General features: G+C 64.6%; 51 protein-coding genes (2 of these 51 running past the window's edge). 21 read left to right on the plus strand and 30 right to left on the minus strand.

Annotated elements, in window-relative coordinates; all coding sequences use genetic code 11:
• The 4 genes from VGR99_RS04240 to VGR99_RS04255 form a co-directional block, all read right to left on the minus strand.
• Positions 1–371, minus strand: partial view of a TRAP transporter large permease gene (locus VGR99_RS04240; protein ID WP_326897048.1) — the beginning only. The gene continues 970 nt to the left of window position 1, outside the view; the window shows 371 of its 1,341 coding nt (coding positions 1–371); it begins with the start codon at positions 369–371; its stop codon lies off the left edge, out of view.
• A complete protein-coding gene (locus tag VGR99_RS04245) occupies positions 368–946 on the minus strand; it encodes a TRAP transporter small permease (protein WP_326897049.1) in 579 nt (192 codons plus the stop codon). The genes VGR99_RS04240 and VGR99_RS04245 overlap by 4 nt, the downstream gene beginning before the upstream one ends.
• Positions 947–1,137: 191 nt before the next feature.
• Positions 1,138–2,133 (minus strand): TRAP transporter substrate-binding protein, encoded by a 996-nt coding sequence (locus VGR99_RS04250; protein WP_326897050.1) that lies wholly within the window; start codon positions 2,131–2,133, stop codon positions 1,138–1,140.
• A 60-nt stretch (positions 2,134–2,193) separates the two neighbouring features.
• Positions 2,194–3,909 carry an IlvD/Edd family dehydratase gene (locus tag VGR99_RS04255; RefSeq protein WP_326897214.1) on the minus strand — a complete coding sequence of 572 codons (1,716 nt, stop codon included), beginning with the start codon at positions 3,907–3,909 and terminating at the stop codon, positions 2,194–2,196.
• A 175-nt stretch (positions 3,910–4,084) separates the two neighbouring features.
• Here VGR99_RS04255 and VGR99_RS04260 point away from each other — a divergent pair, with 175 nt between their 5' ends.
• The gene (locus VGR99_RS04260; RefSeq protein WP_326897051.1) at positions 4,085–4,765 is read left to right on the plus strand and encodes a GntR family transcriptional regulator; all 681 of its coding nucleotides are present in this window, start codon (positions 4,085–4,087) and stop codon (positions 4,763–4,765) included.
• 178 nt (positions 4,766–4,943) lie between these two features.
• Positions 4,944–6,227: a serine hydrolase domain-containing protein gene (locus VGR99_RS04265; protein WP_326897052.1), complete on the plus strand. Its 1,284-nt coding sequence runs from the start codon at positions 4,944–4,946 to the stop codon at positions 6,225–6,227.
• Between the two features lie 103 nt (positions 6,228–6,330).
• Here VGR99_RS04265 and VGR99_RS04270 read toward each other — a convergent pair whose 3' ends face one another.
• Both VGR99_RS04270 and VGR99_RS04275 read right to left on the minus strand, forming a co-directional pair.
• Positions 6,331–6,759 (minus strand): hypothetical protein, encoded by a 429-nt coding sequence (locus tag VGR99_RS04270; RefSeq protein ID WP_326897053.1) that lies wholly within the window; start codon positions 6,757–6,759, stop codon positions 6,331–6,333.
• Positions 6,760–6,768: 9 nt separating this feature from the next.
• The gene (locus VGR99_RS04275) at positions 6,769–7,026 is read right to left on the minus strand and encodes a GlsB/YeaQ/YmgE family stress response membrane protein (RefSeq protein WP_326897054.1); all 258 of its coding nucleotides are present in this window, start codon (positions 7,024–7,026) and stop codon (positions 6,769–6,771) included.
• Positions 7,027–7,219: 193 nt separating this feature from the next.
• Here VGR99_RS04275 and VGR99_RS04280 point away from each other — a divergent pair, with 193 nt between their 5' ends.
• Positions 7,220–8,125, plus strand: a complete 906-nt coding sequence (locus VGR99_RS04280) for a transglutaminase family protein (protein WP_326897055.1) — start codon at positions 7,220–7,222, stop codon at positions 8,123–8,125.
• A gap of 13 nt (positions 8,126–8,138) precedes the next feature.
• Positions 8,139–8,969, plus strand: coding sequence for an ion transporter (locus tag VGR99_RS04285; RefSeq protein WP_326897056.1), 831 nt, complete (start codon positions 8,139–8,141; stop codon positions 8,967–8,969).
• A gap of 72 nt (positions 8,970–9,041) precedes the next feature.
• On the opposite strand, the gene VGR99_RS04290 is transcribed toward VGR99_RS04285, so the two are convergent.
• On the minus strand, positions 9,042–9,866 hold the full coding sequence (locus VGR99_RS04290; RefSeq protein ID WP_326897057.1) for an NAD(P)-dependent oxidoreductase: 825 nt from the start codon (positions 9,864–9,866) through the stop codon (positions 9,042–9,044).
• A gap of 90 nt (positions 9,867–9,956) precedes the next feature.
• Between VGR99_RS04290 and VGR99_RS04295 the strand changes: the two genes are divergently transcribed.
• On the plus strand, positions 9,957–10,934 hold the full coding sequence (locus VGR99_RS04295) for an SMP-30/gluconolactonase/LRE family protein (protein ID WP_326897058.1): 978 nt from the start codon (positions 9,957–9,959) through the stop codon (positions 10,932–10,934).
• A 194-nt stretch (positions 10,935–11,128) separates the two neighbouring features.
• On the opposite strand, the gene VGR99_RS04300 is transcribed toward VGR99_RS04295, so the two are convergent.
• Entirely contained in the window at positions 11,129–12,559 is a 1,431-nt protein-coding gene (locus tag VGR99_RS04300; RefSeq protein ID WP_326897059.1) for an aldehyde dehydrogenase family protein, read from the minus strand.
• A 212-nt stretch (positions 12,560–12,771) separates the two neighbouring features.
• Positions 12,772–15,135 (minus strand): transketolase, encoded by a 2,364-nt coding sequence (locus tag VGR99_RS04305; protein ID WP_326897060.1) that lies wholly within the window; start codon positions 15,133–15,135, stop codon positions 12,772–12,774.
• A 135-nt stretch (positions 15,136–15,270) separates the two neighbouring features.
• Here VGR99_RS04305 and VGR99_RS04310 point away from each other — a divergent pair, with 135 nt between their 5' ends.
• Positions 15,271–15,732 carry an Lrp/AsnC family transcriptional regulator gene (locus tag VGR99_RS04310; protein WP_326897061.1) on the plus strand — a complete coding sequence of 154 codons (462 nt, stop codon included), beginning with the start codon at positions 15,271–15,273 and terminating at the stop codon, positions 15,730–15,732.
• Positions 15,733–15,811: 79 nt separating this feature from the next.
• A complete protein-coding gene (gene ppk2 / locus VGR99_RS04315; protein ID WP_326897062.1) occupies positions 15,812–16,732 on the plus strand; it encodes a polyphosphate kinase 2 in 921 nt (306 codons plus the stop codon).
• A gap of 240 nt (positions 16,733–16,972) precedes the next feature.
• Here ppk2 and VGR99_RS04320 read toward each other — a convergent pair whose 3' ends face one another.
• From VGR99_RS04320 to VGR99_RS04370, 11 genes are all read right to left on the minus strand, one after another.
• Positions 16,973–18,052: a zinc-binding dehydrogenase gene (locus VGR99_RS04320; protein WP_326897063.1), complete on the minus strand. Its 1,080-nt coding sequence runs from the start codon at positions 18,050–18,052 to the stop codon at positions 16,973–16,975.
• Between the two features lie 61 nt (positions 18,053–18,113).
• Positions 18,114–19,058, minus strand: a complete 945-nt coding sequence (locus VGR99_RS04325; RefSeq protein WP_326897215.1) for a DMT family transporter — start codon at positions 19,056–19,058, stop codon at positions 18,114–18,116.
• 200 nt (positions 19,059–19,258) lie between these two features.
• Positions 19,259–20,098 carry an aldo/keto reductase gene (locus VGR99_RS04330; RefSeq protein WP_326897064.1) on the minus strand — a complete coding sequence of 280 codons (840 nt, stop codon included), beginning with the start codon at positions 20,096–20,098 and terminating at the stop codon, positions 19,259–19,261.
• Between the two features lie 45 nt (positions 20,099–20,143).
• Positions 20,144–21,046, minus strand: a complete 903-nt coding sequence (locus tag VGR99_RS04335) for an SMP-30/gluconolactonase/LRE family protein (RefSeq protein WP_326897216.1) — start codon at positions 21,044–21,046, stop codon at positions 20,144–20,146.
• 308 nt (positions 21,047–21,354) lie between these two features.
• Positions 21,355–24,060 (minus strand): molybdopterin-dependent oxidoreductase, encoded by a 2,706-nt coding sequence (locus tag VGR99_RS04340; protein ID WP_326897065.1) that lies wholly within the window; start codon positions 24,058–24,060, stop codon positions 21,355–21,357.
• Between the two features lies 1 nt (position 24,061).
• A complete protein-coding gene (locus VGR99_RS04345) occupies positions 24,062–25,279 on the minus strand; it encodes an NAD(P)/FAD-dependent oxidoreductase (protein ID WP_326897066.1) in 1,218 nt (405 codons plus the stop codon).
• A 10-nt stretch (positions 25,280–25,289) separates the two neighbouring features.
• Positions 25,290–25,718: a globin family protein gene (locus tag VGR99_RS04350; RefSeq protein WP_326897067.1), complete on the minus strand. Its 429-nt coding sequence runs from the start codon at positions 25,716–25,718 to the stop codon at positions 25,290–25,292.
• Positions 25,719–25,840: 122 nt separating this feature from the next.
• A complete protein-coding gene (locus tag VGR99_RS04355; protein ID WP_326897068.1) occupies positions 25,841–27,220 on the minus strand; it encodes an MFS transporter in 1,380 nt (459 codons plus the stop codon).
• Positions 27,221–27,558: 338 nt separating this feature from the next.
• Complete coding sequence (locus VGR99_RS04360; protein ID WP_326897069.1) at positions 27,559–28,353, minus strand: ABC transporter ATP-binding protein; 795 nt, start codon at positions 28,351–28,353, stop codon at positions 27,559–27,561.
• Between the two features lie 14 nt (positions 28,354–28,367).
• Positions 28,368–29,264: a nitrate ABC transporter permease gene (gene ntrB, locus VGR99_RS04365; protein WP_326897070.1), complete on the minus strand. Its 897-nt coding sequence runs from the start codon at positions 29,262–29,264 to the stop codon at positions 28,368–28,370.
• 63 nt (positions 29,265–29,327) lie between these two features.
• Entirely contained in the window at positions 29,328–30,641 is a 1,314-nt protein-coding gene (locus VGR99_RS04370) for a CmpA/NrtA family ABC transporter substrate-binding protein (protein ID WP_326897071.1), read from the minus strand.
• 687 nt (positions 30,642–31,328) lie between these two features.
• On the opposite strand from VGR99_RS04370, the gene VGR99_RS04375 reads away from it, so the two are divergent.
• A complete protein-coding gene (locus tag VGR99_RS04375; protein ID WP_326897072.1) occupies positions 31,329–32,168 on the plus strand; it encodes a formate/nitrite transporter family protein in 840 nt (279 codons plus the stop codon).
• Positions 32,169–32,236: 68 nt separating this feature from the next.
• The gene (locus tag VGR99_RS04380; RefSeq protein WP_326897073.1) at positions 32,237–33,967 is read left to right on the plus strand and encodes a bifunctional protein-serine/threonine kinase/phosphatase; all 1,731 of its coding nucleotides are present in this window, start codon (positions 32,237–32,239) and stop codon (positions 33,965–33,967) included.
• Between the two features lie 16 nt (positions 33,968–33,983).
• Here VGR99_RS04380 and VGR99_RS04385 read toward each other — a convergent pair whose 3' ends face one another.
• The gene (locus VGR99_RS04385) at positions 33,984–34,901 is read right to left on the minus strand and encodes an intradiol ring-cleavage dioxygenase (RefSeq protein WP_326897074.1); all 918 of its coding nucleotides are present in this window, start codon (positions 34,899–34,901) and stop codon (positions 33,984–33,986) included.
• Positions 34,902–35,083: 182 nt separating this feature from the next.
• On the opposite strand from VGR99_RS04385, the gene VGR99_RS04390 reads away from it, so the two are divergent.
• The 6 genes from VGR99_RS04390 to VGR99_RS04415 all read left to right on the plus strand — a co-directional run bounded on the left by VGR99_RS04390 (position 35,084) and on the right by VGR99_RS04415 (position 43,066).
• Positions 35,084–36,358 carry a serine hydrolase domain-containing protein gene (locus VGR99_RS04390; protein WP_326897075.1) on the plus strand — a complete coding sequence of 425 codons (1,275 nt, stop codon included), beginning with the start codon at positions 35,084–35,086 and terminating at the stop codon, positions 36,356–36,358.
• A 137-nt stretch (positions 36,359–36,495) separates the two neighbouring features.
• Positions 36,496–38,004 (plus strand): sensor histidine kinase, encoded by a 1,509-nt coding sequence (locus tag VGR99_RS04395; protein WP_326897076.1) that lies wholly within the window; start codon positions 36,496–36,498, stop codon positions 38,002–38,004.
• 15 nt (positions 38,005–38,019) lie between these two features.
• The gene (locus tag VGR99_RS04400; protein WP_326897077.1) at positions 38,020–39,153 is read left to right on the plus strand and encodes a mandelate racemase/muconate lactonizing enzyme family protein; all 1,134 of its coding nucleotides are present in this window, start codon (positions 38,020–38,022) and stop codon (positions 39,151–39,153) included.
• Between the two features lie 220 nt (positions 39,154–39,373).
• Positions 39,374–40,333 (plus strand): AraC family transcriptional regulator, encoded by a 960-nt coding sequence (locus tag VGR99_RS04405; protein ID WP_326897078.1) that lies wholly within the window; start codon positions 39,374–39,376, stop codon positions 40,331–40,333.
• 516 nt (positions 40,334–40,849) lie between these two features.
• A complete protein-coding gene (locus tag VGR99_RS04410) occupies positions 40,850–42,055 on the plus strand; it encodes an NAD(P)/FAD-dependent oxidoreductase (RefSeq protein ID WP_326897079.1) in 1,206 nt (401 codons plus the stop codon).
• Between the two features lie 75 nt (positions 42,056–42,130).
• Positions 42,131–43,066 carry an MBL fold metallo-hydrolase gene (locus VGR99_RS04415; RefSeq protein ID WP_326897080.1) on the plus strand — a complete coding sequence of 312 codons (936 nt, stop codon included), beginning with the start codon at positions 42,131–42,133 and terminating at the stop codon, positions 43,064–43,066.
• Positions 43,067–43,168: 102 nt separating this feature from the next.
• Here VGR99_RS04415 and VGR99_RS04420 read toward each other — a convergent pair whose 3' ends face one another.
• Genes VGR99_RS04420 through VGR99_RS04430 form a run of 3 tightly spaced genes read right to left on the minus strand, consistent with a single transcriptional unit; the run spans position 43,169 to position 46,054 of the window.
• Positions 43,169–43,633, minus strand: a complete 465-nt coding sequence (locus VGR99_RS04420) for a DoxX family protein (RefSeq protein WP_326897081.1) — start codon at positions 43,631–43,633, stop codon at positions 43,169–43,171.
• Positions 43,634–43,659: 26 nt separating this feature from the next.
• On the minus strand, positions 43,660–45,018 hold the full coding sequence (locus VGR99_RS04425; RefSeq protein WP_326897082.1) for an MFS transporter: 1,359 nt from the start codon (positions 45,016–45,018) through the stop codon (positions 43,660–43,662).
• Positions 44,987–46,054 (minus strand): amidohydrolase family protein, encoded by a 1,068-nt coding sequence (locus VGR99_RS04430; protein WP_326897083.1) that lies wholly within the window; start codon positions 46,052–46,054, stop codon positions 44,987–44,989. The genes VGR99_RS04425 and VGR99_RS04430 overlap by 32 nt, the downstream gene beginning before the upstream one ends.
• Before the next feature lie 177 nt (positions 46,055–46,231).
• Here VGR99_RS04430 and VGR99_RS04435 point away from each other — a divergent pair, with 177 nt between their 5' ends.
• Positions 46,232–46,786, plus strand: a complete 555-nt coding sequence (locus VGR99_RS04435; protein WP_326897084.1) for a MarR family winged helix-turn-helix transcriptional regulator — start codon at positions 46,232–46,234, stop codon at positions 46,784–46,786.
• A 21-nt stretch (positions 46,787–46,807) separates the two neighbouring features.
• Positions 46,808–48,019: a 3-hydroxybenzoate 6-monooxygenase gene (locus VGR99_RS04440; RefSeq protein WP_326897085.1), complete on the plus strand. Its 1,212-nt coding sequence runs from the start codon at positions 46,808–46,810 to the stop codon at positions 48,017–48,019.
• 29 nt (positions 48,020–48,048) lie between these two features.
• Here the strand turns inward: VGR99_RS04440 and VGR99_RS04445 are convergent, their stop codons facing one another.
• Both VGR99_RS04445 and VGR99_RS04450 read right to left on the minus strand, forming a co-directional pair.
• Complete coding sequence (locus VGR99_RS04445; RefSeq protein ID WP_326897086.1) at positions 48,049–48,780, minus strand: cytochrome c biogenesis CcdA family protein; 732 nt, start codon at positions 48,778–48,780, stop codon at positions 48,049–48,051.
• Between the two features lie 202 nt (positions 48,781–48,982).
• The gene (locus VGR99_RS04450; protein ID WP_326897087.1) at positions 48,983–49,249 is read right to left on the minus strand and encodes a hypothetical protein; all 267 of its coding nucleotides are present in this window, start codon (positions 49,247–49,249) and stop codon (positions 48,983–48,985) included.
• A gap of 492 nt (positions 49,250–49,741) precedes the next feature.
• On the opposite strand from VGR99_RS04450, the gene VGR99_RS04455 reads away from it, so the two are divergent.
• From VGR99_RS04455 to VGR99_RS04470, 4 genes are all read left to right on the plus strand, one after another.
• Positions 49,742–50,791, plus strand: a complete 1,050-nt coding sequence (locus VGR99_RS04455) for a LysR family transcriptional regulator (protein ID WP_326897088.1) — start codon at positions 49,742–49,744, stop codon at positions 50,789–50,791.
• 29 nt (positions 50,792–50,820) lie between these two features.
• Positions 50,821–51,192, plus strand: a complete 372-nt coding sequence (locus VGR99_RS04460; RefSeq protein ID WP_027558475.1) for a helix-turn-helix domain-containing protein — start codon at positions 50,821–50,823, stop codon at positions 51,190–51,192.
• Positions 51,193–51,574: 382 nt separating this feature from the next.
• On the plus strand, positions 51,575–52,921 hold the full coding sequence (locus tag VGR99_RS04465) for a L,D-transpeptidase family protein (protein ID WP_326897089.1): 1,347 nt from the start codon (positions 51,575–51,577) through the stop codon (positions 52,919–52,921).
• A 112-nt stretch (positions 52,922–53,033) separates the two neighbouring features.
• The gene (locus tag VGR99_RS04470) at positions 53,034–53,855 is read left to right on the plus strand and encodes an enoyl-CoA hydratase (RefSeq protein ID WP_326897090.1); all 822 of its coding nucleotides are present in this window, start codon (positions 53,034–53,036) and stop codon (positions 53,853–53,855) included.
• A gap of 251 nt (positions 53,856–54,106) precedes the next feature.
• Here the strand turns inward: VGR99_RS04470 and VGR99_RS04475 are convergent, their stop codons facing one another.
• The 4 genes from VGR99_RS04475 to VGR99_RS04490 all read right to left on the minus strand — a co-directional run.
• On the minus strand, positions 54,107–54,523 hold the full coding sequence (locus tag VGR99_RS04475) for an ASCH domain-containing protein (RefSeq protein WP_326897091.1): 417 nt from the start codon (positions 54,521–54,523) through the stop codon (positions 54,107–54,109).
• Between the two features lie 38 nt (positions 54,524–54,561).
• A complete protein-coding gene (locus VGR99_RS04480) occupies positions 54,562–55,641 on the minus strand; it encodes an isocitrate/isopropylmalate dehydrogenase family protein (RefSeq protein WP_326897092.1) in 1,080 nt (359 codons plus the stop codon).
• Between the two features lie 137 nt (positions 55,642–55,778).
• The gene (locus VGR99_RS04485) at positions 55,779–56,846 is read right to left on the minus strand and encodes an alcohol dehydrogenase (RefSeq protein ID WP_326897093.1); all 1,068 of its coding nucleotides are present in this window, start codon (positions 56,844–56,846) and stop codon (positions 55,779–55,781) included.
• A gap of 80 nt (positions 56,847–56,926) precedes the next feature.
• Positions 56,927–57,671: the 3' portion of an oligopeptide/dipeptide ABC transporter ATP-binding protein gene (locus VGR99_RS04490; protein WP_326897094.1), read on the minus strand. It continues 227 nt past the right edge of the window; the window shows 745 of its 972 coding nt (coding positions 228–972); the start codon falls outside the window, past its right edge; the stop codon is at positions 56,927–56,929.

Genomic DNA, 57,671 nt, shown 5'->3' on the forward strand with positions numbered 1-57,671 from the left:
GCGCGGCTCATCACCGCGACGTCCGCCGTGGTCGAGCCGGACATCTCCGAGAAGAACATGCTGAAGACGACCACGACCTGCGACAGCCCGCCCCTGATATGCCCGACCAGCGACACCGAGAGATTGGCTATTCGCACCACCACATTGGCCGAGCTCATGAGCTCGCCGACCAGCAGGAAGAACGGGATCGCCAGCAGCGCCTCGGAATCGACCCCATCGAATATCTTCTGGATGATCGCGGCGAGCGAGACGTCGGACAGGATCGCACCGATGAACACGCCGGCCATCAGCGAGAACGGCACGGGCACGCCGAGATAGCCGAACGACAGAAAGCAGATCGACATCAATGCCAGGACAATTGGTGCGCTCACGGCTGCGCCCTCACCTGAGCTTCGGTGACGACGGGTGCTGCGTCCTCCTCCGGCGGCTCCGGATGGTCGAAGCCGTTGCGCACGCCGTTGACGAGCTGCTCGATGGTGAACAGGCCGATCAGCACGCCCGACAGCGGGATGATCGCGTAGAGCGAGGCGATCGGCGTGCCCGACGGCAGCCGAAAGCTGCCGAAGCCGCGCAGATAGTTCTGGTAGCCGTACCAGATCAGGCAGAAGGCGACGCCGAGCACGACCAGGCGAATGATCACCTCGACGATCAGCCGAGACGTGCCGTGCATCGCCTCGGAGATCGCGGTGAGATAGAGGTGGTCGTTGCGCCGGGTCGCCGCCGCCGTCCCGATGAAGATCGCGTAAATGAACAGCGTCGACGTCACCTCCTGCAGCCACAGCCAGGGATGGCCGATGGTGCGGGTGATGATGTCGGCGGTCACCGACAGCGAGAAGCCGAAGCAGAGCACCCCGCAGAGGATCATCAGCGCAAGCTCGAGCCAGTCGAGCCCGCGCCATTTCAGGTGGCGTTGCCGTTGCACCAGAAGTTTGTCGGCGATGGCCATGTAGTCCCCCGTCATCCCAAACCTGTCGGATACGGCAGCTGGGAAGCTGCCGATCGTGCTCGGCCTGCATGGTTCGAGACGCCCGCTGGCGCGGGCTCCTCACCATGAGGGTCTAAAATCTCGCTGCGAAACGAGACCTCATCCTGAGGGCCCGCCGGAGGCGGGCGTCTCGAAGGATGGCCACAAGCGCCCTAGTTGATCGACCGGATCAAATTCTTGATCTTCTCGGCATGCGGGCCGAGATCCTTGGCGAGCTTGTCGAGATAGGGATCGGCGACCGCGGTGAAGGTCTTCTTGTCGACGTTGTCGACGATCTTCACGCCCATCTTCTTCAGCTTCTCGGCCGCGCTGCGCTCGAGCTCGAAGGCCTTGGCCGGCTCCTTCGAGCTGATCTCGTTGGCCGCGGTCTGCACCCAGCCCTTCTGTTCGGCCGACAGGCTCTGCCAGAGCTTGTCGGAGATGAACACCAGCGCGTTGTTGGCCTCGTGCTCGGTGATGTTCAGCACGGGGGCGACCTCGTAATGCTTGTTGACGAGGTAGACGTTGATGCTGTTCTCGGCGACGTCGACGACGCCGGTCTGCAAGCTGGTGTAGACGCTACCGAACGGCATGTGCACGGTCTGGGCGCCATAGGCCGGGAACATGGTGTCCTCGGTCGCGGTCGCCTGCACGCGGACCTTCAGGCCCTTGATGTCGCCGACATTATGGATTTCGCGCTTCGAGTACATGTGGCGCACGCCTTGCGAGCCGGTCGCGATGACGTGCAGGCCCTGCGTGGTCTCGTCGATCATGGCTTTCAGCGCCTCGAAGACGCGAGGATCGGCGAGGCCCTTGACCACGTGGTTCTCGTCGCGGAACAGGAAATGCAGCGACATCACGCCCGCTTGCGGCGAGATCGTCGCGGTGTTGGCCGAGGAGATGATGGCGAATTCGACGTCGCCGGCCTTCACGAGCTGGAGCACCTGCGGCTCCTGCCCGAGCTGCGCGCCGGGGTACTGGTCGATGATCATGGTGCCCTTGCTCAATTCCTTGAGCTTTTCGGCAAAGAGGTCGCCCGCGATGGAATAGCCGGTGTTGCGTGGCTGGTCGTAGGCGAAGCGATAATGCTTCACCTCCTGTGCCCCGGCCCCGGTGACGAAAAGCATGGCGGCCGCGGCCACCAACCCACGCATGGATCGTGCAATCATCGTTTCCCCCTGTTTTATCGCCCGCCGCTTGTGCGGTCTGAGCGTTCTTTCGCGTGTCGATCAACCTGTCTCGGTCTTCCCAGTCCTCTGCATGAAATCAAAATCGCAGCCCTCGTCGGCCTGCATGATGGTCTCGTTGAACAGCCAGGCGTAGCCGCGGCGTGTTTCCTCACGCGGCGCGGCCGGCTTCAATGCGCCGCGGCGGCGCTCCAGCTCGGCGGCATCGACCAGCAGCTCGATGCTGCGCTTGGCCACATCCAGGCTGATCATGTCACCGTTCTTCACCAGCGCCAGCGGCCCGCCGACGGCGGATTCCGGGGTGATGTGCAGCACGATGGTGCCGAACGCGGTCCCGCTCATGCGCGCATCGGAAATGCGCACCATGTCCTTGGTGCCGCCGCGCGCGAGCTTCTTGGGGATCGGCAGATAGCCGGCCTCCGGCATGCCCGGGGCGCCCTTCGGGCCGGCATTGCGCAGCACCAGCACGTCGTCGGCGGTGACGTCGAGCTCGGGATCGTCGACCCGCAAGGTCATGTCCTCGACGGATTCGAACACCACCGCGCGCCCGGTGTGCTTCAGCAGTTTCGGGCTCGCCGCCGATTGCTTGATGACGGCGCCGCGCGGCGCGAGATTGCCGTGCAGGACGGCAAGGCCGCCCTCCTTCTTGATCGGATTGTCGCGCGAACGGATCGCGTCCTGGCCCGGGACGTCCTCGGCATTTGCGACGACGTCGCGCAGGGTCTGGCCCGAAATCGTCTTCGCATCGAGATCGACGAGATCACCGAGCTGCGCCAGCAGCTTCGGCACGCCGCCGGCGTGATGGAAGTGCTCCATATAATGTTCGCCCGACGGCTTGAGATCGACCAGCACCGGCACCTCGCGGCCGATCTGGTCGAACACGTTGAGATCGAGCCGGTGCGGCGAGCGATGCGCCATCGCGGTCAGGTGGATCAGGCCGTTGGTCGAGCCGCCGATCGCCTGCAGCACGACCTGCGCGTTCTTGAAGGATGCCGGCGTCAGGAACTCGCTCGGCTTCGGGCCCTTGGTCTTGGCCATCTCGGCGGCAACCCGGCCGCTGGCCTCAGCGAGACGGAAACGCTCGGCATGTGGCGCCGGGATCGTCGCGCTCATCGGCAGCGACAGGCCCATGGCTTCGATCATGCAGGCCATGGTCGAGGCGGTGCCCATCACCATGCAGGTGCCGACCGACGGCGCGAGACGGCCGTTCACCGCTTCGATCTCGGCGTCGTCCATCTCGCCAGCGCGATACTTGCCCCAGAGGCGGCGGCAGTCGGTGCAGGCGCCCAGCACCTCGCCCTTGTGATGGCCGACCACCATGGGACCAACGGGAATGACCACGGTCGGCAAATCGGCGCTGATCGCGGCCATCACCTGCGCCGGCAGTGTCTTGTCGCAGCCGCCGATCACGATCACCGAATCCATCGGCTGGGCCCGGATCATCTCCTCGGTGTCCATCGCCATCAGATTGCGCAGATACATCGAGGTCGGATGCGCAAAGCTCTCGGCGATCGAGATGGTCGGGAATACGAACGGCATCGCGCCCGACAGCATCACGCCGCGCTTGGCAGCCTCGATGATCTGCGGGACGTTGCCGTGGCAAGGATTGTAATCGCTATAGGTGTTGGTGATGCCAACGATCGGGCGTTCCAGCGCGTCGTCGGAATAGCCCATGGCCTTGATGAACGCCTTGCGCAGGAACAGCGAGAAGCCGGCATCGCCATAGCTCGTCAGACCCTTGCGCAAACCACTCGTCATCATACCGCTCCTTCTCGCTTGCCATTGTGCTACAGCCTGCCCCCTGATTGTCAATAAGATTGGGCCAGATCGCCGCGCTTTCTGGGTTCAGGCACCGTCGTAGACACAAATTATTGACAATCCGGGCTCTCCCTGCTCCACAAGGCGGACCGGCACGAGCCGGAGGGCTGAGGGCATGTCCGACATCCGCACCGCAGACGCCATGGCTATCAGGCGCGACGATCCTGATGACGTCGTCGCGCGGCTGGAGGAGGACATCATCTTCGGCCGCCTCGCGCCGGGCGCGCGCCTGACCGAGGACGCGCTGATGTCGCGCTACGGCACCTCGCGCCATTTCGTGCGCCAGGCGCTGGTGGATGCCGAGCGTCGCGGCATCGTCCGCCGCGAGAAGAACATCGGCGCCACCGTGCGATTCTATTCGGCCGAGGAGGTCCGGCAGATCTACGAGGTCAGGGAGATGCTGACGCGTCAGGCCGCGCTGATGATCCCCCTGCCCGCACCGCAAGGCCTGATCGACGAACTCACCGCCCTGCAGCGCGACTACTGCGCAAAGGCCGACATCCGCGATTTGCGCGGCATCCATGAGGCCAACGACGCCTTCCACGTCGCGCTGTTCGCGGCCTGCGGCAATCCCTATCTGGTCCGCTCGCTCCAGGACTATATGAGCCTGACGCTGCCGATGCGTGCCAAGAACCTCGCCGATCGAGAGGGACTGGCACAATCGCGGCGGCAGCATGAATTGATGATCGAGCTGCTCAAGGGACGCGACAGCTGGGCACTGGCGCAACTGTGCGTGGATCACATGCAGTTCAGCAAGGCGGATTATCTCGCGCGGATTGCGGGTGAAGAGAGCTAGCGGTTGCTACCGCAGCAGCGAAGCAGGTCCGCACCCGCCCCATTCGACGCGAAGGCACGTCGACCGAGTTTGATCTAGAGCAATGCAAATGCGCACGGCCAAGCTTGTCTATGGCTGTCCGTTTGCGAACACCGCTCCAAGAACGGCATGCTCGCAACGGCGACAAGGGAGGTCGCCAATGAACTTGCGAGGCATTAGCATATTGGCAGTCGCAGCATGTATCGCCTTTCCGGCTCTTGCGCAGGACGCGAACAAAGTCACCCCACCTGAAGACTCCGGCTTTTCAAGCGAGCGGCTCCAGCGGCTCTCTGACGTGATGCAGACGGATGTCGACAAGGGCACGATACCCGGCGCCGTCGTCATGATCTCACGCAACGGCAAGCTGGTTTATTCCAAGGCGTTCGGATTTCAGGATCGCGAGAAGCAGATCCCGATGAAGACCGACTCCATCTTCCGCATCGCGTCGATGAGCAAGCCCGTCACCTCAGTGGCAGTCATGATGCTGGTCGAGGAGGGCCGCATCATGCTGAGCGATCCCGTGTCGGCATATCTCCCCGAGCTGAAGAATCTCCAGGTTGGGGTTGAAAAGCTCGACGGTTCGGGCAAGCCGGAATTAATCCTTGAACCGGCCAGGGCCGAAGTGACGATCCATGATTTGCTGCGGCACACATCAGGCTTCACCTACGGCTTCTTCGGCAAGCCGACCTTGGTCAAGCAGGCTTATCTGGCGGCGAATCTTCTCGACCCCACCACGACGCTCGCCGACTTCGTCACGAAATTGTCCAAGCTGCCTCTCGCGTATCAACCGGGAACGACGTGGGATTACGGCGTCTCCGCGGACGTGCTGGGGCGCGTTGTCGAGGTCGTTTCGGGTGTGCCCCTCGACCAGTTCATCGCCGACCGCATCGTTAAGCCACTCGGATTGTCGGCAACAGGTTTCCATGTTTCCCAAGTGGACGCGGTGCGCGTCGCACAGCCTCAGATTGATCAGGCGACCGGCAAGCGCCCCCCGATGCCAGATCCAAGCAACCGGCCGAACCTGATGTCGGGAGGCGGCGGCATGGTTTCGACGGCGCCAGACTACATGCGACTTGCCCAAATGCTGCTCAATGGTGGCGAGCTGCAGCAAGCCAGATTGCTTTCTTCGCGAACAGTCGCACTGATGACCGCAGATCAACTGCCTCCGGACGTCGTATCCAGTCCGGTGGGATTGATGCTGGGGATCACACCACGAAACGGCACGAGCTTTGGGCTCGGATTTGGGATTCGTACCCAGACGGGAAGAAACCCGTTGCCGGGATCGCCTGGCCTGTTCGCCTGGCCCGGCATCTACGGCACCTCGTTCTGGGTCGACCCGAAGGAAAAGCTGGTCGGCGTCGCAATGCTCCAGGTGCCCGTCTCGCTGGAGCCCCGATATCGGCTGCTCGTTCGCAATCTGGTCTATCAGGCGCTTGCTGACTAACGAGTGTACTGCGGCCAAAGCCGAGAACATCCGCAATCCCAGACTCGGATTGCGGGTGAGACCAAGCGCTAGCGGGTGTCGAGCCAAGGCGCGCGAAGGCCGCTCAATACCGCCTCAGCAGACCGCGATCCACGCCGGCATCGCCATAGTCGGCGCAGGCCCTTTGCGGATTCCTGATCAAATCCGTCCGGACGCGCCTGAACGTCTTGCCGGCTGCGTCGGACACTTCAGGGCGGAATTTGCCGGGATCGTAGCTCTCACCGTCGCGGGCCTTGATGGCGACAGCGTAGGCGTCGATCATGGCCATCGCGGCCTCGGGGCTGCCGAGCAGCCGGGCGCCGAGCTGAACGCCGCCGGCACCATCGACCTCGTAACCGTCGCATCGCTGTTCGAGCACCACGGATGCGGTGACGAGTTGGTCGAGGAACGTCGCCTCGGCATCGCTGAGGGCTGCGGCTCGCGCCGATCCTGATACGATCATCGCGAGCATCGCGACGGCGGGCAGTTTGATTTTCTTGCGCAACCGGATCATGCGGGCCGATCAGGCGCGACGACCCATGACAAGCCCGTAGACGAAGAGGAGAATGATGGCGCCGACGATGCTCCCGATGAAGCCGGCGCCCTCCCCGAACCGATACCATCCCACGGCCTGACCGAGCCAGGTCGCGACGAACGCGCCGACGATTCCCAAAATAGTCGTCAAAATGAAACCCTGTGGCTCGGACTTGTCGCCGGGCATGAGGAATTTCGCGACCACGCCGACGATAAATCCGATGATGATCGTCCAAAGGATACCCATGTCCATCGCTCCATTCGGTCGGTTTGCACATCAACGCCTGAAGGAATGCGTGATCGCTTGATGGGGCAGGCGATCCCGGGAACGACGTTGATCTAGATCAATGGACGGAGGCGGCCGGGCCGAAAGCTGGTGCCTGCTCTCTCTTGCGCGGGAAGGCGCTCAATGCGCTCCGCAACGCGAAGCGGATCAACGCATGGCGATCATCGGCGAGATCACGCACACCACGACCTACCGCTATGCAAAGCCGGTCACGTTCGGCACGCACCGGGCGATGTTCCTGCCGCGGCGCGGCGCCTCGACCCGGCTGCTTCGCTGGTCCGCATCGACCAACCTGTCATCAAAGGTGCATTGGGTCACCGACTCCCGCTCGAATGCCGTCACGGTAATGGAGCTGCGCGAACCCGGCAGCGAACTGACGTTCACGTTCAAGGTTCGCGGCGTCTATTTCGGCATCAAGGGCCTGGAATCGTTTCCGCTGGAGCCGAGGGCCGAGGAAGTGCCCGTGCAGTATACGCCGGACGAGTGGACCGACCTTGCCGGCTACCTGCGTCCGCATAGCGACGATCCGGACGGCAACCATGCGGCGTGGACCAAGAGCTTCGTTGCCGGCGACCAGGACCGGACCGCCGACGTGCTGCGCCGCATGCTCGGCTCGTTTCGCAGCGAGTTCACCTATCGCGGAAGAGATGCGGAAGGCACCCAGTCTCCGGGCGAAACGCTGCGCACGAAATCAGGCACCTGTCGGGACTTCGCCTGGCTGATGATCGAGACGCTGCGCCGCCTCGGCTTTGCAGCGCGCTTCGTCAGCGGTTATCTCTACGACGCCTCGCTCGACGGCGGCGCGATCGGCATGACCGGCTCCGGCGCCACCCATGCATGGGTGCAGGTGTTCCTGCCCGGTGCGGGCTGGCTGGATTACGATCCAACCAACAGCCTGAGCGCCGGCTTCGACCTCATCCCGGTCGCCATTGCGCGGCATCCGGGCCAGGCGGTGCCGCTGGCCGGCTCGTGGTTCGGCGATCCCGGCGACTACCTCGGCATGTCGATCAACGTCACCGTTCACAAGATCGGCGAAGTGCTCGATCCCTCGGAGGGATAGGGAACGGCGCGCCATGGCACTCTCTCGCGACAACACCAGGGGACATGGGCTGCTCGACGCGGTCATCGTCCCGTTCGAAGCCCTCAAGACCGGGCTCCGGCAACTCTATGAGGGCGACACGTTCGGCTGCATCAAATTCCGATACGCCCTGCTCGCACTCGATATCGTCACGGTCCTGTTCATTATCGCGACCTCGTTCCTGCCTCGCAACAAGGCCATCGAGTCGCTCGATGTCGTGTTCGGTGTCTTGATCCTCGCGGATTTCGCTGCGCGGATGATCATCAGCCGCCAGCCGCTGCATGACCTGGCGCGGCTTTCGACCTGGACCGACATCGTCGTCATCATTTCGTTCCTGGCGCCGCTCGCCGGCGAAGCCGGCGGATTCCTGCGCGCTTTTCGAACGTTGCGGCTGCTGCGCGACTATCAGATGGTGGCGCGCCTCCGGGTGGACAGCGCCTTCTTCCGCCGCAACGAGGAGGTCGTGTTTGCGGTCGCCAATCTCGGCGTCTTCATCTTCGTGATGACGGGGGTCGTCTACGAGACCCAGAAGTCGCACAACACCCAGATTACCAACTATGCCGACGCGCTCTACTTCACGGTCACCGCGCTGACCACGACCGGGTTCGGCGACATCACCTTGCCCGGCACTGTCGGACGCCTGATCACCGTCGTCATCATGATCTTCGGCGTGACCCTGTTCCTGAATCTCGCCAAGGCGTTGCTTGCGCCCTCCAAGGTGCGTTTCCCCTGCCCGGTCTGCGCCCTGCAGCGGCACGACGTGGACGCCGTGCATTGCAAGGCCTGCGGGACCATCTTGAACATTCCCGATGAGGGGATGGACTAGGCCGAATGACGGCGCGGGTGCACCAAAGAGTCTACCTCGCCCCGCATCCGGGGCGAGGTAGCGCATCGCGCTCTACCGCTTATTCCAGTCGATGATCCGGCTCGCGTCGCCGTCGAACTCGTTGCTGCAGAACGCACCGCCCTGGAAATGGTCGCCGACCGGATCCGGCTTCAGCTTGGCCTGCTCGGCCATCGCGTGCGCCACGTGATCCTCGGAGCGGCCGGTCGGGCGGTAGCCGAACGCGTAGGCGCGGTGGTTGTCCCACCAGGCGCGCTCGTTCAGGGAGACGCCGTAGAACACCTCGAAATGGATATCGGGATGCTCGAGCCCGATCTGGCAGAGCTGCACCAGATCTTCCGGCTTCAGCCAGATCGAGATGCGGCGAAGGTCGAGCGGCACATCGCCGAAATTGCCGATGCGAAGGCAGGTCACTTTCAGGCCGTGCTTGTCGGCATAGAGCGCGCCGAGTGCTTCGCCGAACACCTTGCTGACGCCGTAGCGGCCGTCCGGGCGCGCGGTGACGTCGGTGTCGATCCTGCGGTGGCGCGGATAGAATCCGACGGCATGGTTCGAGGACGCAAACACCACGCGCTTGACGCCCTTGCGGTACGCCGCCTCGAACAGATTGTAGCCGCCGATGATGTTGGCCTGGAGGATGTCGTCCCAGGGACCCTCGACCGAATAGCCGCCGAAATGCAGGATGCCGTCGACGCCCTCGCAGAGCGCCTCGCATTGCGCGAGGTCGGCGAGGTCCGCGGCCTTGAACTGCTCGTTCGGCCCGAGATCCTTGGGCGGGCGGATGTCGCTGAGCAGCAGGTCCGGATAGATCGGCGGCAGCAGTTTGCGCAGACGCGTTCCGATTCCGCCCGAAGCTCCCGTCATCAAGATGCGCGGCATGTCTTTCCTCGTATTTTGGCGACCGATTTGCGGTCGTTGATCACTGATGGTAGCTGGATTGTCCAGAGGGAACGAAACGAGAGAACCGACATGAATGAAGCATCGTCCCACACCCAGAAGCTACCAGGCTGGCGGCCGGCGACCTATTACCCCGATCCGGCCATTCACGCCCTCGATCCCCGCTTCGAAAAATACTGGCTGAAGCTGTCGGCGGTGGAGCGGCTGACGACCGGCCTGCGCTGGGCCGAGGGGCCGGTGTGGTTCGGCGACGGACGCTATCTGCTCTGCAGCGACATCCCGAACCAGCGCATCATCAAATGGGAGGAAGAGACCGGCGCTGTTTCGGTCTTCCGAAAGCCCTCCAATTTCGCCAACGGCAATACGCGCGACCGTCAGGGCCGGCTAGTCACCTGCGAGCATGGCGGGCGCCGCGTGACGCGCACCGAATATGACGGCGAGATCACGGTGCTGATGGATCAATTCAACGGCAAGCGGTTGAACTCGCCGAACGATGTCGTTGTTAAATCGGACGGCTCGATCTGGTTCACCGATCCGATCTTCGGCATCCTCGGCAATTACGAGGGCTACAAGTCCGAGCCCGAGCTCGACATGAACGTCTACAGGCTCGACCCGGAGACCCGCAAAGCCACCGTCGTCGCCGAGGGTGTGCTCGGACCGAACGGGCTCGCCTTCTCGCCGGACGAGAAAATTCTCTACCTCATCGAATCTCGCGGCGTGCCGACCCGCAAGATTCTCGCCTATGACGTCTCGCCTTCCGGCGACAAGCTTTCGAACAAGCGCGTCTTCGTCGATGCCGGCCCCGGCACGCCGGACGGTTTCCGCGTCGACATCGACGGCAATCTCTGGTGCGGCTGGGGCATGGGCGATCCCGAGCTCGACGGCGTGGTCGTGTTCGCGCCTGACGGCGTCATGATCGGTCGCATCGCGCTCCCCGAACGCTGCGCCAATCTTTGCTTCGGCGGCGTCAAGCGCAACCGCCTGTTCATGGCGGCGAGCCAGTCGATCTACGCGCTGTATGTGAACACGCAGGGGGCGTTGGGGGGATAGTCGCTCCACAAGCGACGGTCCCGTAGGGTGGGTTAGCCGAAGGCGTAACCCACCATTGTTCGTCTCCGCGGAAACAGAAGCGGTGGATTACGCTTCGCTAATCCACCCTACGAAATTCGCTCCTCGCAATGACTAAAACAAAAACGCCGGAGCGGTTGCCCGCTCCGGCGTTTGGTTTGTTCAGGCGCTAACGCTTACGCCGCGTTGAAGCCGGCGACGGCCTTCACTTCGAGGAAGTCCTCGAGGCCGTACTTGCCCCACTCGCGGCCGTTGCCCGACTGCTTGTAGCCGCCGAACGGGGCGGTGCGGTCGTTGGGCACGCCCTGGAGATTGACGTTGCCGGCGCGGATCTGGCGACCGACGCGCTTGGCGTCCTCGACCGAAGCGCCGGAGACGTAGCCGGCGAGACCGTACGGCGTGTCATTGGCGATGTGCACGGCCTCGGCTTCGTCCTTGGCGCCGAGAATGGTCAGCACCGGTCCGAAGATTTCTTCGCGGGCGATCGTCATCTCGGGGGTGACGTCGGCGAAGATGGTCGGACGGACATAGAAGCCCTTGTTGACGCCTTCGGGCAGGCCCGGGCCGCCGGCGACGAGCGTTGCGCCCTCGTCGATGCCCTTCTTGATCAGCGCCTGGATCTTGTCCCACTGGCCGCGGTTGACGACCGGGCCGATGGTGGTGCCTTCGGCGCGCGGATCGCCCGCCTTGGTCTTGTCGGCGACGGCCTTCGCGATCGCCGCGACTTCCTTCATCTTCGAGGCCGGCACGATCATGCGCGAGGGCGCGTTGCAGGACTGGCCGGAGTTGTTGAACATGTGCATCACGCCGCCGGTCACCGCCTTCGTGAGGTCGGCACCTTCGAGGATGACGTTCGGCGACTTGCCGCCGAGCTCCTGGCTGACGCGCTTCACGCTCGGAGCCGCGCGCTTCGCCACGTCGATGCCGGCGCGGGTCGAGCCGGTGAAGGAGATCATGTCGATGTCGGGGTGCTCGCTCATGGCGGCGCCAACCTCGGGGCCAAGGCCGTTGACGAGGTTGAACACGCCCTTCGGCACGCCGGCTTCATGGAGGATTTCCGCGAAGATCAGCGCCGAGGTCGGGGTGAACTCCGACGGCTTCAGGATCATGGTGCAGCCGGCGGCGAGCGCGGGCGCGACCTTGCAGGCGATCTGGTTGAGCGGCCAGTTCCACGGCGTGATCATGCCGACCACACCGATCGGCTCGCGCAGCACCATGGCGGTGCCGACCGGCTCCTCGAAATGATAGTTCTTGAGCACGTCGAGCGTGGTCATGAGATGGCCAAGGCCGGCGCCGGCCTGCAGCTTCTCCGCCATCGGCAGCGGGGCGCCCATCTCGTCGGACACGGCGGCACCGATCTCCTTGAGACGGCCCTTGTAGATCTCGATCACTTTGGTGAGCAGCGCGACGCGCTCCTCGCGGCTGGTCTGGGAGAAGGTTACAAAGGCGCGCTTGGCGGCGGCGACCGCCTTGTCCACGTCGGCCTTGGAGCCTAGCGCAACCTCGTACATCGCCTCTTCCGTCGCGGGGTTCACCACGGCGGTGGACTTCTTGACGGCGGGATCGACCCAGGCGCCGTCGATGTAGAATTGCATGCGATTGACCATCGTTAACCTCTTCTTGGGGGCTTGGAGGGGGCGTTTCGGCAGGCATCCTTGCACGAAAGCGCCGGCAATTGAACCCGCCATATGCGGGGCCAGCGTTGCGGCGGACGGAGGTTATATGAGCCGATGGCGGGAACGTGGCAAGTGTGGCACGGCGCCGTCATTCCGGGACACGGCAAAGCCGCGGGCCCGGAATGACAAGGTGGTTACCCCGGCTACACCGCCATCTTGCGATGAGCGATCGGCGCGCCGGCGGTGAGGCTTTCCGCCGCATCGATGATGGCGTTGGCGTCGATGCCGTAATGGCGGTAGAGGTCGGCGATGGTGCCGGTCTGGCCGAACTGCTCGACGCCGAGCGCCTCGACGCGATGGCCGCGGACGCTGCCGAGCCAGCCGAGCGCGGACGGATGGCCGTCGATCACGGTCACGATGCCGCAGTCGCGCGACAGCGGCGCCAGCAGCTTCTCGATATGGCTGAGGTGCTGCACGCCGCGACGGTCGCGGCGCAATGTTCGCGCGGCCGTCCACCCGGAGTGCAGGCGGTCGGCGGAGGTGATGGCGAGCAGGCCGATGTCGCGGCGGCTCTCGCCGATGAAGCCCGTCGCCTCGATCGCCTCGGGCGCGACTGCACCGGTATAGGCGATCACGACTTCGGCATTCGGGCCCGGCTTGCGCAGCCAATAGGCGCCGTCGGTGATGCCCTGCTGCAGATCGGGCGTCATGATGCGCTGCGCCTGCTCGATGCTGCGCGTCGAGAGCCGCAGATACACCGAGCCGCCCTCGCCCGGATCGCGCTGCATATGGTCAAAGCCGAAAGCCATGATCACGGCGAGCTCGTCGACGAAGGCCGGCTCGAACGAGGCGAGCCCGTCCTGCGCCATGCCGATCAAAGGCGTCGCGATCGACTGGTGCGCGCCGCCCTCGGGCGCCAGCGTGATGCCCGACGGCGTCGCCGCCACCATGAAGCGCGCGTCCTGGTAGCAGGCATAGTTCAGCGCATCGAGGCCGCGCTCGATGAAGGGATCGTAGAGCGTGCCGACCGGCAGCAGCCGCTCGCTATTGATCTGGTGCGACAGGCCGAGCGCCGAGAGCATGATGAACAGGTTCATCTCGGCAATGCCGAGCTCGAGGTGCTGCCCTTTGGGCGAGAAGTCCCAGTTGAAGGTGGACGGAATTTTCTCGCTGCGGAATAAGTCCGCCTTCTCGCCGCGCGCGAACAGGCCGCGCCGGTTCACCCACGGACCGAGATTGGTCGAGACGGTCACGTCGGGCGAGGTCGTGACGATTCGCCGCGCCAGCTCGCTGTCGCCGCGCGCGATCTCGTTCAGCACGAGGCCAAAGCCCTGTTGTGTGGACATCTGCGCCGACGGCTTGAAGCCGAGCTGCTGCGGGACCTCGATAACGGGCGCGGTGAGCCGACGGCCATCCTGGTTGAACGGCACGCGCGCGAGGAAGGCATCGAGCTCGGCGGGTGCTTGCGCGAGGCCCTCGTACTTGTCCCATTCGTGGCCGGGGCGGATGTTCTGGCTCTCGCGATATTTCTCCATCTGCGCGACCGTCATCAGGCCCGCATGGTTGTCCTTGTGGCCCTGGAACGGCAGGCCGACGCCCTTGATGGTGTAGGCGATGAAGCACACCGGGCGATCGTGGTCGATGGACTCGAACGCCTCCAGCATGCTCGCCATGTCGTGGCCGCCGAGATTCGACATCAGCGCCAGCAGCTCCTCGTCGCTGCGCTTGTCGATCAGTTTCGTGATCGGCCCCTGATCGCCGATCTCGTCCTGCAGATGCTTGCGGAACGCGGCGCCGCCCTGGAAGCACAGCGCGGCGTAGAGCGCGTTCGGGCAATTATCGATCCACGTCTTCAGTGCCTCGCCGCCTGCTTCCGCAAACGCCTCGCGCATCAGGCGGCCGTATTTCACGATGACCACGTCCCAGCCGAAGTTGCGGAACATGGTCTCGAACTTTTCCCACAGTCCTTCGCGCACGACGGCGTCGAGCGACTGGCGGTTATAGTCGACCACCCACCAGGTGTTGCGCAGGCCGTGCTTCCAGCCCTCGGCGAGCGCCTCGAAAATGTTGCCCTCGTCCATCTCGGCATCGCCGACAAGGGCAATCATCCGCCCTTCGCGGCGATCCTTCATCCAGCCATGCGCCTTGACGTAGTCCTGCACCAGCGAGGAGAACAGCGTCTGCGCGACGCCGAGGCCGACCGAGCCGGTGGAGAAATCGACGTCGTCGACGTCCTTGGTGCGCGAGGGATAGGACTGCGCGCCCTTGAAGCCGCGAAAGTTCTCCAGCTTCTCGCGGCTCTGCCGCCCGAACAGATACTGGATGGCGTGGAACACCGGGCTCGCATGCGGCTTCACTGCGACGCGATCCTCCGGCCGCAGCACGTGGAAGTACAGCGCCGACATGATGGTCGCGAGCGAGGCCGACGAAGCCTGGTGGCCGCCGACCTTGAGACCGTCCGTGTTGGGGCGGACGTGGTTGGCGTGGTGGATGGTCCATGACGACAGCCACAGCGCCTTGCGAGCCAGCGCGGTCAGAGTGTCGAGACGGGCGGAATCAACGGGCATGGCAATGCTCCCGGAAATCAGGTCAGGCGATGATACGCCTGCGGGCAGCGCCAAACTTCTCAATTTTTCGCGCCATACCTCCGGATATTGGGATATTTTCCCAATGTAACCCGACAAAATACAGGTTCCATCCCAATGCCCGAGCTCGACGCCATCGACCGCAAAATCCTCGCTCTGCTCCAGACCGACAGCCGGCTGACCATGCAAGAGCTCGCCGAGAAGGTCGGGCTCTCGGTCTCGCCGTGCCATCGCCGGGTCAAGCTGCTGGAGGAGCGCGGCGTCATCAGCCGCTATATCGCGACCGTGGACCAGAAGGCGCTGGGCCTGCATGTCAGCGTGTTCATCTCGATCAAGCTGGCACGGCAGAAGGAGGAGGATCTCAACCGCTTCGCCCGCGCGATCTCGAAATGGGACGAGGTGCTGGAGTGCTATCTGATGACCGGCAACCGCGACTATCTGCTGCGCGTCGTCGCGGCCGATCTCGCCTCCTACGAGACCTTCCTCAAGACCAAGCTGACCCGGCTCGACGGCATCGCTTCGATCGAGTCCAGCTTTGCACTCAGCCAGGTGAAGTATTCGATCGCGCTGCCGGTATGATGAGGCGGCTGTCACATTGGCGCAATAAACCCCATCGATGGTCGCGGGCGAGAAGGCACCTGAGCCGAAAGAAGGACCCATGACCGCATCCGACCGCACCCCTGAAATGGCCAAACGCGAGCGCATCATCCGGGAAATGACCGACGATCTCGACGAAGAGCTGGAGATGGAACTCGATGACAGCAGGCTCGACGAGCTCCTCGACGAGACCGACGCGCTCCGCCCGTCGGTGGATCGCAGGCTCTATTTCAGGGAATTGCTCCGCCTCCAGGGCGAGCTGGTCAAGCTGCAGGACTGGGTGCAGAGCGAGAAGAAGAAGGTCGTGGTGCTGTTCGAGGGCCGCGACTCCGCCGGCAAGGGCGGCGTGATCAAGCGCATCACCCAGCGCCTCAATCCTCGCATCTGCCGCGTCGCAGCCCTTCCGGCGCCGAGCGAGCGCGAGCGCACGCAATGGTACTTCCAGCGCTACGTGTCGCACCTGCCGGCCGGCGGCGAGATCGTGCTGTTCGACCGCAGCTGGTACAACCGCGCCGGCGTCGAGCGCGTGATGGGCTTCTGCACCGACGAGCAGTACCAGGAGTTCTTCAAGACGGTGCCGGAGTTCGAGCGGATGCTGATCCGCTCCGGCATCATCCTGGTCAAATACTGGTTCTCGATCACCGACGACGAGCAGCAGTTCCGCTTCACCATGCGCATCAAGGATCCGCTCAAGCAGTGGAAACTGAGCCCGATGGACGTCGAGGCCCGCAGCCGCTGGGAGGCCTACACCAAGGCCAAGGAGACGATGCTGGAGCACACGCACCTGCCGGATTCGCCGTGGTGGATCGTCGATGCTGTCGACAAGAAGCGCGCCCGCCTCAACTGCATCTCGCATCTCCTGAGCCAGATGCCGTACCAGGAAGTCGCCCGCACCCTGGTGGTGCTGCCGCCGCGCGTCCGCAACCCCGACTATCACCGCGGCCCGATCCCGCCGGAGATGTACGTGCCGTCGAAGTACTGAGGAGAAAGCTTGGCCTTCATGGTTCGAGACGCCCGCTCTGCGGGCTCCTCACCATGAGGGTCTAGCATTTTCGCCGCAAAGCAAGACCTCATCCTGAGCAGCGCGCGAAGCGGGCGTCTCGAAGGATCGCCACAAACTCCGTTCTCGTAGAGTGGGCAAAGGCGCGGAGCGCCGTGCCCACCATCAAGCACCGCGCTCGTGATGGTGGGCACGCTTCGCTTTGCCCACCCTGCGCGACCTTCATCTCCACGGCTGCACGATGATCTTGGTGTGCGCCTCGGGATTGGCGAGGTCGGCGAAGGCTTTGGCGACGCCGTCGAGGCCCACGTCCGCGGTCACCATCGCGGCGGCGTCCACCTGCCCTTCCGCGATCAAGCGCAGGGATGCCGCGAACTCCTCCGGCGTGTAGCCGAGCACGTACTGGACGTTGAGCTCCTTCATGATGCCGAGCATGGGCTCGTTTCTGTCGCTCTCCATGCAGACGCCGACCACGACGACCTTGGCATCGCGCGGCGCGCCCTCGAACACCTGCTGCAGCAGACCGGGCACGCCGACGCATTCGAAGATGACGGCGGGCTTCAGCGCCGGCAGCATCGCCTGGAACGGCGGCCGCGCCGCCTTCTCGGCGTCCGACATCTGCGCATGCTCGGCCCAGGTCGCATAGGGCTGCGACACCTTGGGATCGACGACGATGTCAGCGCCGAGCTTGGCGGCAAGCGCGCGGCGCGCCGGCGAATAGTCAGCGGCGACGATGGGGTGCAGGCCCTTGATCCTGAGCGCGGCAGTCACCGCGAGTCCGACCGGGCCGCAGCCGATCACCAGCGGCACCTCGCCGCCCCTGATGTTGGCTTTTTCGACCGCGTGAACGCCGACGGCGAGCGGCTCGGTGAGCGCCGCATGTTCCGGCGCAAGACCGTTGGGCACCTCGAGCAGCAGCGGCTCGCTCAAGATCATCTGCTCCGCGTAGCCGCCGACGAAGTCGTTGGAATAGCCGATGCCCTTGATGCCCTCAGCGGTCACCAGCGCGGGCAGCGAGCAGACATGCGCCCCCGGCTTGAGCTTGCGCGCGGTGCCGGGGCCGTAGTCGACGATCTCGCAGCAGAATTCGTGACCGAATACGACGTCGCGCGACAGGTCCATCGGCGTGCGCCCGGTCTTCTTCGCCATCTCCACCATGCGGGGCGCGTGCTGGCGCGCATGCAGGTCGGAGCCGCAGATACCGCAGGCGAGCGTCTTGACCAGCACCTGGCCCGGGCCGGGCTTCGGCTCGGCGATCCGGTCAACGACAATCTCACCGTTCCTGAAAATCGCAGCGCGCATCCGGCTCCTCCCATGCTTGTTGGAGCCATCGATAGCACGTATCAGGACGCGCGAACTTGCGTCAGGGGTTCGGGGAACGCTCTTCCAGCACCAGAAGCTGGGCTCGGCGGATGCGCTCGCGATGGGCGATGTAGAGGCCGCTGGCGACGATGAAGGCGGCACCGGTCACGGTCCAGACGTCAGGCACTTCACCGAACAGGAAGAAGCCCAGAATGCTGACCCAGAGCAGCTGCGTGTAGGAGAACGGCGCCAGCACCGAAGCATCGCCGTAGCGATAGGCCAGCACGACGATCCACTGGCCGATGGTGGAGGCAAGACCGATCACGATGCCGAGGCCGATGCCCGTCCAGGTCGGTGTGACCCAGACGAACGGCACCATCACGCTGAGGATCGCCAGACCCGTGAGCGCGGAATAGGCCATCGTGGTGAGCACGGCTTCGCGCCCGCTCATCATGCGCGTCATGATCAGCGCGGCAGCCCAGCAGAACGCCGAGACGATCGGGAAGAAGGCGGCGATGTGGAACGCGTTCGAGCCAGGGCGCAGGATGATCATCACGCCGATCAGGCCGATCGCGGTCGCGATCCAACGGCGCATGCCAACCTTCTCGCTGAGGAAGATGATCGACAGCGCGGTGACGAACAGCGGCGAGACGAAACCGGTGGCGGAGGCCTCCGCGATGGGAAGGAAGCGCAGGCCGGTGATGAAGAACAGCGAGGAGCCGAGCAGCGCGACGCCGCGCATCAACTGCAGGCTCAGCCGCTCGGTGCGCATCCCGTGCAGCGGCGAGCCCGGCAGCATCACCGGCGTGAACATCAGCGCGAAGGTGACGAAGCGGATCCAGGTGATCTCGATCGACGGCAGGCTTGTCGAGAGATATTTCGCGGTGACGTCGGAGCAGCCGAGAAACACCGTCGACAGCAGCACCAGCGCGATGCCCTTGAAGGGATGATCGACGCGCGCAGGCGCACGACGAGCTTCCTGCTTCTTCTCCGTCACGGCAGGCATGGGGATACGGTCGAGCCTTGCGGCTGCGGCGGGCGGCGGTGTCACTGTAGGAACCCGGGGAAAATACGAATCGAGATCAGCTTGTAAAGAACGACAAATGCGCCGCTTTCACAACTTCCGAAAACAGGATGCCGATATGCACTCAGGTCCGCGCGCGTCAATACTCCATTAAGAATGCGAGTAAAACGCGTTTTGCTGCACTACAGCATGGGCAGGCCGCGTGGCTTCGGACCGCGCGGAAACGCCGCATCCAGCGCCGAAATCTCCTCTTTCGTCAGCACGAGTTCACCAGCGGCCGCATTTTCACTGGCATGTTCCGCAGACGAGGCCTTCGGGATCGCGAACACCGTAGTCGCACGGGTGAGAAAGCTCAGCGCGACCTGACGCGGCGTCGCACGACGCGCCTCTGCGATGCGCGCCAGCACCGCGCCGCCCTTGCTGCGTTCATCGGGAAAATCATCATGCCCGAACGGCGAATACGCAACGACAGCGACGCCATGCCGCTCGCACCACGGGATCACCGCATGCTCGATCGCGCGCTCCTTGAGATGATAGAGCACCTGATTGCAGGCGATCTTGCCTTCGCCCGCGACCTCGAGAATTTCGTCGAGATCGTCGGCGTCGAAATTGGAGACGCCCCAGGATTTGATCTTGCCGGCCTTCATCAACTCTTCGAATGCAGCGACGGTGTCTTCAAGATCATACGAGCCGCGCCAGTGCAGCAGGTAGCAATCGAGCCGATCGGTCTTCAGCCGCTTCAGCGAGCGTTCGCTAGCTGTAATGGTGCCGCGGCGCGAGGCGTTGCTCGGCAGCACCTTTGACACCAGGAACACTTCATCGCGGCGGCCCGCGATCGCATCCGCAATGACAAGCTCGGCATCGCCATACATCTCGGCGGTGTCGATATGGGTCATGCCGAGATCGAGCCCGCGCTGCAGCGCCGCGATCGCGCGTTTGCGATCGCCATGGTCGAGATACCAGGTGCCCTGCCCGATCACGGAGACATTGGCGCCGGTCTTGCCGAAGGGTTTTGAGTTCATGTTCGCTCCGATGCCACTCTTTCGCTCAGGCAACCGCCATCACGCTCAGGAGTTCAATCCGCTGATGTCGGCGACCAGCACGCCGCCGGTCGCTGACTCCGTGATATAGAGCCGATCCTTCTTCGCGCCACCGATCGCGACATTGGTGCAGTTCGGCCCCGCGCAGGACTTGATCCGCGCGATCAGCTCGCCATTCGGCGCGAACACGAAGACGTGGCCGAGCGAAGCGTGGCCGACGAACAGCCGTCCCGCCGCATCTATCGTCATGCCGTCAGGACCTGATGTGCCGAACAGCGAGCAAAACCGGCCGACCTTGGAGACGCTGCCGTCCTTCATGAACGGCAGCCGCCACACCGCATTGTCGCGCGTCATCGCGACGAACAGCACGCTCTCGCTGGGATCGAGCACGAGGCCATTCGGGCTGATGCCGGTGTCGATCAGGCAATCGAGCCGGCCGCTCGGCGCCAGCCGATAGACGCGACCGCTGGGATCATGCAGGCCGGTCTGGCCCTGATCGGTGAAGAAGATGTCGCCGTTGGAAGCGAGATGCAGATCGTTGCAGCCGCGGAACGATTCCGAATTGCGCGCGGTCAGGACCGGCTTGATGCTGCCGGCTTTGGCGTCGAGCTCCATGATGCCGTGCATGTAGTCGGCCACCAGGATGCGGCCGTCGGCGGCGATCTTCAGCCCGTTCGGCCAGCCTTCGTATTCGACGACCAGCGACCATTCGCCATCAGACGCGATGCGGAAGATGCGACCGAAGGGAATATCGACGATGTAGAGATTGCCGTCCTTATCGAAGGACGGCCCCTCGATGAAACTGTCGGTCGGCACACCCGGCCGGTTGGCATCGGCCCAATCGGTCCGCACGCCCTTGCGGCGAAACTTGTCGGGCATGGCGGAGAAGATTTTGGTTTCGATCAGGCGCGGCGGCGTTTCCAGGTACATCATTATTGTTTTTATGGCTGTTGAGGGGAGAGCGCGGCAACATAGGGCACAATCGCGGGCGCGTCGATTGGGGAGCCGGCATGGCTGCGTTGGGGGACAGCACCAGGCCTCGATAAGCACCGCTATTGTGAGCACGGGTCTATCTCGTGTCCCGGACGCGCTGCAACGCGTCAGCGTTGCTGCGCAGAGCCGGGACCCAGAAGGCCAAACGCACCCCGTTTTAGATGGGCCCCGGCTCTGCAGCGCACCACTTCGTGATGCGCTGCGTCCGGGGCACGAGGCCGTCTTGTGGCATGAAGAAAGTGCGCCTACCCCGCCGCCCCAGCCAGCTTGGCCTCTTTCACCGGCGCCACCTCTGTCGTCGCGATCAGGCGCTTCAGCTCGGGGATGCAGGAGCCGCAATTGGTGCCGGCCTTGAGCTTTGCGCCGATCTCGGCGGCCGTGCGCGCGCCGGATGAGATGGCATCGCAAATGGTGCCGCGGCCGACGCCGAAGCAGGCGCAGACGATCGGGCCGGTCGAGGCGGCGCCTTCGCCGGATTTGCCCGACAGCAGCATGCGGCGCTGATCGTCGGTGACCTGGTCGGCAACGAACAGGCTCTTCACCACCTCCCAGTCGCCCGCGTCATGCGCGGGTCCGACGAACAGGCAGGTCTCGATGCGATCTCCGGCAAACGACGCCGCGCGGTAGACGCCGCCGCCGAAGTCGCGATATTCGGCGACATCCTCGCCGGCAACACCGTCGAGCCAGGCCGGCCAGCGCGACAGATCGGCATTGTCGGCGAAGAGATAGCCGAAGCCGCCGGCAACGGTGACGCGGGTCCACATCAGGTTTGGCGGCAGATCGAGCTCTTTGCGCGACAACGCAAAGCCGCGGAAGACGTATTCATAGGGCGTGATGGCGGCCGGCGTCGCCTTGGACTCCGGCTGGCCCGAGAACGGATCGGTGAACGGTGCTACCAGCGCGCCGACGCGGCCGTGCGAGGCGTTCATCGCGCTCCAATGGATCGGCGCGAACAGCGTGCCGCGCTGCTGGCGCTCGCTGACGACGACCTTCAGGATGCACTGGCCGTAATCGGTGGTGATGCGGGCAAAGCCGTCATGGGCGATGCCGTACTTGCTCGCGTCGTCAGGATGGATCTCGACGAACGGCTCGGGCAGATGCGCACCTAACCGCTGGCTCAGCCCCGTGCGCGTCATGGTGTGCCACTGGTCGCGGATGCGGCCGGTGTTGAGCCGTAGCGGACGCGACGGACCGGTCTCGCTGCGCAATGCCGGGATCTCGGGCGCGACGAAGCGGCCCTTGCCATCATTGGTGAAGAAGCCGCCGCTCGCGAAGAACCGCTCGCCCGGCGCCTGGCCGTCACGCAGCGGCCACTGCACCGGCCTCAACGCGTCGAAGCCCTCGTCGGAGAGCGAGGTCAGCGCACCGATGTCGAAATCACGGCTGCCGTTGTTCTCGAACGCCGAAAGCGCGGCATGCTCGCGAAAAATATCGGCGGCGGATTTGTAATTGAAGCTGTCGCCGAAGCCGAGACGCTTGGCGGTCTCGCTGAGGATCCACCAGTCCGGCCGCGCCTCGCCCGGCGCCGGCAGGAACGAGCGCTGGCGCGAGATGCGGCGCTCGGAGTTGGTCACCGTGCCCGACTTCTCGCCCCAGGCGAGCGCCGGCAGCAGCACATGCGGGCCGGCCTCGACCGTGTCGTTGGAGAGCACGTTCTCGGACACCACGAACAGCTCGAGCTTCTTCAGCGCGTCGCGGACGAAGTCGGCATCGGGCAACGACACCGCGGGGTTTGTGCCCATCACCCACAGCGCCTTGACCTCGCCGCGGTTGATCGCCTCGAACAGCTGAACCGCCTTCAATCCCTCATGGGTGGCGATGCGCGGCGCCTTCCAGAACCGCCTGACGCGGTCGATGTCCGGCGGCGTGAAGTTCATGTGCGCTGCGAGCTGGTTGGCGAGACCGCCGACCTCGCGGCCGCCCATCGCGTTGGGCTGGCCGGTGAGCGAGAACGGCGAGGCGCCCGGCTTGCCGATACGGCCCGTCGCAAGGTGACAGTTCAGGATCGCATTGACCTTGTCGGTGCCCTGCGCGGACTGGTTGACGCCCTGCGAGTAGAGCGTGACGACGCGGGGCGTGTCGCGGAACATCTTGAAGAAGGCGGCGACGTCCTGCTCGGACAGCCCCGTCGCCAGCGCGGTCGCGGTGACGCTGCCGGCGATGTTGCGTGCGCGCGCCAGCGCATCGTCGAAGCCGCTCGTGTTCTGTGCGATGTAATCCTGATCCAGCGCGCAATTGTCGGCGAGATGGACGAACAGGCCGGAGAACAGCGCGGTGTCGGTGCCGGGCTTGAGGCCGAGGAACAGGTCGACGTCGCTTGCGGTGTCGGTGCGGCGCGGATCGATCACGATCATGCGGGCGCCGCGCTCCCCACGGTTCTTCAACATGCGCTGGAACAGGACGGGGTGGCACCAGGCGGCATTCGAGCCGACGAAGACCAGCAGATCGGCCTGATCGAGATCCTCGTAGCAGCCGGGCACGGTGTCGGCGCCGAAGGCGCGGCGATGGCCGGCGACCGAGGACGACATGCACAGCCGCGAATTGGTGTCAACATTCGCGGTGCCGACAAAGCCCTTCATCAGCTTGTTGGCGACGTAATAATCCTCGGTGAGGAGCTGGCCGGAGAGATAGAAGGCGACTGCGTTGGCGCCGTCGCGCGCGACGATGTGCTGCATGCGGTGGGCGACGTGATCCAGCGCGTCGCTCCAGGCGACGCGCTCCAGCACGCCCTTGCAGCGGATCATCGGATAGAGCAGCCGGCTCTCGAGCCCGACGGTCTCACCCAGCGCCGAGCCCTTGGAGCACAGCCGGCCGAAATTGGCGGGATGATCCGGATCGCCCGCGATCGCCGCGCCGCCCTTGCCATCAGGCGTTGCCAGCACGCCGCAGCCGACGCCGCAATAGGGACAGGTTGTCTTGGTGGTGCGTAGTGTCGGGTCGATCGCCGTCATATCAGGCTGCCTTCGAGGGAAGCGCGAGCGCGCGGCCGAACATCATGTCGGCGCGGATCGCCGCGACTTTCTCGCGATTGCGGATCAGCTCGAGATACCAGAGCGCATCGATGGTATCGCCGATCAGCACCGCGCCGGTGAGCCGGCCGTCGGCGATGACGAGCTTCTTGTAGGTGCCGCGCCTGCGGTCCGACAGCACGAGGCTCTCGCTGCCTTCCCCGCCCATGAAATCTCCGGCGGAGAACACGCTGACGCCCGAGACCTTCAGATTGGTCGAGACCACGCTGCCCGGATAGGTGGCGGGCCGGCCGGCGAGATGCCGCGCCAGCACGCGCGCCTGCTCATAGGCGGGCTCGACCAGGCCATAGCAGGTGCCACGATGCTCGGCGCATTCGCCGAGTGCGTAGATGCCGGGCGATGCCGTCTGCATCTCGTCGTTGACGACGATGCCGCGGTTGACTGCAATGCCGGCCTCCTTGGCGAGCGCAATGTTCGGCCTGATGCCGGCGGCGAAGATCACCGCGTCGGCCTCGATGCGGCTGCCGTCGGCGAGCTCGACGGCCTCGACATGTCCCTCGCCGTCAATGCGGGCCGTGGAGGCATTGAGCAGAATGCGGATGCCCTTGCGTTCGACCAGCGTCTTGAGCAGATCGGCGGCCGGCAGATCGAGCTGACGCTCCATCAGCCGGTCCATCAGATGCAGCAGCGTCACGGGCGCGCCGGCCTTGGCGAGGCCGTAGGCGGCTTCAAGCCCGAGCAGACCGCCGCCGACCACGACGACGCGCTTCTTGGCGGCCGCAAGCGTCAGCAGCAGGTCGACGTCGCGCGTATCGCGAAAGGTGTGAACGCCGGCGAGATCGGCGCCGGGCACGTTGAGCCGCAGCGGCGTCGATCCCGTCGCGAGCACGAGCTTGGAATATTCCATGCTCTCTTCGCCCGCGATCTTGAGCTCGCGGCGGCCGGTGTCGATCTCGGTGACGCGATAGCCGTAGCGCACGGTGACGCCGCGATGGCGCCACCAGTCCGCCGGCCGCAGCTCGATCTCGTGCGAGCCGGTCTCGCCGGCCAGCACGGAGGAGAGCAGGACGCGGTTATAAGCGAGCCGGGGCTCTTCGCCGATCACAGCGACCGCGTAGCGGCCGAGCGAGGTCTTGGCGAGCTCGTCAACCAGACGCGCTGCCGCCATACCGTTACCGACGATGACCAGCGGTTCACTCACAAGGCATCTCCTATTCGGCGGCCTGCGCCTTCGCGCCGTAGGCTTCGGAAATCATGTAGCCGGACAGCACGCCGTAAGCGTCGGTCCAGGCGGTGGCGAGCTCGGGCGTCCAGGCCTCGCCGAGCCCCTTCTCCAGGGTCCACAGCAGGGTCGCGCCGACCACGGGATAGTGCTCGGCCTTGGCGCCGTAGGCGACGTGGCGCTTGGCGAGCGCGGAGGCCGCGGGAAGGATCGTCTCGAGGTTCGACAGGCCGCTGACGACGGCAGCGAGCATGCCCATCAGCTTCTTGCGCTGCTCGGTCATGTCCTCGGGAAACATCGCGCGCACCGACGGCGCGACCTCGAACAAGCGGTCGTAAAACAACCCGGAGGCTGCTTCTGAAATCGGCGCGACCTTGGAAAAGCTCTGTTGCACGAGGGCGATCTGCTGAGGCGTCATGGTGGTCTCCTGTCTGTTTCGGTCTGCCTTTGTCCGCGCCGTTGCGGAAAAAGTTCATGGGTCAAACGTCATCAGAGCGGCTTCTCCCCGCTTACGGAGAGAAGCGATTTTCGTACCAAGTCTCAGACACGCGCCTCGGCAAGGCTTGGCGCGCCTTCGCTCTGCGGACCGCGACGCAGATAGAACCACCAGGTCAGGCCGAGGCAGGAGGCGTAAAAGGCGAGATAGATCGCGAGCGCGAGCGACGGGCCACCGGTCATGGCGATCGACTTGCCGAAGCCGCTCGGGATCAGATAGCCGCCGACGGCGCCGACCGCGCCGATGAAACCGACCGCCGCACCGCTCTCGATGCTCGCCGTCTTCAACGCAGCCGCACGTGCCGCATCGCCCTTGCCGCGCACCTTGAACAGGTTCTGCTCGCGGAAGATCGAGGGGATCATGCGGTAGGTCGAGCCGTTGCCGATGCCCGTCGTCACGAACAGGATCAGGAACATCGACAGGAAGCCGATGAAGTCCTTGTGCCCGACGAAGTAGAGCACGCCGACCGTCGCCGCCGCCATCGCGATGAAATTCCAGAAGGTCAGGATGGAGCCACCGATCCTGTCGGCAAGCAACCCACCGAGCGGTCGCGACAGCGAACCGACCAGCGGCCCGAGGAACGCGATCGAAATCGTCACGGACGGAAACTGCGTCTTGATCAGCAGCGGAAACGCCGCGGAGTAGCCGATGAAGGATCCGAACGTCCCGATATAGAGATACGCCATGATCCAGGTGTGCTTGCGCTTGACGACGGCAAGCTGGTTCTTGATCGACGACTTCGCCGAGGTGAGGTTGTTCATGAAGAACACTGCGCCGAACACCGCGATCGCGATCGGCAGCACCCACATCAGGCCGGCGTTCTGCAGGAAGATGCCGTCGACCGGAGAAGCCTGGAACAGGTTGATGACGGCGAGCGTCATCAGGATCGGGGTCAGGAGCTGCACGCTGGAGACGCCGATATTGCCGCCGGCCGCATTCAGCCCCAGCGCCCAACCCTTCATCCGGTCAGGGAAGAAGAAGGAGATGTTGGTCATGCTGGAGGCGAAATTGCCGCCGCCGAGGCCGGCGGTCGAGGCCACCAGCAGCATCAGCCAGAACGGCGTATCGGGCTGGCTCACGAAATAGGCGAGCGACAGCGTCGGAATGAACAGGATCGCCGCGCTGAAGATGGTCCAGTTGCGGCCGCCGAAGGTGGTGACCGCGAAGGTGTAGGGGAAGCGCATCAATGCGCCGATCAGCCCCGGCACCGCGACGAGCTGGAACAGCTGGTCGGTGGTGTAATGGAAACCCGCCTGCGGCAGCTTGGTGGTGACGATGCTCCAGATCAGCCACACCGAGAAGCCGATATGCTCGGCGACGATGGACCAGATCAGGTTACGCCGGGCGATGGTTTTACCGCCCGCATTCCAGAACGCCTCGTCTTCGGGGCGCCAGTCGGAAATCCAAGTAGGACTTTTCGTCATTGCTTATCCCTTCCAGGCTCACCGCTGCGTCGTTGCAGGCTCTGCCTCCGGCCACGGAGGTGCGCGCCGAGGCCAAGCCCCGGTGGCGAGTTCACGATGCTGATTGATGATGTTGAGGGACGTCGTCGTTGGCGTCGGACAAGGTAATTCAACTTCCGTGCCAACTCGCCGCGATCGGGAAATAGAGGGAATTCAGCAACTTATTCGAATTGCCCGAAATTTTTGCAGGGCTATTTCGCACGCAAATTTTGCGATTCGCTCAATCCCTGTGCGGCGCACAAGGATTGAGCTCCATGATCTCAAATTAGGCGCAGCGCTTTCGCGCGTTAACGACGTGTTTACGCGGCCTCGACGAAGCGGTGACGCTCATAGAGGAATTCGAGCACGCGCTGCCGGCACTTCAAGTAGGTGGTGTTGGTGGCGAGCTCGAGCCGCTTGCGCGGCCGCGCGAGCGGAACCTCCAGCACCTCGCCGATCCGCGCGCTCGGCCCGTTCGTCATCATCACGATGCGGTCGGACAGCAGCACCGCTTCGTCGACGTCGTGGGTGATCATCAAAATGGTGTTGCCGAGCTTCTGATGCAGCGCCATCACGGAGTCCTGCAAATGCGCGCGGGTCAGCGCGTCGAGCGCGCCGAACGGCTCGTCCAGCAGCAACACCTTCGGCTCCATCGCCAGCGCACGGGCAATGCCGACGCGCTGCTTCATGCCGCCGGAGATTTCGGATGGACGCTTGTCCCTGGCATGGGCCATCTGCACCAGATTGAGATTGTGCATCACCCAGGCGTCGCGCTCGGCTTTCGTCTTGGTCCTGGCAAAAACCTTGTCGACGCCGAGCTTGACGTTCTCGTACACGGTGAGCCACGGCAGCAGGCTGTGGTTCTGGAACACCACGGCGCGATCGGGCCCCGGCGAGTTGACCTCGCGGTTCTCCAGCAGCACGCCGCCGGTCGAAGCCGTGGTCAATCCCGCGATGATGTTGAGCAGGGTCGACTTGCCGCAGCCGGAATGACCGATGATCGAGACGTACTGTCCCTTCTCGATGGTCAGGTTGATGTCCTTCAGCACCTCCGTGGTGGCAGCGCCGCGGGTGAAGATCTTGTCGATGTGGTCGAGCTTCAGATAGGCGGTCATGTGTCCCTTCCCCCTTAGCTTGTGGCAGTGCCGCGGGTGACGATCTTGCCGAGGCCCGCGATCAGGCGATCGAGCACGAAGCCGACGATGCCGACATAGAACAGCGCCAGGATGATCTCGCTGATATGCGAGGAGTTCCAGGCGTCCCAGATGAAGAAGCCGATGCCGACGCCGCCGATCAGCATTTCCGCGGCGACGATCGCGAGCCAGGACAGGCCGATGCCGATGCGAAGGCCCGTGAAGATGTAGGGTGCTGCCGCCGGGATCATGATCTTGCCGAAGAACTCGAGCGGATTGAGCTGCACCACCGCAGCAACGTTGCGGTAGTCCTGCGGGATGTTGCGGATACCGACCGCGGTGTTGATGATGATCGGCCAGATCGAGGTGATGAAGATGACGAAGATCGCCGAGGGCTGGCCGTCACGGAACGCCGCAAGCGAGAGCGGCAGCCAGGCCAGCGGCGGGATCGTGCGCAGCACCTGGAACAGCGGATCGAGACCGCGCATCGCCCAGACCGACTGCCCGACCAGCACGCCGAGCGCGATGCCGGCGATGGCGGACAGCGAATAGCCGAGTGCGACGCGCTGGAGGCTGGCGGAGAGATGCCAGAACAACCCCTTGTCGATGCCGCCATGGTCGAAGAACGGATCGAGGATCAGCTCCTTGGTGTCCTTGAACACTTTCGACGGCGGCGGCAGCGCCGAGCCGGCTCTCCGGCAGACCAGCTCCCACACCAGCGTCAGGAGCGCGATCACGACCAGCGGCGGGATCACGCGCACGGCGGTCTCCTTTGCCATCCGTGCGTAAGTCTCGGCGCGCGGCGGCCGCTTCGGCGTCATCGCGACGACAGGCGCGGCAACGGCCGCGGGCGCCGCAGTCTCAACCTCAATCTTCGTGGCAGGCATGTTCATCGCGATATCTCTCCGGCTTCCCAGGGACGATGCGGCCGCCTCGCGGGCGGCCGCAGGGCTCCATCAGACTTCGACGCGCTTGATCGCGAGCGACTTCAGATAGGCCGCCGGATTTTCGGGATCGAACACCTTGCCGTCGAAGAAGGTCTCCTTGCCGCGCGACGTCGAGGCCGGGATCTCGGCAGCCGAAACGCCGAGCGTCTTGGCCGCATCGCGCCACATGTCCTCGCGGTTGACCCTGGCGATCAGCGCCTTGGTGTCGAAATTCGCTTCATACTTGCCCCAGCGGATGTCCTCGGTGAGGAACCAGAGGTCGTGGCTCTGGAACGGATAGGAAGCGAAGTCACGCCAGTACTTCATGATGTGCGGCGAGTTCTCGACCACCTTGCCGGGGATGCCGTAGTCGAACTTGCCGGCGGTGCGGTCGAGCACGTCTTCGACCGGGCAGTTCATCCATTGCCGCTTGCCCATGATGGCGGCCAGCTCGGCCTTGTTCTCGGCCTTGTCCGACCATTGCTGGGCTTCCATCACCGCCATCAGCAGCGCTTTGGCTGCCTTCGGATATTTGTCCACGAACGCGGCGCGCATGCCGAAGGATTTCTCCGGATGCTTGTTCCAGAGCTCGCCGGTGGTGACCGCGGTGTAACCGATATTCTGGTGGATCAGCTGCAGGTTCCAGGGCTCGCCGACGCAGAAGCAGTCCATGGTGCCGACCTTCATGTTGGCCACCATCTGCGGCGGCGGCACCACGATGGTCTCGATGTCCTTGTCGGGATCAATGCCGCCGGCGGCGAGCCAGTAGCGGATCCAGAGATCATGCGTGCCGCCGGGGAAGGTCATAGCGGCCTTCACCGACTTGCCGGAGGCCTTCTTCTTCTCCAGCGCCGCCTTGAACGAGGCGGCATCGACGCCGAGCTTGAGGTCGGCATATTCGTTGGACACCGAGATGCACTGGCTGTCGAGATTGAGCCGCGCCAGGATGTACATCGGGGTCGGCTGGTTGTTCTGCGTCACCTTGCCGGCCGAGATCAGATACGGCATCGGGGTGAGAATGTGCGCGCCGTCGATGCCGTTGCCCTCGGAGCCGAGCACGAGATTGTCGCGCGTGGTGCCCCAGGAGGCCTGCTTCTGCACGTCGACATCGGGCATGCCGTATTTGGCGAACAGGCCCTTGTCCTTGGCGACGAAGAGCGGACCGGCATCGCTCAGCGCGATGAAGCCGAGCTTGGCACCCTTGACCTCGGGGCCTGCATCCTGCGCGAAAGCGCCGGCGGGGAAATTGAGCTTGGCAGCGGCGAGAAGTGCGGCGGTCGAGCCGGCAGCCTTCAACAATTGACGGCGGCTGAGGCCCGAAGGCCGGCGAATGCGCTTGGTCATAGGCGATGTCGTCCTTTGCGTCGTTGCGAATGATTGCGTCAGTGCGCACGAGCAGCCCGTCCGTCCGTGACGCCCGAAAAAGGCGCATGCGAACGCATGACGGGGGAGACCCCCGTCTTGGTGGCGTCAGCAAATTCGGATGAGAAGTCTCGCGGGACGGCTTCAATGGCGTCGGCCTGGAACTATTCAAGCTTCATGCCAAGCCCATGGCCGCTAAAAACGACCAAAGATCAATTAGTTATACGAGCCGCGCCAGTCTGTCGCAGATCTGTGGCGCACGCGAAATTTGCGACCTGCTTATTCCTTGTGCGTCGCACAATTCTTATGCAGTCGCCTAACCAACGAGCCGCAGGGACCGCAAAGGCCGGGGTGAGTTAGTCCTTATCCGATTGATATCGCACATTTTTCCTGACGCGCCGAGACGGCACGCAACTTGCATTTCTGTTGGCGTCAACGAAGACTGCGGCTCGCCGCATTGTTGCGGCCTCTGGCGGCCGCATCCCGGAAGCTCAACTGCTTCGCGGCCCTTCCCGGCTCAGTCCTCGTGACGCGATTCCCAAGGCTTCCAGACAATCCATAGCCCTCGTGCGCGGCGACCCCGTCCGCACGGCCAATGACGTTCAGCCGCGCTCTCGCCACGCTCTCTTGGGCGTGTCGATTTCACTTATGAAGCAAAAGGAACCATTGATGTCGTATCTCGCGCCTTCGGAATTCGTCACCAAGATGGTGGATGCAGGCGAGTCCAAGATCTTCATGTCCACCCGGGATACCATCATCCGGGCCTATATGGCCGGCGCCATCCTCGCTCTCGCCGCCTGGTTTGCCGTCACCATTAACGTGAACACCGGCCAGCCGCTGGTCGGCGCGCTCCTGTTTCCGGTCGGCTTCGTCATGCTCTATCTGCTGGGCTTCGACCTCCTGACCGGCGTGTTCGTGCTCTCGCCGCTCGCCTTGATCGACAAGCGCCCGGGCGTCACCCTCAACGGCGTGCTGCGCAACTGGGGCCTGGTGTTCGTCGGCAACTTTGCAGGCGCGTTCACGGTCGCCTTCATGATGGCCTTCGTCACGACCTTCGGCTTCACGCAGGACCCCGACAAGATCGGCACCGCCATCGGCAATATCGGCGAAGGCCGAACGCTGGGCTATGCCGCGCACGGCGCGGCCGGCATGGCGACGCTGTTCATGCGCGGCATGCTCTGCAACTGGATGGTCTCGACCGGCGTCGTCGGCGCCATGATCTCGACCTCGGTCCCCGGCAAGGTCATCGCGATGTGGATGCCGATCCTTGTGTTCTTCTACATGGTGTTCGAGCACTCGGTGGTGAATATGTTCCTGTTCCCGTCGGGCCTGATGCTGCACGCAAAATTCTCGATCATGGACTATCTGATCTGGAACGAGATCCCGACCGTGCTCGGCAACCTCGTCGGCGGCCTCGCCTTCACCGGCCTGACCCTCTACACCACGCATGTCATGACGCAGCCGAAGCGCCAGGCCGGCAAGACCACGCCGCCCCGCGTCGCGGCCTGATCGATACGCACCTCAACAAGAGAGCCTAGCCCGGTTAGGGTGAGGCTCTCTTTGCCTTGGTGACGACGATGACCCGCGGTCTCCTGATTTCGATCGGCCAGCACTCCGACAGGGGCCGCAAACCCGTCAACCAGGATTTTCACGGCGTTCTGATTCCGGAAGAACCGCTGCTCAGCCTGAAAGGCATTGCGGCCGTTCTCGCCGACGGCATCTCCAGCAGCACGGTGAGCCAGATCGCCAGCGAGTCCGCGGTCAAGAGCTTCCTGATGGACTATTACTGCACGTCGGAATCCTGGACGGTGAAGACCTCCGCCCGCCGCGTGCTGGAGGCGACCAATTCCTGGCTGCATGCGCAGACGCGCAAGAGCCAATATGCCTATGACCGCGACAAGGGCTATGTCTGCACCCTCAGCGCCATGGTCATCAAGGCGACCACCGCGCACATCTTCCATGTCGGCGACTGCCGCATCTACCGCGTCGCCGGCAAGGCGCTCGAACAACTGACCGACGATCACCGGATCATCGTGTCGTCGGAGCAGACCTATCTCGGCCGTGCGCTCGGCATCAATCCGCAGCTCGAGATCGACTACCAGACCGTCGAGATCCAGGCCGGCGACACCTTCCTGCTGGCAACCGACGGCGCCTATGAATTCGTCGATGCGCGGTTCGTCACGAGCGCCATCGACGAGCACGCCGGTGTGCTCGACAATGCGGCCAAGACAATCGTCGAGGAGGCCTATCGCCGCGGCAGCGATGACAACATCACGGTGCAGATCCTGCGGATCGATGCGGTGCCGGAGCAGGAATCCGGCGTGTTCGATCAGGCCTCCGCGCTGCCGCTGCCGCCGCTGCTCGAACCCCGGGCGATGTTCGATGGCTACCGGATCATCCGGGAGATCCACGGCAGCAGCCGGAGCCACATCTATCTCGCTGTCGATGCCGACACCGAGGAAGCGGTCGCGCTCAAAATTCCCTCGATCGACCTGCGCGACAACCAGGCCTATCTGAAACGCTTCCTGATGGAGGAATGGATCGCACGGCGGATCGACAGTCCGTATGTGCTCAAGCCGCGAACGCGATCGACCCGGCGCAACTATCTTTACGTCGCGACCGAGTTCATCGAGGGCCAGACACTGCGGCAGTGGATGCTCGATAACCCCAGGCCCGATCTGGAAACGGTCCGCAGGATCGTCGAGCAGATCGCTATTGGGCTTCGCGCCTTCCACCGCATGGAGATGCTGCACCAGGATCTAAGGCCCGACAACGTCCTGATCGACAAGACCGGCACCGCGAAGATCATCGACTTCGGCTCGGTCAGGGTCGCCGGCGTCGCTGAGGCTGCGCCTGGAGCGGCCGACGCGGAGATCCTCGGCACGGTCCAGTACACGGCCCCGGAGTATTTCCTCGGCGAAGGCGGATCGCCCCGCTCCGACATGTTTTCACTGGCCGCGATCTGCTACCATATGCTCACCGGGCATCTTCCCTATGGCGCCCAGCTTGCAAAAATTCGCGGAAGGTCGGACGCGTGGAAATTGCGATACCGTCCCGCGATCGATGCCGAACGCGGCATCCCCGGCTGGATCGACGGCGCGCTGAGGAAGGCGCTGCATCCCGACCCCTACAAGCGCCACGAGGACCTCTCCGAGTTCGTCTTCGAGCTCAGAAATCCCAATCCCGCCTATCTCGCCACGCGGACCACGCCCCTGCTGGAGCGCAACCCGCTGCTGTTCTGGAAGCTGACCACGGCGATGCTGGCCTGCATCGTGATCGTGCTGCTTGCAGTGCTTCGGCTGCGATAGCCGAAGCAGCGCGCGCTCACGCCGGCTCCGCCGCCTTCGTTCCCAGCGGTTTCGGCGCCATGCCGCCGCCGGGCTTGAGGTGGAATTCGTAGGTCATCAGGTGCCACTGCCCGTTTGCCTTGGTGCCGTCGGGCATCGCCGCATCGTTGCGCGGCTCGACCTTGGCGACGAGCTCGTCCTTGACCCCGAACACCACGTCGGAATCCAGATATTTGTCGCCGTCCATGAAGACGTGGGTGATCAGCGGCTCATAGCCCTTCGCATTGACCAGGAAATGCACATGCGCCGGACGCATCGGGTGGCGGTTGGTCTGCACGATCATCTCGCCGACCGGGCCGTCGGTCGGGATCGGGTAGCTGCACGGCAATATAGTTCTGAAGAAGAAGCGGCCGTCGCTGTCGGTGATGAAGCGCGCCCGCGCCGAGGCGCCGACCTCGTCGTAATTGGCCTTCTGGGAATCGTAGAAGCCGTCGTCGTCGGCATGCCAGACGTCGACCGGGACGTTCGCAAGCGGCTTGCCCTTCAGGTCGGTGACCCGGCTCTGCACGAACATCCGCTCGCCGGTCTGGTTGTTCGGGGAGATGTCGGTGCCGTGCGCGGTCACCTTGTGCTCGCCGACGTAGAACGGGCCGAGCACCGTCGTCTCCGTGGCGCCGTCGCGGTCGCGATGGTTGACCGCATCGACCAGCATGGAGACGCCGAGCACGTCGGACAGCAGGATGAACTCCTGGCGGGTGTCGGTGCATTTCTGGCCGGTGCGGGTCAGGAAGTCGATCGCATACTCCCATTCCTCGAAGGTGAGACCGGTCTTGCTCACGTAATCGTGCAGCGACTTCACCAATTCCTGGAGCAGGAATTTCGCCCGCGGGTTCGGCGTCTGGTCGAAGCTTTGGACGACGGCTTCGGTGAGTTCGGTCTCGTTGAACTGCGTCATGGTGCGTTTGCCCTGCGTTTTCTCGTTGGCCCGGCCGGAATCCCTGGGTTTTCCTTGGGTCTTCCTGGAGGCGTTCCAGACTGGAGCCTACACCAAGGGGCGGCCTCGCGTTAAGCGCGACCGGCTTGGAATGAGGCCGCCATTTGGCTATCACCTTTTCGAGAAACTGCCCGGAGGAACTGATGCTCGCCCCTACCCCTGCCTCGCCCGAATCCGTCGGCATGTCCAAGGCCGCGCTCGAACGCGTCGATGCGCACCTGAAGAACCGGTACATCGATGCCGGCCGCTTCCCGGGCACGCATCTCTTGGTCTATCGCCGCGGCAAGATCGCCCACAGCTCGGTCCAGGGCTTTGCCGACGTCGAGCGCAAGGCGCCGGTCAAGGACGACACCATCTACCGCATCTATTCCATGACCAAGCCGCTCACCAGCGTCGCCTTCATGATGCTGGTCGAGGAAGGCCTCGTCGCGATCGACGAGCCGGTCGCCAAATACATTCCGGAATGGAAGGATCTCGGCGTCTTCGTGGCCGGCACCGCGCCGGCCTTCCTGACCCGGCCGCCGTCCCGGCCGATGCTGATCGTCGATCTCCTGCGCCACACCGCCGGCCTCACCTACGGATTCCAGCAGCGCTCCAATGTCGATGCCGCCTATCGCAGCGAAAAGATCGGAGAGGTCGAAAAGTCGGGCACGCTCCAGAGCATGATCGAGGGCCTGGCAAAGATTCCGCTGGAGTTCTCGCCGGGCGACTCCTGGAACTATTCGGTCGCAACCGACGTGGTCGGCTACCTCGTCGGCAAGATCTCGGGAATGCCGTTCGAGCAGTTCCTCAAGCAGCGTATTCTCGATCCGCTCGGCATGACCGACACGGATTTCCACGTGCCGGCCTCGAAGGCGCACCGTTTCGCCGCCTGCTACAACGCCGATCCCGGCGGTGGATTCACCTTCCATGCCGGCCAGCGCCGCGAGGGGCTGACGCTGCAGGACGACCCGACCACGAGCTCGTTCCTGTCGCCGCCCGCCTTCATCTCCGGCGGCGGCGGACTGTGCTCGACCGTGGCCGACTATCTCACCTTCTGCCGCGCGCTGCTCAACGGCGGTGAGCTCGGCGGCGGCAGGCTGATCGGGCCGAAGACGCTGGCCCTGATGACGAGCAACCACATTCCGGGCGGCCGCGCGCTGCCGGAAGTGTCACGCTCGCTGTTCTCGGAGGCAACCTATAACGGCATCGGCTTCGGCCTCGGCTTCGCCGTCACCATGCGCCCGGCCGAGACGCTGATCGCCGGCAGCGCCGGCGAATATAATTGGGGCGGCGCGGCCACCACCTCGTTCTGGATCGATCCGGCCGAGGAGCTGATCACCATCTTCATGACGCAGGTTCTGCCGTCGAGCGCCTATCCGCTCCGCCGCGAGCTGCGCAGCATGGTCTATGCGGCGATCACCGAAAGCAATCTGTAAGCGGCTATTGCACTGCAACTTGCGCGCTGCGCAGACGCGGGCGCGCAAGCCCTCCTAAAAGCGCAGTGGCGCCACGGCGGTACTGCATTATGCTCCGCCTGTCCGGCATCGTCGTGCCGGAACCAGGGTACTTCCGCTTGTCCAAGCTCACTTTGCCGGTCCGGCTCGCTCTCCTGGTCGCGGGAACGACGCTGCCCATGATCATCTTCGCGGTCGGCATCGCGTTCTACCATTACAAGCAGGATCGCAGCGACGCGACCCGCCGCGTGCTGGAGAACGTGCGCAGCATGCGCCTGGTGCTGGATTCCGAGGTGCAGCGGATGACCGGCAGCCTGCAGGTGCTCGCGCTGACGAACTCGCTGCGCAACGACGACTTCCCGAATTTCCGTCGCATCGCGCTCGGCTTTCTCGACCAGTACGGCAAGGGCGGCCTGTTGCTGATCTCCGACCGCAAGGGCCGCCTGCTGTTCTCCTCGGCGACCGAAGACATTGCGAGCCTGCCGCCGCGGGGCAATCTGGAGATCGTCGAGAAGGTGTTCGCGGCCAAGGCGCCGCAATATTCCGACCTGTTCACCGGCGTGTTCAACGGACGGCAGGTTCTGACCGTCGATGTGCCGGTGTTTCGCAACGGCGAGGTGATCTACGACCTCAGCTTCAGCCCGCCGGTCAGCATCTTCCAGGAGCTGGTCGAGAAGCAGCGACCCGACCGGCAATGGACGGTGTCCCTGCTCGACGCCAAGGGCACCGTGTTCGCACGCGTGCCGAACCCCGGTGAGACCTTCGGCAAGCGCGCATCGCCCTCGCTCTATGCGGAGATGTTCCGCGCGCCCGAGGCAACGCTGTCATCGGTCTCGCTGGACGGCGTTCCGCTCGCATCCGCCTACACCCGATCGCAACTCACGGCCTGGACGGTGGCCGCGGGCGTCCCCGAGAGCTCGCTGATCGCGCCGCTCTGGCGCAACATCGCCATCACCGGCCTGATCGGCGGCATCCTGCTGCTGATCGGCCTCACCTTCGCGGTCAGGATGGCGACGACGATCGCGCGCGGCGAGATGCTGCACGATCTCCTGATCGAGGAGCTCAACCACCGCGTCAAGAACACGCTGGCCCTGATGCAGGCGATCGCGGTGCAGACCTTCCGCAGCGCGAGCCGTGAGGAGCGGGCCAAGTTCGAGGGCCGTCTCGGCGCACTCGCAGAGGCGCATAATCTGCTCAGCCAGGAGAAATGGGCGGGCTCCGAGCTGAAGGACGTCGTCGCGCGTGCGCTCCAGCCGTTCCTGCTCAATGCGCCCGACCGCATCCGGATCGGCGGACCTGCGGTGCCGCTGTCGCCGCGGCTTGCCGTGGTGCTGTCGATGATCGTGCACGAGATCGCCACCAATGCCGCGAAATACGGAGCGCTCTCCAACGATACCGGACGGGTGACGCTGGAGTGGGAGGTGATCGCCGACAGCCCGAAGCCGCGGTTGCGGCTGATCTGGACCGAGATCGGCGGGCCGCCGGTGACGGCGCCGGTGCAGCGCGGCTTCGGCTCGCGCCTGATCGAGCGCAGCGCCCGCGACCAGCTCGGCGGCGAAGCAACCGTCGATTTCCTGCCGCGCGGCGTCGTCTGCACGGTGACCTGCGCGCTGGACGAGGCGCAGTAAACGAAGGGATTTGCGATGAAGATCACAGCCGTTCGCACGCACATCCTCGAAGCCAGGCTCTCGCAGCCCTTCGCCTATGCGCGCGCCTGGTACGACACCCGCACCGCCATGCTGGTCGAGATCGAGACCGATGCGGGACTGACAGGCTGGGGTGAGTGCTATGGGCCGGCGCGAATGACGGCGGCCGTGGTCAACAATGTCGCATCGTGGCTGGTCGGCGAAGACCCGCTGCGCACCGACGTGCTGTGGCAGATGATCTACGCGCGCCTGCGCGATCACGGTCAGAAGGGCGTCGTGATCCAGGGGCTGAGCGGCATCGACATCGCGCTGTGGGACATCAAGGGCAAGCATTTTGGCGTGCCCGCCTGTCAACTGCTCGGCGGTGCGGCGCGTCAACAGGTGCAGGCCTATGCGACCGGGCTCTACCGGCGCAAATCGGGCGATCCGCTCAAATATCTGCCGGAGGAAGCGGCCGGTTATGTCGCGGAAGGATTCCGCGCCGTGAAGCTGAAGGTCGGCTTCGGCATCGCGGAGGACGCCGCGGTCACGCGCGCCGTGCGCGAGGCGATCGGCGGCGATGTCGCGCTGATGGTCGATGCGAACCACGCCTATGACGCGGTCGCGGCGATCCGGCTCGGCCGCATGATCGAACCCTGCGACATCGGATGGTTCGAGGAGCCGGTGCCGCCCGAGGACGTCGCCGGCTATCGCGCGGTGAGGTCCGCGCTGACGATTCCCATTGCCGGCGGCGAATGCGAGTTCACGCGCTTCGGCTTCCGCGACCTGTTTGCCTCGCATGTGCTCGACATCGCCCAGCCCGACACCTGCGCGGCCGGCGGCCTCTCCGAATGCAAGAAGATCGCCGACATGAGCGAAGCTTTCGGCATCCGCTACAATCCGCATGTCTGGGGCACCGGCATCGCGATCGCCGCTTCGCTGCAGCTTCTCGCGGTGCTGCCGTCTCATACGCCGACCTCGCTCGCGCCGCTCGAGCCCATGCTGGAATTCGACCGCACCGAACATCCGATCCGCCAGGCGATCCTGAAAGAGCCGATCGAGCACGCTAAGGGCGTTATGCGAATTCCCGATGGTCCGGGGCTCGGCATCGAGATCGACCGCCAGGCACTGGCGCGATTTGCCGTGAGCTAGTCTAGCGCAACTTCTCGCGCAGTTTCCGTTCAAGACCGCGACAACGCGCCGCCCCCCGGGGCGTGCGTTTACGAAAACCTGCGCCTGCCCGAAGCAGGATCGGACAAAGCGTGGCCGCTTCGGGAAAGACCCGCCGTCCTAAAGCGCATAGAACACGCGCCGACCCGTGCAAATACGGACGCCTGATTTGACGCTCGATGCGATCAGGAGATTCCATGCAATGACCGGGAGCACCGCACGCATGCGCGATCCCTCGCACAAGAGCTTGCCACCATCGCCATCTGCACAGCCCAACGACGGCTCGGCGCCCGAACTGCGCGCCGCCGACGCGGAGATGGCGCGCGTACTCAAGACACAGCCGCTGCGCATGGCCTCCGATTTCCAAAGCGGCGCCATCGCCTATTGGAAGCACGAGGCGCTGCACGACGTGGTCGAACCCATGGCCGATCACGTCGTCATGACCTATCCCGTCGGCTCGCAGGCACTGGAGCGGCGCAGCGGAAAATCGGCCGCCATCAGCACGGCGCGCCCCGGCGTCGTGACGATCATTCCGGCGGGTTCGACGTCGCGATGGGACATTCACCGGCCCATGCATGTCGTTCAGCTCTATCTTCCGCAGAAGACGCTGCTGCGGATCGCCGATGAGGCCAACACGGCAGGGCCCGGCGATCTCCTGGAAAGGACCGGGCATCCCGACGCCATTACGTCGCGCCTGCTGCTGAGCGCTGCCGACGCGCTCGACGGCAGGGCCGCACTGGACACGTTGTTCAGGCAGCAATTGACCGATCTCCTCGCCACGCGCCTGCTCGCCGCCCACGCCGGCGTTGCCGCCACGCCGCAGCCGATCGTCGGCGGGCTCTCGCCGGCGGTCCTGCGCCGGGCGATCGAGCGGCTGCGGTCGGACAGCGACGCGGACGTTTCGCTCTCGGCGCTCGCATCCGATGCCGGCCTGTCGCGTTTCCATTTCTGCCGCGCCTTCAAGGAGAGCACCGGACTCTCGCCGCATGGCTGGCTGCGCCAGCACCGGCTCGAGCAGGCCATGAACATGCTCCGCGAGACCGACGAATCGGTCGTCTCGATCGCGGCTGCGCTCGGCTATTCCTCGCAGACCGCCTTCGCCGCCGCCTTCAAGAAGCTGATGGGCGAAACGCCGAGCGATTGGCGCAAGCGCGTCCGTTGACAGCAATCGCGCGATAGCGACGGCAATCGCTCTGGCGCAGTCGACGATCTGGTTCGCTAGACATTGCAGCATCGCAGCACGCGGACGGAGACGAACGATGGACTGGAAATCTCTTGCGATTGCACCACGACGGAGAGCCGTCTCGACGGCGCTCATATACGGCCTATCCCTGACCGTGCGTTTCACCTCGCCAACGGCAGAAGAAGCGCCGGCACAGGTCGCGCAAGGCACGAACCACGCGACGTCAATCCTGCTCGATCGCAGCTGGCCCAACAGACCGACGATGCCGATCGCCCTGCGCGGCTGGCCGTTGGGTCCGCGAAGCTGCCGCGCGGCCTGTGAGGGCCCTGCGCTCTTGTCCTCACTGCCGAACTGCTCCGCGCCGTAAAGGCCCAGCCGTCTCCGTCTCACCTCTCTGCGTCATCATCGACCGTAACAAGCACCGCTCGCATCGCGCGGCGACGATGGCGCACGCGCGAACCAACCCGATCCCGAACCAACTCTGGAGTGAACCACATGCGACTGCTCATCATTGGCGCCGGCTTCGCCGGCATGTACGCCGCCCTCTCCGCCGCCCGCCTCCGCGACATCCAGGGCGTCTCGCCCGAAAATCTCGAGATCGCGCTGATCGCGCCGGAGCCGACGCTGGTGGTCCGCCCGCGGCTCTATGAGCCGAAGCCGGAAACCCTGACGGCGCCGCTGCTCGACGTCCTCACGGCGATCGACGTCGACTACATCCAGGGCAGCGCCGAGACCGTCAACACCGAGGCGCGGACGGTGCAGATCGCGACAGCAAAGGGCCCGAAGAAGACCTTGTCCTACGACCGCTTGGTGATCGCCACCGGCAGCCGCCTGTTCCGTCCCAACATTCCCGGCCTCGCCGAGCACGGCTTCAGTGTCGACTCGCTCGATGACGCGATCGCATTGGATAAGCATCTGCACGGTCTCGCCGACCGGCCGGCCGTGAACGGCCGCGACACGGTGGTCGTCGCCGGCGGCGGCTTCACCGGCATCGAGGCCGCGACCGAATTGCCCACGCGCCTGCGCAATATCTTCGGCGAGGATTCCAAGACGCGCGTGATCATCGTCGAGCGCAATAACGCAATCGCCCCTGACATGGGCGAAGGTCCCCGCCCCGTGATCGTGGACGCGCTGAACAAGCTCGGCGTGGAGACACGGCTCGGCGCCGGCGTCGCCTCGCTCGACAAATCCGGTGTCACGCTGTCGACCGGCGAGCACATCGAGACCGAGACCGTGGTCTGGGCCGCAGGCATCCGCGCCGCGCCATTGACCGCGCAGATTCCTGCCGAGCGCGACAATTTCGGCCGGCTGCTGGTCGATCGCGATCTGCGCGTGCCGGGTGTGGCCGGCGTCTTCGCCACCGGCGATGCCGCCCGCGCGGCCTGCGATGACGACGGCAATTACGCGCTGATGTCGTGCCAGCACGCCACGCGCATGGGCGCCTTTGCCGGCAACAACGCCGCGGCCGAGCTGCTCGGCGTTCCGACCAGATCTTATCACCAGAAAGCCTATGTCACCTGCCTCGACCTCGGCGAAGCCGGCGCGATGTTCACGCGGGGCTGGGAGCGCAAGGTCGAGATGGTCGGCGACGTCGCCAAGAAGACCAAGCACGAGATCAACACCGTCTGGATCTATCCGCCGAAGGCCGAGCGCGCCGCAGCGCTGGCCTCGGCCGATCCGGAGCGTGTCACCGCTCTCTGACGCATGACGCGATCACGGCCGCGCACTCCCGGCTGCGCGACCGGCTCAACCAATCACCGCCGGGGACCACTCATCATGAGCCAGGAGACGAACATGAATCTGCACAATCCCTCACATCCCGTGGCATCGGGCCCCGAAGAGCTCGTTCCGTCGCGCTACGCGGTCAAGATCGGCGATATCGACGTGCTGGTGGTCAGCGACGGCGTGCTGCCGCTGCCGACCACGATGCTGGCGCACAACGCGGCCCCGGCCGATCGCGCGGCCTGGCTGCACGACATGTTCCTGCCGCAGGACGCTTTCGACTGGGCGCTGAATGCGGTGATGGTCAAGAGCGGCGGCAGGACCATTCTCATCGACGCCGGCCTCGGCTCCGACCCCGATCTGCACCTGCCGCGGGCCGGCCAGTTGATCAAGCGACTGGAGGCCGCCGGCATCGATCTGTCGGCCGTGACCGATCTGGTGCTGACCCACATGCACATGGACCATATCGGCGGGCTGCTCGTCGACGGCGTGAAGCAGCGGCTGCGCAAGGATGTGCGCATCCACGTGGCGGCCGCCGAGGTCAAGTTCTGGGAGGCGCCCGACTTCACCCACACCAACATGCCGCAGGGTTTTCCGGATGCGCTCCGCGCGACCGCCAGGCGGTTCGTGCAGGAGTACGGCAGTCAGCTGCGCACATTCGATGAGACGCACGAGATTGCGCCCGGCGTCGTCGCCCGTCGCACCGGCGGTCACACCCCCGGACATAGCGTGGTTCGCGTGGCGTCCGGCAAGGACGCACTGACATTCGCCGGCGACGCCGTATTCGCCGTCGGGTTCGAGCAACCCGACTGGCACAACGGCTTCGAGCACGATCCCGAGGAAGCTGCGCGCGTTCGTATCAACCTCTTGCGGGAGCTTGCGGCGACCGGCGAGATGCTGGTGGCTACGCATTTGCCGTTCCCGTCGGTCGGACGCGTCGCGGTCGACGGCGACGCCTTCCGCTGGGTACCCGTGTTCTGGGACTACTGAGCGCTTGATGGATCAAGGCGAACCAGGGCGCGCATTCGCAGCGTTGACGCGTGTGCGCCCTGGTTCAATCGCGAGCGATGCGTCCGGCGTCGCTGGGATTGATCACGACAGGTGCGGCGCGCCCTTGGGCCCCGGCCAGATGGCGGCCTGCACGGCATAGGCGCCGGGTCCGTAGGTCGCGATGAGGGCAAGAGCCCCGAGCAGGCCGAGGTTCTTCAGGAAGTTGATGGTCTGCATCACCACCTGCGCGTCCGGCGCGGCCCAGAAATTGTGGAACATCAGCGTGGCAGCAATGGTGAACGGGATCAGGACCAGCGCCGCCTGGCGCGCGAACAGGCCGAACAGCAGGGCCATGCCGCATCCGAGCTCCACCGACAATGCGCCTGCGGCGAGCACTGCGCCGAATCCGTCGGCCCCTCCAGGAAGCCGGCTCGCCGTGGCCGCAAATGCCAGCACCTTTCCGGTGCCGCTGTAGAGAAACAGCGGCGCGATCGCGATTCGTGCGAACAGAAGCGCCCATGCGTCGAACGGGCCTGTGGTCGCAACGGAACGCGTGGATGTCGGCATTTTGGATCTCCTCTGGTGAAGCCTGATTATTCCGCCGGTGCGATATCGGCACGCGGCAGACGATTTGCGACGGCCGCGCCAAGCGACCCGATCGCCAGCGCGCCGACGATGGATGCACCACCGATCGCCCAGAACACGGCGTTGGGGCCGCCGGTCGCCTGTTGCAGCAGGCCGATGACATAGGGGCCGAGGATCGCGCCGATCCGGCCGATGCCCAATTCCATCCCGACGCCGCTGGCGCGGAAGCAGGTCTCGTACGAGCCGGCGGTGAAGTTGTTCAGCACGTGCTGCGCGCCGATGATGCAGAAGCCGGCAACGGCGACGATGGCGAGGTTGACGCCGTGACCGCTGACGAAGACGAGTGCCAGCACGGCAATGCCGCCGGTGATCCACCAGGTCGCGAGATAGCGCGGCGTGAGCGTGAAATTACGGTCGGCGAGCATCGCGAGCGTGAGACCGCCGATGAACGACATCGCCTGCATCAGCGCGCCGAAGCCGAACGAGGCCGCAAAGGTCTCGCCGCGCTTGAGCATGACGGTCGGAATCCAGCCGGTCAGACCGAAGATCGCGAACAGGCTGAGGAACGCGGTGATCCAGATCGTCAGCGAGAGGCGGCGATAGCGCGGGCTCAGCAAGGCTGCGATCGTGCTCTGCGGCGGCGGCGCGGCATTCGCCGCAAAGGTCGCATTCTCATAGACGGCCGCCCGCTCCGGCCGCAGCCGTGCCAGCAGCGCGCGCAACTCCGCGACACGCGACCGCGTCGCCAGGAACCGCGGGCTTTCCGGCAGAATAGCGTGCGCCACGAAGGTCAGCGGGATCGACAGCGCGCCGACGTAATAGAGGATCTGCCAGCCATGCTGCGGGGTCAGGAACACGCCGACGAGACCGGCGAAGACGCCGCCGAGCGACCAGCCCAGCGTCACACCCCACAGCGAGAAGGTGTTGCTGACACGCTTGGGCGCGAGCTCGTTGATGAAGGTGGTCCCCAGCGGCAGCAGCACGCCGAGGCCGAGCCCGGTGGCGAAACGCAGCGCGCAGTAGCTCCAGAAGTCGTTTGCGAGCATGGCGGTCAGCAACGTGAAGACGTTGACGATCCACAGGCCGGCAAGCAGCGTGCCGCGCCGGCCGAAACGGTCGGCCAGGCTGCCGTGACCGATCGCGCCGAACAGGAAGCCGACCAGACCCGAGCTCACCAGGAACCCCGCCTGGCTTGGCTGCAGGCCCCAGGGCTCGACCACATAGTGGATGACATAGGCGGGATTGAAAGTGTCATAGCCGTCGAACAGCGTGATGAACGTAATCAGGATACCGAGCTGCTTGTGGAACGGGCCGATCGCAGCGCCGGACAATTCCTCATGCACGTCGATTTCGGACGAGATGCTCACGGGTTTCCTCCATTGAGATTGCTGACACGGTCTGCTCTGCGGCAGATTGGGTCTTGGGATCGCCGAGCCCGAACAGGGCGCGGGCGTTGTCGCGGCCGATCTTGATACGGTCGCCTTCGGAGATCGCCGCGGTGTCGAACCAGTCGGCGGCATGGTCGATGTTCTCGAACGGCCAGTCGGCGGAGAACAGGATGCGGTCGGCGCCGATCTCGAGCATCGCGTCGATCAGCGCCTGGGTGCGGAAATTGCCCGACGTGGTGATGTAGAAGTTCTCCCGGAAGTATTCGGCGATCTTGCGCTTCGCGGGATAGGCGTTCTGGGTCCGCATCCACTTGTTGTGATTGTCGACGCGCCACATCGAGTACGGCAGCCCCTCGCCCATGTGGCCGAGGATGACCTGCAGCCGGGGATAGGCGTCGAACAGGCCGGAGCCCATCAGGCGCAGGGCATGCACCGCGGTCTCCTGCCCGAACGCCCAGGTCGGTCCCAGCAACCAGCGATGCCCCTCATAGATCGCGGCGTCCTTCGCCAGCGGATTGCGCGGATGCAGGTAGAAGGGAACGCCGAGGCGCTCGACCTCCGACCAGAACGGCCAGAACTCCTTGCGGTCGTAGTAGATCGCATGATCGGTGCCGGCGAGCTCGCTGAAGCCGTTAACGAGCGCGCCGCGAAATCCAAGCGTGCTGACGCTGCGATCGAGCTCGCGCGCGGCAGCATCCGGATCCTGCATCGGCAGCGCCGCAAGCCCCTGGAAGCGATCCGGCCGCCTCGCGACCTGCTCGGCGAGGAAATCGTTGGCGCGGCGTGACAGCTCCAGCGCGCGGTTGCGGTCCGCAATCGCCTGTACGGCCGGTGCGTTCAGCGACAGCAGCATCATGTCGATGCCATGCGCGTCCATCTCGGCCAACCGCCGGTCGTGAATGTCGAGCAGCCGCGCCTCGAGTTCGCGCCAATCGTCCGCCGGCGCGAAGCCCGCGCTGTCCTGAACGGTGTCGTCCATCGCGAAATGCTCTTCGAGCGCGATCTTGCCCTGCATGGCGTCGGTCCTTCGGCTTTGCTTTCGGCGTTGACAATGCAAAGCACTTGATCCAAATACTTGTCAATGAGAAAGTTTCATTTGCAAATAATTGATACGCAAATATTGCACATGCGAAGGTTGGCGCTTAATCCGGGCGGAGCTCTCCCGCCAGGACCCAAGCCCGGACCTAAACTCATGTATCGATTTTCGAATTCGCTTCCCTATCTGCTCGCCCGGTTGGGCGTACGCATGGGCGACCTGTTCACGCGTGTGATACGTCACGAGAAGTTGACGCTGCCGATGTACCGCGTGCTCGCCGCGCTGTCGGAGCAAGGCCGTCCGTTGCGGCTCGGCGAGATCGCCGAACTCACCTCGGCCGACGTGTCCACGCTGTCCCGCATCGTCGCGGAGATGAGCCGCGTCGGCTTGTTGACACGCGATCGGCCCGAGAACGACCAGCGCAGCCTTCAAGTCGCCCTGACGCCCAGGGGCGCGGAGCTCGCAGAACGGCTGATGCCGCTCGCCGCCTATTATGAAGAGGTCGTCACCGGCAACATGTCGGCGAAGGAATCGGCCGAGCTGAAGCGCGTGCTGGTCGAGCTCTATCACAACATCGATCGGCTCGAGCAGGAAGTCGAAGCCGGATTGATCAAGGTGGCGCCGTCGCCGCGACCGAAGGACGTCCGCGACGAGCAGCCGGAGACGCGCAGCAAGGCGAGCAAGCCGCGCGCAAAGACGTCAAGAAAATAGGAAAACCACCAAGGAGAGGACATGCGACAGGATCCCATCATCATTGCCGGCGGCGGCATCGGCGGACTGGCAGCCGCAATCGCCCTGGCCCAGAAGGGTTTCCAGGTCACGGTCCTGGAACGCGCGGCGCGCTATCAGGAGATCGGCGCCGGCATTCAGCTCGGTCCCAACGCATTCCACGCCTTCGACCGGCTCTCGCTCGGCGATGCCGCCCGCTCGATCGCCGTGTTCATCGACCAGCTTCGCCTGATGGACGCGATCTCGGCGGAAGAGATCACCAGCATCGATCTGACCAGCTATTTCCGCCGGCGCTTCGGCAATCCCTACGCCGTGGTCCATCGCGGCGATCTTCACGGCATTTTCGTCCGTGCCTGCGACGCGCACCCCAACGTCACGCTGCGGACCGATTGCGACGTCGTCGGCTACGAGCAGAACCGCCTGTCGGCGACGGCGCAGCTCAAGTCCGGTGAGCGTGTCACCGGATGTCTCCTGATCGGCGCGGACGGGCTCCGCTCCCGGATTCGCCAGCAGATGGTCGCGGACGGTGCGCCGCGGGTCGCCGGCCACACCACCTATCGGTCGGTCATCCCGACCGAGCAGATGCCCGAGGATCTGCGCTGGAACGCCGCGACATTATGGGCCGGCGCCAAGTGCCATCTCGTGCATTACCCGCTCTCGGGCTGGAAGGTGTTCAACCTCGCGATCACCTGCCACAACGATCCCGCCGAGGCGTTCGCGGCAAGGCCCGTGAACCATGACGAAGTGCTCGAAGGCTTCCGGGACGTGCATCCGCGCGCGAAGGCGATCATTCATCACGGACGGGACTGGAAGGCGTGGGTGACCTGCGACCGCGATCCGACCGATCGCTGGACCGACGGACGCGTCGTTCTGCTCGGCGATGCCGCCCATCCCATGCTGCAATATTTCGCGCAAGGCGCCTGCATGGCGCTGGAGGACGCCGTCTGCCTCGCCGACGAACTCGATGAGACCGAAGGCGATGTCGCCAACGCGCTGGAGCGATACAGAACCGCAAGAATGCTGCGCACCGCGCGCGTCCAGCTTGGGGCACGTGAGCTCGGCGATCACGTCTATCACCCGGCGGGCGTCCACGCCTTGCTGCGCAATCAGCTCATGCGCGAAACCAGCCTGGAGCGTTTCTGCGAGAATGTCGCCTGGCTGTATCAATCCCCGTTCCCGGCCCTGACGCCGGATGCGGCGAGACGCCTCGCGTAGCTCTAAGGGAGCAGCGCGCTGATCCGGTGCTAACCGATCGTCTGCAGCGCCGGGAAGGTCTCAAGCAGCCAGATGCTCACATTCGAGACGGCGCCGGTGAGAAAGCCGATGCCGGTGATCACCATCAACACGCCCATGGCGCGCTCGACATTGGCGAGATGGCCCTTCATGCGCGCGAACAGTTTTGAGAACTGCTCGATCATCAGCGCGGCGATCAGGAAGGGAATACCGAGCCCCGCCGAATAGACCGCGAGCAGGCCCGCGCCCTTCGTCACGGTGGCCTCCGCGGCGGCGATCGAGAGGATCGCGGCCAGGATCGGGCCGATGCAGGGCGTCCAGCCGAAGGCGAAGGCGAGGCCCATGATGTAGGCGCCCCAGAGGCCGACCGGCTTGGGGATCGGCAGCCGGCCCTCGCGCATCAGCAGGCCGATACGGGTCAGTCCGAGGAAGTGCAGGCCCATGATGATGATGACGACGCCGGCGAGGATCGAGAGCTCGGCCGACCAGGCGCGGATCAGCCCGCCGATCAGCGAGGCGCTGGCGCCGAGCGCCACGAACACCGTGGAGAAACCGAGCACGAACAGCAGCGCCGACATCATGATCGCGCGCTTGGAGGCAGCGGCCTCCTCGTCGCTCTCGACATGCTCGATCGTCGCGCCCGTGAGATAGATCAAATAGGGCGGAACCAGCGGCAGGACGCAAGGGGAGAGGAAGCTGACGAGGCCGGCAATCAGCGCCGCCGGGATCGAAACATTTTGCATGGTGCAGTCGGAGCCATCTCAGGCCCGATGGCCGCGCGCTGGGATGCGCGCGCCGGAGCCAAACGGCTCTGGTGTAGCCGATGCCGGGGAATGCGCAACAGAGGCGCACAAAACCAGGGCTCCTCCCGATGCCGTCTGTGATCACAGATGCGGCATCGGGACGCGCACAAATCTCGCCAAAAAGCGAGACTCGGCGGCGTGGCTACTTCACCACGCGGAGCAGCGGACGCCGGGGCTGGTCCTGCGTCTGCTTGGAGGGGGGCTGCGGTTCGCTTCCGGCGCTCCGCAGCATTTCGTCGCACAGCGCCTTGAGATCAGCGCCGTCAATTCCTTTGAGCTTCATCCGCACGTCGAGAATGACGATGGACAGCAGTTCGGCCGACTCACGGCTGTTCATCTCGTTGAGCGCCCTGCGGCAGCCCTCGAGCGTTTCCAGCACCGACTGCAACTGTTCGTCTGAATGCGACACCGGCGTTCTTTCCGTTAATTCGGCCTGCGAGAATTGTTTGTGGTGATCCCCTCGGCCCCCATCGAGTACCGAGGATAGCATGAGGCTCCTGCGCCCCTGAACATGATTTCGGTGTGTTTCCGCGCTGAAACCGCGGTTTTTGCGACCATCGCGACGTTGGGTTGGCGGCCGTCGAACGAGCGACCGCAGGCAAAACGCCTCGCGCGCTGTGATTGATCCAACGAAGAAGGCAGCAGCGCTTCTCGCGCGATGAGGTCCATTGCGGACAGCGCCGACAATCCCGCAGCCATTTCAAGGCTCGCAACGGAACTCACGCGACACCCCTCACCCGGGCGATGATCTGCCCGATTCCCAGCCATATACCCATCCCGGCGGCACCAATATACCACCCACGTGGGAGTAAGGATGACGTTCAAAACTCGTCGTTCCCCAACCCGTCGTGGTTGTGGTTTGCGCCAGATTCTGCCAGTTTAACGGACCGAAAGGACTTGTATGCACTCCTTGGCGGAAAGGGGCGTTCCACTGGAGGAACGCCCAAAGACAAATCTGAGCAGCCTCTCCGATTGGGATGCGGCCCGAATATTCTTGGAAGTCGTCCGATGCGGGAGTTTCCGCTCGGCGGCTGAACGCCTGTCGTTGTCGATCAACGCCGTCCGCCGCCGGATCGACGATTTCGAACGCCAGACCGGCACCACCCTGTTCACCCGCGACGTCCATGGCACGCATCTGACCGACGAGGGCGCGATGGTCGTCTCCGCGGTCGAGCGAATGGAGGCGGCCGCCTTCGACGTGCTGCGCACCAGTGATTCGACCGCCAACGCGCTGTCCGGCGAAGTCCGCGTCGCCGTGACCGAGGGCCTGGGCACGTTCTGGCTCGCCCCGCGGCTGGTCGAATTCCAGCAGGCCTATCCGAAAGTCCTGGTCGACCTGCATTGCGCGATGCGCTCGGCCGACGTCTCCCGCCACGAGGCCGACGTCGCCATCCACCTGTCGCGTCCGTCCGCACTCGACGTCAAGCTGGTGCGGCTCGGCCGCATGCACCTGATGTTCTGGGCTTCGGAGAAGTACCTCGAGAAATACGGCACGCCGCGGACGGCCCACGAATTGATCAAGCACCGCCTAGTGCTGCAATTCGCCGACCAGCTCGCCGCCAAGGAAACTTTTGAGAGCTTCTTCCCGGGCGTTCCGGAGCGTGACCTTCTGGTCATGAAGACCAACGTCTCGAGCGCCAACTACTGGGCGGTCGCGAACGGCGCCGGAATCGGCGTCTTCCCGAGCTACGCCATTGCGCTTGGCGGGAAGTTGATTCCACTGGAGGTCGAGTTGAACCGACCGCTGGATATCTGGTTGTCCTACCATCCCGGTAGCGGCCGGATTCCCCGCGTGCGGCACATGATTGACTGGCTGATCGAGGCTTTCAATCCAGCCCGCTTCCCGTGGTTTAAGGAAGAGTTCGTGCATCCGCATGAATTCAAGGACTCGTATATGGGCGAACCCCTGACCCAGCTCTTCGGGGGATTTTCAACCGAAGAACAAAGGTGAAAACTAAAATGAAAGCAGCGGCGAAGAGAATGAAGCAGCGCAGCGCCGGCAAGCCGGACATCGAGCTTGGCAAGCGCATCCGTCTGCGGCGCGTCGAGATGAAGATCTCGCAGGCTGAGCTCGGTGAGAAGCTCGGCGTCAGCTTCCAGCAGGTCCAGAAATACGAGAAAGGCGTCAATCGCGTCGGCGCGGCTCGGCTTCAGCAGATCGCCTCCGCCCTCGACGTGCCGGTGACCTTCTTCTACGACGGCGACAACAAGGCGCGCGAAGTCGAGAGCCTGCTGTTCCTCGACTCGGCCTTCAGCCTCCGCCTTCTGCGCGCCTACAGCAAGATCAAGGACCAGACGGTGCAGCGTCAGCTCGTATCGTTGATGGAATCGATCGCGGCGAACGAAGGCTGAGATCGGCGCTCTGGCCTTGACGGCCGATGTTCAATCCGCCGCGTCGCGGGGGCGCGGCCGGATTGGACGAGACCGACGGGACCAGATCTGGGCTCGCGCGCGTGCGCGCGGCCTTTCTCGGGCGGCTTGGCCGCCCTTTTTTCTTGTCTGTTTGACCGCCATTCGTCGCGGATTTTGCGAACCCATCCCGCCCCTGCAGCGACCCAATGAGAGCCTCCGCACCTGACACGCGGAGTTTTTGATTCGCCGTGCTTAATGGGACCTCAACACTGGTGTCCTAGTTTTCCGCCGATTTTGCGAATCGGTGCCCGCGGCGCGGCGGCCGGAAATTGCCAATGCGAGCGCCCGCGAGGGCCTCGTTCTCATGGGGACGATGGGACAGATGTCGAAACGCCATGCGATGATCATTGCCGTCGGTCTGCTCGCAAGCGCCTCCGCGCTGGCGCAGACCGAGACCGTCGGCCAGGCCGGGCCCAAGCCCGCGACGTCAGGCACGGTGCCGGCCGCGGCGAACCCGGCCCATGCGCCCGCGCCGAAAGCTGCCGCGCCAGGCTCGGCCTCGACGGCGGAGAGCCGCTCGGCCGCGGCGCTCGCGATGACGCACGAGCCGACCTACGACGAGGGCTCGGCCCAGCGCATCAAGGATGCCGCGCTGAGCTATTCCGACCTCGCGGTGCGCGGCGGCTGGCCGACCATCCCGGCGGATGCGAAGTTCGCGCTCGGCGTCCAGGGCGCCAATGACGATCTCTTGCGCAAGCGGCTGATCATCTCCGGCGACCTCGTCGCCGACAAGGCGAGCGGCGCCTTCGACCAGGATCTCGCGGACGCCGTGAAACGCTTCCAGGCCCGCCATGGCTTGGCGCCGACCGGCACGGTGACGCCGCGTACGCTCGCGGCGATGAACGTCTCCGTGCAGAAGCGCATCCGGCAGCTCGAGGCTTCGCTCGAGCGGCTCGAGAACATGAATTTCGGCTTCGGCCAGCGCTATGTCGTGGTCAACATCCCCGCCGCCTTCGCCGAAGCGGTCGAGAACGACGTGGTGGTGCGGCGCTATCGCGTCATCGTCGGCAAGACCGAAAAGCCCTCTCCGACGCTGACGGCGCAAATCACCAGCGTCGTGCTCAATCCGACCTGGACCGTCCCCGCCTCGATCGCCAAGACCGAGATCTCCGCGCATATGCGCAAGGACCCGACCTACCTGTCGCGCATGCACATGGAGGTGCTCGATGCCCACGACAATCCGATCGATCCGCATTCGGTCGACTGGTCGGGCACGCACACGCCGAACTTCACCGTGCGTCAGCAGAACGGCACCTTCAACGCGCTCGGTGCCGTCAAGATCGACATGCCGAACGCCTATTCGGTCTACATGCACGACACCAACCAGCGCAATCTGTTCAGCGACGACTATCGCTTCGATTCCCACGGCTGCTCGCGCGTGGACAATGTGCGCGATCTCGCCGCCTGGCTGCTCAAGGACCAGCCGAAGTGGAGCCGCGCCGCGATCGACGCGGAGATCGCAAGCGGCCAGCATCTCGACGTCGCCATGACGAAGAAGGTGCCGGTGGCCTGGATCTATCTCACGGCCTGGATGACCAAGGACCAGACCATCCAGTTCCGCAACGACGTCTATAACCAGGACGAGCAACTGCTCGAGGCGACCGCCGAAGAGGCGGCGTTCTTCGGCAGGGCCGCCGGCCATCCGCTGACCGCGCATATGGCGCAGTAGGCTCGCCATGCAATCGCGGCACAGGCGGATGCAAAGCCGTCTCCCTCGCCGCGATTGACCCGGGCCGTGGCCCGGCCGCACATTGCGCTCGCCAATGACCAGCGAGCGCGCGATGCCCGACATTTTCAGCACGACCGGAACACCCTACGCCGACGGCAAGATCCTCAAGCACACGACCGGCGGGGTCGGCGTCATCACCTTCAACAATCCCGACAAGCGCAATGCGATGTCGCTGGAGATGTGGGAGGGATTTGGCGAAGCGCTGACGGCCTTGCGCGACGACGATGCCGTGCGCGTCGTGATCCTGCGCGGCGCCGGCGGCAAGGCGTTCGTGTCAGGCGCCGACATCAGCCAGTTCGAGAAGACGCGCCACAACGCGGCGGCCTCCGAGGAATATGCCAAGCGCAGCGCCGCTCAGCGCGCGCTGCTCGCCGACTATCCCAAGCCGACGATCGCCTGCATCGAAGGGTTTTGCCTCGGCGGCGGCATGCAGGTCGCGATGCTCGCCGATATCCGCCTCGCCGCGCATGGCAGCCAGTTCGGCATCCCCGCGGCCAGGCTCGGCATCGCCTATGGCTATGACGGATTGAAGCACCTGGTGTCGCTGGTCGGCCCGTCCTGGGCGCGGCTCCTGATGTACACGGGCATGCGCATCGAGTCCGCCGAGGCGCTGCGTATCGGCCTGGTCGAGCGCCTGTTCCCGGTCGACGAGCTCTGGGGCGAGACCATGACGATCGCACAGACCATCTCCGAGAACGCCCCGCTCGCGATCAAGGCCGCGAAGATCACCATCGCGCAGGTGCTGAAGGACGAGAGCCAGCGCGACATGGAGGCGATCAGGGCGGTCGGCCATGCCTGCATGGACAGCGCGGATTTCCGCGAGGGCCGGCAGGCCTTCATGGAAAAGCGCAAGCCGAAGTTTCAGGGGAAGTAAGGCCGTCGTCGTTGCGAGCGCGGCTCTCTCACCACCGTCATAGCGAGGAGCGCAGCGACGAAGCAATCCAGAGTATTTCCGCGGAGAGACTCTGGATTGCTTCGCTGCGCTCGCAATGACGATGTGGAGAGATCGCCCGCGGCGTCGAACGCCGTAGTCCGGAACTCCTGATATCTGTCAGCGTGAACAGACATTCAGGAAGATTAAATCCCTTTGCTGTTCGCATCTTGCAGGAGCCAGGCGAACGTCAGCTATGGTTTCTTGAGGGAGAGATCCCCGAAAACCTCGATCAACCTGAAGCGCTCGCACATCAGCATCATGTCTTCGCTGAACCGCCCGAGCCGGCCGAAATAGGTGCGATGGGCGTTGCGCCAATAGGCGAGGCTTCGATCGCCCTCGCCCTCATCGTAAGCAAAGGCGGCATCGACGTCATTGAAGCGCCGATAGGTAACCTCGGTGCTTTCGATGACGCAGCGTGGTTCCCCCCGTCCGTCGAGCACGACCCAGCGCTCGCCGGGCGTGGACGTGTTTGGTTCGTCTTCCGTGCTGCACGTCGCGGTCTTGATACCCTTGACGACAAGGTCGAGCAATTCATCGGCGAGCGCGGGACTGTCGCCGAAGGCGAAGGTCCGCAGGTGTCGATAGTGCTCGGGGACTGGCTTACTCATGACCTTCCAGTTGCTCCGATATCGGCGGTCCGCAGCATCTAGAGCGCTCCCAGCACCGCCTTCGTGATATCGGCCGTGCCATTGCTGCCGCCGAACTCCATCGGCTTGATGCCGCCGGCATAGACCTGGTCGACCGCGCGCTCGATGGTCTCGCCGGCCTCTGCCGCGCTCTCGACGCCGTGCTTGTCGGCGAGCCAGTCCAGCATCATCGCGGCCGACAGGATCATGCCGGTCGGATTGGCCTTACCCTGCCCCATGATGTCGGGCGCGGTGCCGTGGCAGGGCTGGAACACGGCATATTTGTCGCCGATGTCGGCCGACGGCGCCATGCCGAGGCCACCGATCAGGCTCGCGGTGATGTCGGAGACGATGTCGCCGAACATGTTCTCCATCACCATCACATCGAAATCCCAGGGCCGCTTCACCAGCATCGCCGAGCAGGCATCGACGTAAAGGCGATCGGTCTTCACGCCCGGATGCTTCTTCTCGATCTCGTCAAAGATGCCGCGGAAGAACGCAAAGGCCTTGAACACATTCGCCTTGTCCACGCACGTCAATGCGCCGGGCTTGCCACGCGCCTTGCGCCGCTCGGCGAGACGGAACGAGAACTCGAACAGGCGCTCGGACGTCCTGCGCGTGATCACCATGGTCTCGCGCGCATCCTCGTGGGTGACGACGCCCTTGCCCATCGAGGCGAACAGGCCTTCGGTGGATTCGCGGATCACGACGAGATCGATGCCCCGCTTGTCGGCGCCGACGATCGGGCTCGGCACGCCCGGGATCAGCCGCGCCGGTCGCACGCCGGCATAGAGATCGAAGATGAAGCGCAGCTCGATCTGCGGCGCGATCTCGGTATTATCGGGGTAGCGCACCGACGGCAGGCCGCAGGCCCCGAGCAGGATCGCGTCCGCCTCCTCGCACAGCTTGATCGTCGAGTCAGGCATCGACTTGCCGGTGGCGAGATAATTGTTGGCGCCGGCGGGCGCCTCGGTGAAGCGGAAGCTCAGGCCCGATTTCTGCTCGATCTTGCGCAGCACCTCGACGGCCGGCGCCATGACTTCGGGACCGATGCCGTCACCGGCGAGCACGGCGATGTGGAAGGCGTTGTTTGCGGACATGGGAGAGGCCTCAAGGAAGGGAGCCAGCCAAGCCGTCATTGCGAGCGAAGCGAAGCAATCCAGAACTGCATCTGCGGAGACATTCTGGATTGCTTGGTCGCTTCGCTCCTCGCAATGACGGCGGAGAGAACGTTCGACTACGGCATCAGCACCGTGCGCCCGACCACCGCGCCCTGCTGCAATTGCACCAGCGCGTCGTTGGCCTTGTTAAGCGGCGCCTTCGTCACCGGGATCGGCGCCACGTTCTTGGCCCGCACGAGGTCGAGCAGTTCCTGCGTCTCGCGCAAATTGCCGACATAGCTGCCCTGGATCGTCACCGCCTTGATCGGGATCAGCGGCAGCGCCCAGGTCGCGCCACCGCCGAACAGGCCGACGATGACGAGCTTGCCGCCCTTGGTCAGGCAGTCGAAGCCGAGTTGCGTCGTTGCGGCATTGCCGACGAGGTCGATCACGGCGCGGATCGGCCCGCCCGCTTTCTTCGCAAGCTGTTCCAGCGCATCCGGCGCCTTGGGATCGACGGTCGCGAGCGCGCCGGCCTTCTCCGCGGCCTCGCGCTTCCTGGCGTCGATATCGACCATGATCGCGCCCTTGCCGCCCATTGCTTTCAGCAGCGACAGCGCCATCAGGCCGAGACCGCCGGCACCGAACATCACGATCGGCGTGTCGAAATGCTGCTCGACCTTCTTCAGCGCGCTGTAGGTGGTGACGCCCGAGCAGGCATAGGGCGCGGTCGTCGCGGGATCGAGGCCCTTCAGATTGAGCAGATAGCGCGGATGCGGCACCAGCATGTGATCGGAATAGCCACCGTCGCAATAGACGCCGAGCGAGCGCGGCGTCAGGCACATGTTCTCGTCACCGGCGAGGCACGTCGCGCACTTGCCGCAGCCGATCCAGGGATAGACCAGGCCGACATCGCCAAGCTTGAGGCCGCCCTGGTCGGTCGGCTTGACGTCGGGACCGAACGCGAGGACTTCGCCGACGGTCTCGTGGCCCATGGTCAGCGGCAGATTGATGCCGCGATCCTTCAGCGACAGCGGCTTGCGGCCGTGGCCGAGGTCGTAGCCGCCTTCCCAGATGTGGAGGTCGCTGTGGCAGACACCGGCGGCCTTGACCTTGATCAGCACCTGCGTGCCCGACGGCTGCGGCGTGGCCTCGTCGAACTCCTGCAGCGGCGCCTTGAAATCGGCAACCTTGAAACTCTTCATCGGCGTCCTCCCGGCATACTTGTCGTCGCGCCACCATGCCACGAGTGGCGGGACGAGACAAACCCGGGAGCGGTCTTAGTTCAAGCCAGCGGATGGTGACAAGCCGCGAACTGGCCCGGTGCGACCTCGCGCAACTCCGGTATCTCCGCGCTGCATCGCTGATCGGCCCGCGGGCAGCGGGTGCGGAAGCGGCAGCCGGACGGAGGTGCAATCGGCGATGGCGGCTCGCCGGTCGCCACACTCTCGGCGGGACGCACGTCGGGATCGGGTACCGGAATCGCCTGCAGCAGCAGCCCGGTATAGGGATGCGCGGGCTTTGCGAACAATTGCTCCGACGGCCCGACCTCGCAGAGCCGGCCGAGATACATCACCGCGACGCGATCGCTGACCGCTTTGACCACCGCAAGGTCATGCGCGATGAACAGCAATGTCAGGCCGAACCGCGTCTTCATCTCCTCCAGCAGATTGAGGATCTGCGCGCGGATGGAGACGTCGAGCGCCGAGACCGGCTCGTCGCAGACGATGAATTCCGGATTGAGCACCAGCGAGCGCGCGATACAGATGCGCTGGCACTGCCCGCCGGAGAATTCGTGCGGCAGCCGCCCCGACACGAGATCGGGATCCAGCCCGACCGCGGAGAGCACCTCGTGAACCCTGCGCTTGCGCTCTGACGCGTCCTTGACGCCGGCGATGATCAGCGGCTCGGCCACGATGTCGCCGATGCGGCGGCGCGGATTGAGCGAGGCGATCGGGTCCTGAAAAATGAGCTGCACGCGGCGCCGCATTTTTCGCAACGCCTCGCCTTCCATCGCGGTGAGATCCTCG

Source organism: Bradyrhizobium sp. (assembly GCF_035935975.1).
Classification (GTDB): Bacteria; Pseudomonadota; Alphaproteobacteria; order Rhizobiales; family Xanthobacteraceae; genus Bradyrhizobium.

Coding starts and splice junctions, on each gene's coding strand:
- VGR99_RS04295 (WP_326897058.1), top strand. CDS start 9,957: ATGAATGAAGCATCGTCCCACACCCAGAAGCTACCAGGCTGGCGGCCG.
- VGR99_RS04280 (WP_326897055.1), top strand. CDS start 7,220: ATGGCGATCATCGGCGAGATCACGCACACCACGACCTACCGCTATGCA.
- VGR99_RS04360 (WP_326897069.1), bottom strand. CDS start 28,353: ATGACCGCCTATCTGAAGCTCGACCACATCGACAAGATCTTCACCCGC.
- VGR99_RS04245 (WP_326897049.1), bottom strand. CDS start 946: ATGGCCATCGCCGACAAACTTCTGGTGCAACGGCAACGCCACCTGAAA.
- VGR99_RS04455 (WP_326897088.1), top strand. CDS start 49,742: ATGCACTCCTTGGCGGAAAGGGGCGTTCCACTGGAGGAACGCCCAAAG.
- VGR99_RS04310 (WP_326897061.1), top strand. CDS start 15,271: ATGCCCGAGCTCGACGCCATCGACCGCAAAATCCTCGCTCTGCTCCAG.
- VGR99_RS04380 (WP_326897073.1), top strand. CDS start 32,237: ATGACCCGCGGTCTCCTGATTTCGATCGGCCAGCACTCCGACAGGGGC.
- VGR99_RS04265 (WP_326897052.1), top strand. CDS start 4,944: ATGAACTTGCGAGGCATTAGCATATTGGCAGTCGCAGCATGTATCGCC.
- VGR99_RS04250 (WP_326897050.1), bottom strand. CDS start 2,133: ATGATTGCACGATCCATGCGTGGGTTGGTGGCCGCGGCCGCCATGCTT.
- VGR99_RS04485 (WP_326897093.1), bottom strand. CDS start 56,846: ATGAAGAGTTTCAAGGTTGCCGATTTCAAGGCGCCGCTGCAGGAGTTC.
- VGR99_RS04460 (WP_027558475.1), top strand. CDS start 50,821: ATGAAGCAGCGCAGCGCCGGCAAGCCGGACATCGAGCTTGGCAAGCGC.
- VGR99_RS04340 (WP_326897065.1), bottom strand. CDS start 24,060: ATGACGGCGATCGACCCGACACTACGCACCACCAAGACAACCTGTCCC.
- VGR99_RS04410 (WP_326897079.1), top strand. CDS start 40,850: ATGCGACTGCTCATCATTGGCGCCGGCTTCGCCGGCATGTACGCCGCC.
- VGR99_RS04435 (WP_326897084.1), top strand. CDS start 46,232: ATGTATCGATTTTCGAATTCGCTTCCCTATCTGCTCGCCCGGTTGGGC.
- VGR99_RS04275 (WP_326897054.1), bottom strand. CDS start 7,026: ATGGGTATCCTTTGGACGATCATCATCGGATTTATCGTCGGCGTGGTC.
- VGR99_RS04320 (WP_326897063.1), bottom strand. CDS start 18,052: ATGCGCGCTGCGATTTTCAGGAACGGTGAGATTGTCGTTGACCGGATC.
- VGR99_RS04355 (WP_326897068.1), bottom strand. CDS start 27,220: ATGACGAAAAGTCCTACTTGGATTTCCGACTGGCGCCCCGAAGACGAG.
- VGR99_RS04300 (WP_326897059.1), bottom strand. CDS start 12,559: ATGGTCAATCGCATGCAATTCTACATCGACGGCGCCTGGGTCGATCCC.
- VGR99_RS04400 (WP_326897077.1), top strand. CDS start 38,020: ATGAAGATCACAGCCGTTCGCACGCACATCCTCGAAGCCAGGCTCTCG.
- VGR99_RS04260 (WP_326897051.1), top strand. CDS start 4,085: ATGTCCGACATCCGCACCGCAGACGCCATGGCTATCAGGCGCGACGAT.
- VGR99_RS04470 (WP_326897090.1), top strand. CDS start 53,034: ATGCCCGACATTTTCAGCACGACCGGAACACCCTACGCCGACGGCAAG.
- VGR99_RS04285 (WP_326897056.1), top strand. CDS start 8,139: ATGGCACTCTCTCGCGACAACACCAGGGGACATGGGCTGCTCGACGCG.
- VGR99_RS04405 (WP_326897078.1), top strand. CDS start 39,374: ATGACCGGGAGCACCGCACGCATGCGCGATCCCTCGCACAAGAGCTTG.
- VGR99_RS04375 (WP_326897072.1), top strand. CDS start 31,329: ATGTCGTATCTCGCGCCTTCGGAATTCGTCACCAAGATGGTGGATGCA.
- VGR99_RS04465 (WP_326897089.1), top strand. CDS start 51,575: ATGTCGAAACGCCATGCGATGATCATTGCCGTCGGTCTGCTCGCAAGC.
- VGR99_RS04420 (WP_326897081.1), bottom strand. CDS start 43,633: ATGCCGACATCCACGCGTTCCGTTGCGACCACAGGCCCGTTCGACGCA.
- VGR99_RS04335 (WP_326897216.1), bottom strand. CDS start 21,046: ATGTACCTGGAAACGCCGCCGCGCCTGATCGAAACCAAAATCTTCTCC.
- VGR99_RS04480 (WP_326897092.1), bottom strand. CDS start 55,641: ATGTCCGCAAACAACGCCTTCCACATCGCCGTGCTCGCCGGTGACGGC.
- VGR99_RS04350 (WP_326897067.1), bottom strand. CDS start 25,718: ATGACGCCTCAGCAGATCGCCCTCGTGCAACAGAGCTTTTCCAAGGTC.
- VGR99_RS04445 (WP_326897086.1), bottom strand. CDS start 48,780: ATGCAAAATGTTTCGATCCCGGCGGCGCTGATTGCCGGCCTCGTCAGC.
- VGR99_RS04325 (WP_326897215.1), bottom strand. CDS start 19,058: ATGCCTGCCGTGACGGAGAAGAAGCAGGAAGCTCGTCGTGCGCCTGCG.
- VGR99_RS04370 (WP_326897071.1), bottom strand. CDS start 30,641: ATGACCAAGCGCATTCGCCGGCCTTCGGGCCTCAGCCGCCGTCAATTG.
- VGR99_RS04270 (WP_326897053.1), bottom strand. CDS start 6,759: ATGATCCGGTTGCGCAAGAAAATCAAACTGCCCGCCGTCGCGATGCTC.
- VGR99_RS04385 (WP_326897074.1), bottom strand. CDS start 34,901: ATGACGCAGTTCAACGAGACCGAACTCACCGAAGCCGTCGTCCAAAGC.
- VGR99_RS04390 (WP_326897075.1), top strand. CDS start 35,084: ATGCTCGCCCCTACCCCTGCCTCGCCCGAATCCGTCGGCATGTCCAAG.
- VGR99_RS04415 (WP_326897080.1), top strand. CDS start 42,131: ATGAGCCAGGAGACGAACATGAATCTGCACAATCCCTCACATCCCGTG.
- VGR99_RS04475 (WP_326897091.1), bottom strand. CDS start 54,523: ATGAGTAAGCCAGTCCCCGAGCACTATCGACACCTGCGGACCTTCGCC.
- ppk2 (WP_326897062.1), top strand. CDS start 15,812: ATGACCGCATCCGACCGCACCCCTGAAATGGCCAAACGCGAGCGCATC.
- VGR99_RS04305 (WP_326897060.1), bottom strand. CDS start 15,135: ATGCCCGTTGATTCCGCCCGTCTCGACACTCTGACCGCGCTGGCTCGC.
- VGR99_RS04430 (WP_326897083.1), bottom strand. CDS start 46,054: ATGCAGGGCAAGATCGCGCTCGAAGAGCATTTCGCGATGGACGACACC.
- VGR99_RS04255 (WP_326897214.1), bottom strand. CDS start 3,909: ATGACGAGTGGTTTGCGCAAGGGTCTGACGAGCTATGGCGATGCCGGC.
- VGR99_RS04440 (WP_326897085.1), top strand. CDS start 46,808: ATGCGACAGGATCCCATCATCATTGCCGGCGGCGGCATCGGCGGACTG.
- VGR99_RS04290 (WP_326897057.1), bottom strand. CDS start 9,866: ATGCCGCGCATCTTGATGACGGGAGCTTCGGGCGGAATCGGAACGCGT.
- ntrB (WP_326897070.1), bottom strand. CDS start 29,264: ATGAACATGCCTGCCACGAAGATTGAGGTTGAGACTGCGGCGCCCGCG.
- VGR99_RS04330 (WP_326897064.1), bottom strand. CDS start 20,098: ATGAACTCAAAACCCTTCGGCAAGACCGGCGCCAATGTCTCCGTGATC.